Source organism: Streptomyces sp. SYSU D01066-1, assembly GCF_054956795.1.
In genome coordinates this window covers 13,930-66,608 of the sequence record NZ_JBUDHV010000027.1, presented here as the reverse complement: position 1 = coordinate 66,608, position 52,679 = coordinate 13,930, and the positions used below count along the sequence as shown (strand labels likewise).

Annotated in this window: 61 protein-coding genes and 2 pseudogenes (1 of these 63 running past the window's edge); 28 read left to right on the top strand and 35 right to left on the bottom strand. The window is 72.9% G+C overall.

What is annotated here, in order from left to right; translation table 11 throughout:
* Window positions 1-200: the end of a copper chaperone PCu(A)C gene (locus ACY1JF_RS22755; RefSeq protein ID WP_462707052.1), read on the top strand. Its footprint begins 505 nt before the window's first position; the window shows 200 of its 705 coding nt (coding positions 506-705); the start codon falls outside the window, past its left edge; it ends in the stop codon at window positions 198-200.
* A gap of 99 nt (window positions 201-299) precedes the next feature.
* Here ACY1JF_RS22755 and ACY1JF_RS22750 read toward each other — a convergent pair whose 3' ends face one another.
* Both ACY1JF_RS22750 and ACY1JF_RS22745 read right to left on the bottom strand, forming a co-directional pair.
* A complete protein-coding gene (locus ACY1JF_RS22750) occupies window positions 300-980 on the bottom strand; it encodes a response regulator (RefSeq protein WP_462707051.1) in 681 nt (226 codons plus the stop codon).
* Window positions 977-2,413: a sensor histidine kinase gene (locus ACY1JF_RS22745; protein WP_462707050.1), complete on the bottom strand. Its 1,437-nt coding sequence runs from the start codon at window positions 2,411-2,413 to the stop codon at window positions 977-979. Before ACY1JF_RS22745 ends, ACY1JF_RS22750 begins: the two co-directional genes overlap by 4 nt.
* Before the next feature lie 206 nt (window positions 2,414-2,619).
* Between ACY1JF_RS22745 and phoU the strand changes: the two genes are divergently transcribed.
* The 3 genes from phoU (at window position 2,620) to ACY1JF_RS22730 (ending at window position 4,058) form a co-directional block, all read left to right on the top strand.
* A complete protein-coding gene (phoU, locus tag ACY1JF_RS22740) occupies window positions 2,620-3,309 on the top strand; it encodes a phosphate signaling complex protein PhoU (RefSeq protein WP_462707049.1) in 690 nt (229 codons plus the stop codon).
* A gap of 186 nt (window positions 3,310-3,495) precedes the next feature.
* The gene (locus tag ACY1JF_RS22735; protein WP_462707048.1) at window positions 3,496-3,651 is read left to right on the top strand and encodes a hypothetical protein; all 156 of its coding nucleotides are present in this window, start codon (window positions 3,496-3,498) and stop codon (window positions 3,649-3,651) included.
* A 158-nt stretch (window positions 3,652-3,809) separates the two neighbouring features.
* Window positions 3,810-4,058: an SCO4226 family nickel-binding protein gene (locus tag ACY1JF_RS22730; protein ID WP_462707047.1), complete on the top strand. Its 249-nt coding sequence runs from the start codon at window positions 3,810-3,812 to the stop codon at window positions 4,056-4,058.
* Between the two features lie 291 nt (window positions 4,059-4,349).
* Here the strand turns inward: ACY1JF_RS22730 and ACY1JF_RS22725 are convergent, their stop codons facing one another.
* Window positions 4,350-4,565, bottom strand: a complete 216-nt coding sequence (locus ACY1JF_RS22725) for a hypothetical protein (protein WP_462707046.1) — start codon at window positions 4,563-4,565, stop codon at window positions 4,350-4,352.
* 386 nt (window positions 4,566-4,951) lie between these two features.
* On the opposite strand from ACY1JF_RS22725, the gene ACY1JF_RS22720 reads away from it, so the two are divergent.
* The 3 genes from ACY1JF_RS22720 to ACY1JF_RS22710 all read left to right on the top strand — a co-directional run bounded on the left by ACY1JF_RS22720 (window position 4,952) and on the right by ACY1JF_RS22710 (window position 9,079).
* Window positions 4,952-5,611 (top strand): DUF4232 domain-containing protein, encoded by a 660-nt coding sequence (locus ACY1JF_RS22720; protein WP_462707045.1) that lies wholly within the window; start codon window positions 4,952-4,954, stop codon window positions 5,609-5,611.
* Between the two features lie 734 nt (window positions 5,612-6,345).
* Window positions 6,346-7,191, top strand: a complete 846-nt coding sequence (locus ACY1JF_RS22715) for a hypothetical protein (RefSeq protein ID WP_462707044.1) — start codon at window positions 6,346-6,348, stop codon at window positions 7,189-7,191.
* A gap of 1,477 nt (window positions 7,192-8,668) precedes the next feature.
* Window positions 8,669-9,079 carry an SRPBCC family protein gene (locus ACY1JF_RS22710; protein WP_462707043.1) on the top strand — a complete coding sequence of 137 codons (411 nt, stop codon included), beginning with the start codon at window positions 8,669-8,671 and terminating at the stop codon, window positions 9,077-9,079.
* Window positions 9,080-10,040: 961 nt separating this feature from the next.
* On the opposite strand, the gene ACY1JF_RS22705 is transcribed toward ACY1JF_RS22710, so the two are convergent.
* The gene (locus ACY1JF_RS22705) at window positions 10,041-10,802 is read right to left on the bottom strand and encodes a phosphoglyceromutase (RefSeq protein ID WP_462707042.1); all 762 of its coding nucleotides are present in this window, start codon (window positions 10,800-10,802) and stop codon (window positions 10,041-10,043) included.
* 166 nt (window positions 10,803-10,968) lie between these two features.
* Between ACY1JF_RS22705 and ACY1JF_RS22700 the strand changes: the two genes are divergently transcribed.
* Complete coding sequence (locus ACY1JF_RS22700) at window positions 10,969-12,228, top strand: MDR family MFS transporter (RefSeq protein ID WP_462707041.1); 1,260 nt, start codon at window positions 10,969-10,971, stop codon at window positions 12,226-12,228.
* 186 nt (window positions 12,229-12,414) lie between these two features.
* Complete coding sequence (locus ACY1JF_RS22695; RefSeq protein ID WP_462707040.1) at window positions 12,415-12,741, top strand: hypothetical protein; 327 nt, start codon at window positions 12,415-12,417, stop codon at window positions 12,739-12,741.
* 495 nt (window positions 12,742-13,236) lie between these two features.
* Here ACY1JF_RS22695 and ACY1JF_RS22690 read toward each other — a convergent pair whose 3' ends face one another.
* Both ACY1JF_RS22690 and ACY1JF_RS22685 read right to left on the bottom strand, forming a co-directional pair.
* Window positions 13,237-13,821 carry a dihydrofolate reductase family protein gene (locus tag ACY1JF_RS22690; RefSeq protein ID WP_462707039.1) on the bottom strand — a complete coding sequence of 195 codons (585 nt, stop codon included), beginning with the start codon at window positions 13,819-13,821 and terminating at the stop codon, window positions 13,237-13,239.
* A gap of 81 nt (window positions 13,822-13,902) precedes the next feature.
* A complete protein-coding gene (locus ACY1JF_RS22685; RefSeq protein ID WP_462707038.1) occupies window positions 13,903-14,340 on the bottom strand; it encodes a DUF2000 family protein in 438 nt (145 codons plus the stop codon).
* Between the two features lie 49 nt (window positions 14,341-14,389).
* Between ACY1JF_RS22685 and ACY1JF_RS22680 the strand changes: the two genes are divergently transcribed.
* On the top strand, window positions 14,390-15,229 hold the full coding sequence (locus ACY1JF_RS22680) for a helix-turn-helix transcriptional regulator (protein ID WP_462707037.1): 840 nt from the start codon (window positions 14,390-14,392) through the stop codon (window positions 15,227-15,229).
* Between the two features lie 836 nt (window positions 15,230-16,065).
* On the opposite strand, the gene ACY1JF_RS22675 is transcribed toward ACY1JF_RS22680, so the two are convergent.
* Both ACY1JF_RS22675 and mshA read right to left on the bottom strand, forming a co-directional pair.
* Window positions 16,066-16,584 carry a type III secretion system chaperone family protein gene (locus ACY1JF_RS22675; protein ID WP_462707036.1) on the bottom strand — a complete coding sequence of 173 codons (519 nt, stop codon included), beginning with the start codon at window positions 16,582-16,584 and terminating at the stop codon, window positions 16,066-16,068.
* On the bottom strand, window positions 16,577-17,914 hold the full coding sequence (gene mshA / locus ACY1JF_RS22670; RefSeq protein WP_462707035.1) for a D-inositol-3-phosphate glycosyltransferase: 1,338 nt from the start codon (window positions 17,912-17,914) through the stop codon (window positions 16,577-16,579). Before mshA ends, ACY1JF_RS22675 begins: the two co-directional genes overlap by 8 nt.
* A 321-nt stretch (window positions 17,915-18,235) precedes the next feature.
* Here mshA and ACY1JF_RS22665 point away from each other — a divergent pair, with 321 nt between their 5' ends.
* The 3 genes from ACY1JF_RS22665 to ACY1JF_RS22655 all read left to right on the top strand — a co-directional run bounded on the left by ACY1JF_RS22665 (window position 18,236) and on the right by ACY1JF_RS22655 (window position 22,259).
* Complete coding sequence (locus tag ACY1JF_RS22665; RefSeq protein WP_462707071.1) at window positions 18,236-19,021, top strand: methyltransferase domain-containing protein; 786 nt, start codon at window positions 18,236-18,238, stop codon at window positions 19,019-19,021.
* 263 nt (window positions 19,022-19,284) lie between these two features.
* Window positions 19,285-20,352, top strand: a complete 1,068-nt coding sequence (locus tag ACY1JF_RS22660) for a C40 family peptidase (protein WP_462707034.1) — start codon at window positions 19,285-19,287, stop codon at window positions 20,350-20,352.
* Window positions 20,353-20,834: 482 nt separating this feature from the next.
* Window positions 20,835-22,259, top strand: a complete 1,425-nt coding sequence (locus ACY1JF_RS22655) for a PP2C family protein-serine/threonine phosphatase (protein ID WP_462707033.1) — start codon at window positions 20,835-20,837, stop codon at window positions 22,257-22,259.
* 44 nt (window positions 22,260-22,303) lie between these two features.
* Here ACY1JF_RS22655 and ACY1JF_RS22650 read toward each other — a convergent pair whose 3' ends face one another.
* The 3 genes from ACY1JF_RS22650 to ACY1JF_RS22640 all read right to left on the bottom strand — a co-directional run bounded on the left by ACY1JF_RS22650 (window position 22,304) and on the right by ACY1JF_RS22640 (window position 24,075).
* A complete protein-coding gene (locus tag ACY1JF_RS22650; protein ID WP_462707070.1) occupies window positions 22,304-22,639 on the bottom strand; it encodes a DUF2516 family protein in 336 nt (111 codons plus the stop codon).
* A gap of 105 nt (window positions 22,640-22,744) precedes the next feature.
* Window positions 22,745-23,395, bottom strand: a complete 651-nt coding sequence (locus tag ACY1JF_RS22645) for a hypothetical protein (RefSeq protein WP_462707032.1) — start codon at window positions 23,393-23,395, stop codon at window positions 22,745-22,747.
* Between the two features lie 107 nt (window positions 23,396-23,502).
* Window positions 23,503-24,075: a helix-turn-helix domain-containing protein gene (locus ACY1JF_RS22640; RefSeq protein WP_462707031.1), complete on the bottom strand. Its 573-nt coding sequence runs from the start codon at window positions 24,073-24,075 to the stop codon at window positions 23,503-23,505.
* A 97-nt stretch (window positions 24,076-24,172) separates the two neighbouring features.
* On the opposite strand from ACY1JF_RS22640, the gene ACY1JF_RS22635 reads away from it, so the two are divergent.
* Window positions 24,173-24,328 carry a hypothetical protein gene (locus ACY1JF_RS22635; RefSeq protein ID WP_462707030.1) on the top strand — a complete coding sequence of 52 codons (156 nt, stop codon included), beginning with the start codon at window positions 24,173-24,175 and terminating at the stop codon, window positions 24,326-24,328.
* Window positions 24,329-24,496: 168 nt separating this feature from the next.
* Here ACY1JF_RS22635 and ACY1JF_RS22630 read toward each other — a convergent pair.
* Window positions 24,497-24,846: pseudogene (locus ACY1JF_RS22630) on the bottom strand (zinc ribbon domain-containing protein); the annotation flags it as partial.
* A gap of 132 nt (window positions 24,847-24,978) precedes the next feature.
* On the opposite strand from ACY1JF_RS22630, the gene ACY1JF_RS22625 reads away from it, so the two are divergent.
* Entirely contained in the window at window positions 24,979-25,101 is a 123-nt protein-coding gene (locus tag ACY1JF_RS22625) for a hypothetical protein (RefSeq protein ID WP_462707029.1), read from the top strand.
* Between the two features lie 2 nt (window positions 25,102-25,103).
* Window positions 25,104-26,261, top strand: coding sequence for an SGNH/GDSL hydrolase family protein (locus ACY1JF_RS22620; protein WP_462707028.1), 1,158 nt, complete (start codon window positions 25,104-25,106; stop codon window positions 26,259-26,261).
* Between the two features lie 7 nt (window positions 26,262-26,268).
* On the opposite strand, the gene ACY1JF_RS22615 is transcribed toward ACY1JF_RS22620, so the two are convergent.
* From ACY1JF_RS22615 to ACY1JF_RS22600, 4 genes are all read right to left on the bottom strand, one after another.
* Window positions 26,269-28,284, bottom strand: a complete 2,016-nt coding sequence (locus ACY1JF_RS22615) for a HelD family protein (protein ID WP_462707027.1) — start codon at window positions 28,282-28,284, stop codon at window positions 26,269-26,271.
* 41 nt (window positions 28,285-28,325) lie between these two features.
* Complete coding sequence (locus ACY1JF_RS22610) at window positions 28,326-28,958, bottom strand: TetR family transcriptional regulator (RefSeq protein ID WP_462707026.1); 633 nt, start codon at window positions 28,956-28,958, stop codon at window positions 28,326-28,328.
* 568 nt (window positions 28,959-29,526) lie between these two features.
* Window positions 29,527-30,543 (bottom strand): asparaginase, encoded by a 1,017-nt coding sequence (locus ACY1JF_RS22605; protein WP_462707025.1) that lies wholly within the window; start codon window positions 30,541-30,543, stop codon window positions 29,527-29,529.
* Window positions 30,544-30,618: 75 nt separating this feature from the next.
* Complete coding sequence (locus tag ACY1JF_RS22600) at window positions 30,619-31,296, bottom strand: RsiG family protein (RefSeq protein WP_462707024.1); 678 nt, start codon at window positions 31,294-31,296, stop codon at window positions 30,619-30,621.
* A 168-nt stretch (window positions 31,297-31,464) separates the two neighbouring features.
* On the opposite strand from ACY1JF_RS22600, the gene dtd reads away from it, so the two are divergent.
* On the top strand, window positions 31,465-31,890 hold the full coding sequence (dtd, locus tag ACY1JF_RS22595) for a D-aminoacyl-tRNA deacylase (protein WP_462707023.1): 426 nt from the start codon (window positions 31,465-31,467) through the stop codon (window positions 31,888-31,890).
* A 125-nt stretch (window positions 31,891-32,015) separates the two neighbouring features.
* Here the strand turns inward: dtd and ygfZ are convergent, their stop codons facing one another.
* The 6 genes from ygfZ to ACY1JF_RS22565 form a co-directional block, all read right to left on the bottom strand.
* Window positions 32,016-32,981, bottom strand: a complete 966-nt coding sequence (gene ygfZ, locus ACY1JF_RS22590) for a CAF17-like 4Fe-4S cluster assembly/insertion protein YgfZ (RefSeq protein WP_462707022.1) — start codon at window positions 32,979-32,981, stop codon at window positions 32,016-32,018.
* A gap of 31 nt (window positions 32,982-33,012) precedes the next feature.
* On the bottom strand, window positions 33,013-33,450 hold the full coding sequence (locus ACY1JF_RS22585; RefSeq protein WP_462707021.1) for a Fur family transcriptional regulator: 438 nt from the start codon (window positions 33,448-33,450) through the stop codon (window positions 33,013-33,015).
* Window positions 33,451-33,480: 30 nt separating this feature from the next.
* Window positions 33,481-33,696, bottom strand: coding sequence for a hypothetical protein (locus ACY1JF_RS22580; RefSeq protein ID WP_462707020.1), 216 nt, complete (start codon window positions 33,694-33,696; stop codon window positions 33,481-33,483).
* Window positions 33,697-34,024: 328 nt separating this feature from the next.
* The gene (locus tag ACY1JF_RS22575) at window positions 34,025-34,600 is read right to left on the bottom strand and encodes a heme-binding beta-barrel domain-containing protein (protein WP_462707019.1); all 576 of its coding nucleotides are present in this window, start codon (window positions 34,598-34,600) and stop codon (window positions 34,025-34,027) included.
* A gap of 40 nt (window positions 34,601-34,640) precedes the next feature.
* Complete coding sequence (locus tag ACY1JF_RS22570) at window positions 34,641-34,775, bottom strand: hypothetical protein (RefSeq protein WP_285442785.1); 135 nt, start codon at window positions 34,773-34,775, stop codon at window positions 34,641-34,643.
* Between the two features lie 68 nt (window positions 34,776-34,843).
* Entirely contained in the window at window positions 34,844-35,113 is a 270-nt protein-coding gene (locus ACY1JF_RS22565) for a hypothetical protein (RefSeq protein WP_462707018.1), read from the bottom strand.
* Between the two features lie 43 nt (window positions 35,114-35,156).
* Here ACY1JF_RS22565 and ACY1JF_RS22560 point away from each other — a divergent pair, with 43 nt between their 5' ends.
* Window positions 35,157-35,519: a DsrE family protein gene (locus ACY1JF_RS22560; RefSeq protein ID WP_462707017.1), complete on the top strand. Its 363-nt coding sequence runs from the start codon at window positions 35,157-35,159 to the stop codon at window positions 35,517-35,519.
* A 10-nt stretch (window positions 35,520-35,529) separates the two neighbouring features.
* On the opposite strand, the gene ACY1JF_RS22555 is transcribed toward ACY1JF_RS22560, so the two are convergent.
* The 7 genes from ACY1JF_RS22555 to ACY1JF_RS22525 all read right to left on the bottom strand — a co-directional run bounded on the left by ACY1JF_RS22555 (window position 35,530) and on the right by ACY1JF_RS22525 (window position 40,856).
* On the bottom strand, window positions 35,530-35,790 hold the full coding sequence (locus ACY1JF_RS22555; protein WP_462707016.1) for a DUF3099 domain-containing protein: 261 nt from the start codon (window positions 35,788-35,790) through the stop codon (window positions 35,530-35,532).
* 99 nt (window positions 35,791-35,889) lie between these two features.
* The gene (locus ACY1JF_RS22550) at window positions 35,890-36,177 is read right to left on the bottom strand and encodes a DUF1416 domain-containing protein (RefSeq protein ID WP_462707015.1); all 288 of its coding nucleotides are present in this window, start codon (window positions 36,175-36,177) and stop codon (window positions 35,890-35,892) included.
* Window positions 36,178-36,220: 43 nt separating this feature from the next.
* Window positions 36,221-37,060 (bottom strand): sulfurtransferase, encoded by an 840-nt coding sequence (locus tag ACY1JF_RS22545; RefSeq protein ID WP_462707014.1) that lies wholly within the window; start codon window positions 37,058-37,060, stop codon window positions 36,221-36,223.
* A 491-nt stretch (window positions 37,061-37,551) separates the two neighbouring features.
* Window positions 37,552-38,289 (bottom strand): LmeA family phospholipid-binding protein, encoded by a 738-nt coding sequence (locus ACY1JF_RS22540; RefSeq protein WP_462707013.1) that lies wholly within the window; start codon window positions 38,287-38,289, stop codon window positions 37,552-37,554.
* A gap of 106 nt (window positions 38,290-38,395) precedes the next feature.
* Window positions 38,396-39,685 (bottom strand): hypothetical protein, encoded by a 1,290-nt coding sequence (locus tag ACY1JF_RS22535; protein WP_462707012.1) that lies wholly within the window; start codon window positions 39,683-39,685, stop codon window positions 38,396-38,398.
* 10 nt (window positions 39,686-39,695) lie between these two features.
* Window positions 39,696-39,950: a MoaD/ThiS family protein gene (locus tag ACY1JF_RS22530; protein ID WP_462707011.1), complete on the bottom strand. Its 255-nt coding sequence runs from the start codon at window positions 39,948-39,950 to the stop codon at window positions 39,696-39,698.
* Between the two features lie 69 nt (window positions 39,951-40,019).
* Window positions 40,020-40,856, bottom strand: a complete 837-nt coding sequence (locus ACY1JF_RS22525) for an alpha/beta hydrolase (protein WP_462707010.1) — start codon at window positions 40,854-40,856, stop codon at window positions 40,020-40,022.
* Window positions 40,857-41,021: 165 nt separating this feature from the next.
* Here ACY1JF_RS22525 and ACY1JF_RS22520 point away from each other — a divergent pair, with 165 nt between their 5' ends.
* The 6 genes from ACY1JF_RS22520 to ACY1JF_RS22495 all read left to right on the top strand — a co-directional run bounded on the left by ACY1JF_RS22520 (window position 41,022) and on the right by ACY1JF_RS22495 (window position 46,765).
* On the top strand, window positions 41,022-41,810 hold the full coding sequence (locus tag ACY1JF_RS22520; protein ID WP_462707009.1) for a response regulator transcription factor: 789 nt from the start codon (window positions 41,022-41,024) through the stop codon (window positions 41,808-41,810).
* Window positions 41,811-42,097: 287 nt separating this feature from the next.
* A complete protein-coding gene (locus tag ACY1JF_RS22515) occupies window positions 42,098-43,120 on the top strand; it encodes a LacI family DNA-binding transcriptional regulator (protein WP_462707008.1) in 1,023 nt (340 codons plus the stop codon).
* A gap of 102 nt (window positions 43,121-43,222) precedes the next feature.
* Window positions 43,223-44,311, top strand: a complete 1,089-nt coding sequence (locus tag ACY1JF_RS22510) for a S1C family serine protease (protein WP_462707007.1) — start codon at window positions 43,223-43,225, stop codon at window positions 44,309-44,311.
* An 11-nt stretch (window positions 44,312-44,322) separates the two neighbouring features.
* Window positions 44,323-44,508 (top strand): hypothetical protein, encoded by a 186-nt coding sequence (locus ACY1JF_RS22505; protein ID WP_462707006.1) that lies wholly within the window; start codon window positions 44,323-44,325, stop codon window positions 44,506-44,508.
* Between the two features lie 50 nt (window positions 44,509-44,558).
* The gene (locus ACY1JF_RS22500; RefSeq protein WP_462707005.1) at window positions 44,559-45,293 is read left to right on the top strand and encodes a response regulator transcription factor; all 735 of its coding nucleotides are present in this window, start codon (window positions 44,559-44,561) and stop codon (window positions 45,291-45,293) included.
* Window positions 45,290-46,765, top strand: coding sequence for a sensor histidine kinase (locus ACY1JF_RS22495; protein ID WP_462707004.1), 1,476 nt, complete (start codon window positions 45,290-45,292; stop codon window positions 46,763-46,765). Before ACY1JF_RS22500 ends, ACY1JF_RS22495 begins: the two co-directional genes overlap by 4 nt.
* On the opposite strand, the gene ACY1JF_RS22490 is transcribed toward ACY1JF_RS22495, so the two are convergent.
* On the bottom strand, window positions 46,756-47,109 hold the full coding sequence (locus tag ACY1JF_RS22490) for a hypothetical protein (RefSeq protein WP_462707003.1): 354 nt from the start codon (window positions 47,107-47,109) through the stop codon (window positions 46,756-46,758). The two genes, ACY1JF_RS22495 and ACY1JF_RS22490, sit on opposite strands and share 10 nt — an antisense overlap.
* Window positions 47,110-47,385: 276 nt before the next feature.
* Here ACY1JF_RS22490 and ACY1JF_RS22485 point away from each other — a divergent pair.
* Window positions 47,386-48,354: pseudogene (locus ACY1JF_RS22485) on the top strand (pectinesterase family protein); the annotation flags it as partial.
* Here ACY1JF_RS22485 and ACY1JF_RS22480 read toward each other — a convergent pair.
* Together ACY1JF_RS22480 and ACY1JF_RS22475 are read right to left on the bottom strand one after the other, a co-directional pair.
* Entirely contained in the window at window positions 48,341-48,541 is a 201-nt protein-coding gene (locus ACY1JF_RS22480; protein ID WP_462707002.1) for a DUF397 domain-containing protein, read from the bottom strand. The pseudogene ACY1JF_RS22485 and the gene ACY1JF_RS22480 overlap by 14 nt on opposite strands.
* On the bottom strand, window positions 48,538-49,371 hold the full coding sequence (locus ACY1JF_RS22475; RefSeq protein WP_462707001.1) for a helix-turn-helix domain-containing protein: 834 nt from the start codon (window positions 49,369-49,371) through the stop codon (window positions 48,538-48,540). The genes ACY1JF_RS22480 and ACY1JF_RS22475 overlap by 4 nt, the downstream gene beginning before the upstream one ends.
* A gap of 116 nt (window positions 49,372-49,487) precedes the next feature.
* Here ACY1JF_RS22475 and ACY1JF_RS22470 point away from each other — a divergent pair, with 116 nt between their 5' ends.
* The 3 genes from ACY1JF_RS22470 to ACY1JF_RS22460 all read left to right on the top strand — a co-directional run bounded on the left by ACY1JF_RS22470 (window position 49,488) and on the right by ACY1JF_RS22460 (window position 50,430).
* Window positions 49,488-49,769 carry a hypothetical protein gene (locus tag ACY1JF_RS22470; RefSeq protein WP_462707000.1) on the top strand — a complete coding sequence of 94 codons (282 nt, stop codon included), beginning with the start codon at window positions 49,488-49,490 and terminating at the stop codon, window positions 49,767-49,769.
* Window positions 49,770-49,867: 98 nt separating this feature from the next.
* A complete protein-coding gene (locus ACY1JF_RS22465) occupies window positions 49,868-50,194 on the top strand; it encodes a DUF6247 family protein (protein ID WP_462706999.1) in 327 nt (108 codons plus the stop codon).
* Window positions 50,191-50,430 carry a hypothetical protein gene (locus tag ACY1JF_RS22460; protein WP_462706998.1) on the top strand — a complete coding sequence of 80 codons (240 nt, stop codon included), beginning with the start codon at window positions 50,191-50,193 and terminating at the stop codon, window positions 50,428-50,430. The genes ACY1JF_RS22465 and ACY1JF_RS22460 overlap by 4 nt, the downstream gene beginning before the upstream one ends.
* On the opposite strand, the gene ACY1JF_RS22455 is transcribed toward ACY1JF_RS22460, so the two are convergent.
* From ACY1JF_RS22455 to ACY1JF_RS22445, 3 genes are all read right to left on the bottom strand, one after another.
* A complete protein-coding gene (locus ACY1JF_RS22455; RefSeq protein WP_462706997.1) occupies window positions 50,344-52,164 on the bottom strand; it encodes an ABC transporter ATP-binding protein in 1,821 nt (606 codons plus the stop codon). The two genes, ACY1JF_RS22460 and ACY1JF_RS22455, sit on opposite strands and share 87 nt — an antisense overlap.
* Before the next feature lie 110 nt (window positions 52,165-52,274).
* Entirely contained in the window at window positions 52,275-52,406 is a 132-nt protein-coding gene (locus ACY1JF_RS22450; protein WP_462706996.1) for a hypothetical protein, read from the bottom strand.
* Between the two features lie 70 nt (window positions 52,407-52,476).
* Complete coding sequence (locus ACY1JF_RS22445; protein ID WP_462706995.1) at window positions 52,477-52,614, bottom strand: hypothetical protein; 138 nt, start codon at window positions 52,612-52,614, stop codon at window positions 52,477-52,479.
* Window positions 52,615-52,679 lie beyond the last annotated feature (65 nt).

The following is a 52,679-nucleotide window of genomic DNA, read 5'->3' as shown; positions in this document are numbered from 1 at the left end:
GCGAGGTCCCGACCTCGCCGGACGCCACCGAGAACCCGGCGACGTCGAGCGCCTCCCCCGACCAGGAGACCTCCGAGCGCCAGGACGGCGACGGGTCCGGTGACACGTCGGGCGGTGCCGGAGCCGAGGCCTCCGCGTCGGGCTCCCCGACGGACTCGGCGTCCGCCGACGGCTCCGACGCGGAGACCTCCGGCCACTGAGCCCCGTACGGCGGCACAGCCGTACCGCGCCACGCCGAAGGGCGGGACACCCGGTGCCGGGTGTCCCGCCCTTCGGCGTGGCGCGTGGTCCGTCGCGGCCTACGGCTCGAACTTGTAGCCGAGCCCGCGGACCGTCACCAGGTACCGCGGCGCGCCCGGGTCCGGCTCGATCTTGGCGCGCAGACGCTTGACGTGGACGTCGAGGGTCTTGGTGTCACCGACGTAGTCGGCGCCCCAGACCCGGTCGATGAGCTGCATCCGGGTCAGCACCCGGCCGGCGTTGCGCAGCAGCATCTCCAGCAGGTCGAACTCCTTCAGCGGCAGGTCGACCTTGGCACCGGACACGGTCACCACGTGCCGGTCGACGTCCATCCGGACGGGCCCGGCCTCCAGCGCGGCCGGGGTGACCTCCTCCGGCTCGCCGCGGCGGCGCAGTACGGCGCGGATGCGGGCGACCAGCTCGCGGGTGGAGAAGGGCTTGGTGACGTAGTCGTCGGCCCCTATCTCGAGGCCGACGACCTTGTCGATCTCGCTGTCCTTGGCGGTCACCATGATCACGGGGACGTTGGAGCGGGACCGCAGCTGGCGGCACACCTCGGTGCCCGGCAGGCCGGGCAGCATCAGGTCGAGGAGGACGAGGTCGGCGCCGTTGCGCTCGAACTCGTCGAGTCCGTCGGGCCCCGTGGTCGCGACGGCGACCTCGAAGCCCTCCTTGCGGAGCATGTACGACAGGGCGTCGGAGAAGGACTCCTCGTCCTCGACGACGAGCACACGGGTCACGGAAGGACCTCCGGGGCGGGAAGCGTTCGGTACGGGGATGGAGCAGGGGGTGTGACGGGTGCGGCGGATGTGACTGGTCCGGCGGGTGCGGCGGGTGCGGCGGGGGACGCGACGGAGGAAGTGGTGGACCGGCCGTCCGCCGGGCCCTGCCTCTCCTGCGTGTCTTCCGCGGCCTCCGCACCCTCCGCGTCCGCCAGGTCAGCCGCGTCCGCCATGTCCTCGGCGTCCTCGGCGTCGTCGGCGAGTCCGAAGCGGTCGGGACGCTGCCGCGCGCGGACGCGGGCCGAGCCCGCCTCCGGCAGCCGCAGGGTGAAGGTGGAGCCCTGGTTCTCGGCGCTCCACACCGTGACCTCCCCGCCGTGCGAGGCGGCCACGTGCTTGACGATCGCGAGCCCCAGGCCGGTGCCGCCGGTGGCGCGGGACCGGGCCGGGTCGACGCGGTAGAAGCGCTCGAAGATGCGCTCCTTGTCCTTGTCGGAGATGCCGATGCCCTGGTCGGTCACGGCCACCTCGATCATGTCACCGCCGGAGGCGGGGACGCGGCGGGCGGCGATGCCGACGCGGGTGCGGGCGGGCGAGTAGTTGACGGCGTTCTCGACGAGGTTGCCGAGGGCGGCGGCGAGTTGACCGCGGTTGCCGTGCACCCGCAGGTCCGCGGTGCCGCCGGCGGCCATGGTGATCTGCTTGGTGCCAGCGGCGTGCCGGCAGCGGTCGATGGCCTCGGCGACCAGTTCGTCGACGCGGACCGGCTCGGCGTCCTCCAGCGGGTCGTCGTTCTGGACCCGGGAGAGGTCGATCAGTTCCTGCACGAGGTTGGTGAGCCGGGTGGCCTCGATCTGCATGCGCCCGGCGAAGCGGGTCACGGCCTCGGGGTCGTCGTGGGCGTCCATGACGGCCTCGGACAGCAGCGAGAGCGCGCCGACCGGCGTCTTCAGCTCGTGGCTCACGTTGGCGACGAAGTCACGCCGCACCGCCTCGATGCGCCGGGCCTCGGTGAGGTCCTCGACGAGGAGCAGCACCAGGCGGGAGCCGAGGGGCGCGACGCGCGCGGAGACCGCCAGGGCCTCGCCCCGTCCGGTGCCGCGCCGGGCCAGGTCCAGCTCGACCTGCCGTATCTCGCCGTCCCGCCGGGTGTCGCGCGCCATCTGGAGCATCGGGTCGACGGCGAGCTTTCCGCCGCGGACCAGGCCGAGCGCGTACGCCGCCGAGCTGGCCTTGACCACGGCGTCCTCCTCGTCGAGCACGACGGCGGAGGACCTCAGGACCGACAGGACGGTGTCCACACCCGGCGGAAGCACCGGGTCCGTGTGCAGCGAGGTGCGGGTGGGGCGCTTCTGGTCGCGCTCGCTCCAGCGGAACGCGAGCGTGGCGATGACGCCGGTGAGTGCTCCGGCGATCGCTGCCATTGCGGCGACCGCCGCGTTCACGTCCATGCGTCCAGGTTAGGCATGGGGTGCGGCCCCGCCGAAGCCATCGGGGTGCGACCTCGAACACTCGTCGCCCAGAGTTCACCTTGGAGCCAGCACTGATTCATTTGAGATGCCGGAAACGGACGCGTACGAGCCGGAACGTGGCAGCGTGGGAGTCAGAACCCCCCTGACAGGAGCCTCCTGACAGGACGTACGAGAGGGAACCGAAGATGCGGGACGCGTACCACGAGGAACTGGATTCGATCGGCGACGGACTGGTGGAGATGGCCCGGCTGGTCGGGTCGGCGATCGGGCGCGCCACGACCGCCATCCTCGACGCCGATCTGAAGCTGGCCGAGAGCGTGATCGAGGCCGACCAGAAGATCGACGAGCTCCAGCACGACCTGGAGGCCAAGGCGATAGCCCTGCTGGCCCGGCAGCAGCCGGTGGCGACGGACCTGCGGATCGTCGTGACGTCGCTGCGGATGTCGGCGGACCTGGAGCGCTCGGGCGACCTGGCGCAGCACGTCGCGAAGCTGGCCCGGCTGCGTTACCCGGAGCGCGCGGTCCCCCAGGACCTGCACGCCACCATCCTGGAGATGGGCCAGCTCGCGCAGCGCCTGATGGCGAAGGCGGCCGAGGTCATCATCACCAAGGACGTCGACCTGGCGCTCCAGTTGGAGCAGGACGACGACGAGATGGACCTCCTGCACCGCACGCTCTTCCAGCACCTGATGGAGGAGAAGTGGAGGCACGGCATCGAGACGGCCGTCGACGTGACGCTGCTGGGCCGCTACTACGAGCGGTACGCGGACCACGCGGTGGCCGTGGCCAAGCGGGTGGTGTACCTGGTCACCGGTGAGCACGCGGACGAGATCCAGGCGGACATCCAGCCGGTGACGGGGGTGGAGGGGGCCTGATCCCGCGGCGGGCGTCGCCGTTCCGGTCGCGTTGTCGCCACGGCGGGGCGTGCGGGTGGGCGGTGCGCGCTCCCGTCAGGGCGTGCGGGGGCCGCGCCGGGGCGTGCGTCGGCGCCTCCGTGCGCCGTTGATGCGACCGCCGCCCCGGGCTTCCAATGGGCACAGGCACCACTCTCAGGAGGGACCATGGCCGAATCCCCCAGCACGACGCCCGACCCCGCGCGGGAACGCCCGACCGAGCAGCCCACCGACATCAGGAGCCTGCCCCTGATCGCCTCCTGCGGCTGCGGCTCGGGCTGCGGCTGCGGCTGCCAGTCGGGCAGCCCCTGCCAGTGCGGCTGACGGGCCGACGGTACGGATGTGAAGCGGAGGGCCCCGGTGGACACCGGGGCCCTTCGCCGTACGGCGTGGGGGTCGCCCCGGCCTCCGTGCGGACGCACCATGGAAGAGGGGTGAACGGAAGAGGGACGACCGCACACGAACGCGGGAGGTGCGAGGCCATGGCTCGGTTCATGGACGTCCATCACGGGATGCACGGCATCACCGCCGACCAGCTCCACCAGGCACACCAGGCGGATCTGGCCGTCGAGGAGGACGAGGGCGTGCACTTCGCCCGGGCCTGGGCTGACCCGGACTCCGGCACGGTCTACTGCCTCTCCGAGGCACCGTCCGCGGACGCGGTCCAGCGCGTCCACACCAAGGCGGGCCACCGCGCCGACGAGATCCACGAGGTGCCGCTCACGGTGTGACGGGTGCGGGCAGGTGAGCAGCGCCGTGCGGGACGCGGACGGGCGGACGCGGCGTCGGCGACGGGGTCAGGTCCGGGTGCGGGGCCGGGTCCGGGAAGGCGCCGGCGCCGGCTCCTCGTCCACCGGGAAGGTCCAGTCCTCCTCCGGGCCGAGGTCCGGGGTCAGGAAAGGGTTGGTCACCGGCGGCGGCGAGGCCGCGGTGGCGTGGCTGTTCGCTCCCTCGGGAGCGGAGAACAGCGAGGTCGAGTCGATGAGAGATCTCCCGTTCGTGTAGCGGTCGGTCGCCGCGGTCTAGAGCTTGCTCATCTTGGCGTAGGGGCTCAGGATGCGCTGCCGGGCGGAACCGAAGTCCACGAGCGCCGCGATCCCGTCCTCGATGCCGATGACCCGGCCGAGGCCGTACATGTCGTGTGTGACCTGGTCGCCGACGGCGAACTCCTTGAGCGGCGGTGCGACCGGTGCCTTGAAGGGACTGGTGGGCAGATGGCGCTTCGGTGGCTTTGTCATTGACCTCAGTATGACCCGCCCCCGCGGCCCGCGGGGCCCCGGCGGGGCACGGGAACGACTCGATCGCGGTCGATCAGCGCGATGACCTGGCCTTGACGGCGTGCTGTCCGGGCGGTTTCACCGTCCGGGTGCCGGTACGTCCGTGGTCGAGTTCCACCGGGTCACAGCTCCGTCCCAGCGGGGCGACCGGGTCCGGACCCCGTCGCCCAGGACCGGCCAGGGTCGCCCGGGGACTCTGTAACAGGGGTGTCCTGACGGGCGGTCGGGCGGAACGGCGCTACGGGTCCGGCGGCTCCTCGTTGTCAGAAACGCCCGCTCGTACCGGCTCCGACTCCGACTCGGACCGAGCAGCGCCACCGCGTCCCACCGAGACCGAGGAAGAAACGATGCGCGTTCGCAAGCTCACCTTCACCGCCCTGGCCCTTGCCGCCGGCTTCTCGCTCACCGCCTGCAACGGCGACGACAGCGCGGCACAGGGCAGCGGGACGTCCGTGTCCTCCGCGTCCTCCGCGTCCTCCGCCGGCAGCGGTTCCGCCGAGGGGAGCGGGCAGGACTCCGCCGGGAAGTCCGCCACCGGCCAGGGCACCGCCGCCGGGACCGGCTCGAACGCGAACGCCGCGGCCGGGAGCTGCGCCACCGACGCCCTGGAAGTCACCGCGTCGGACGCCACCGTCGGCGGTGACACCGAGGGAACGGTCGCGGTCACCTTCACGAACGGCGGCGGCCAGGACTGCACCCTGTCCGGCTACGCGGGCGTCGACCTCAGGACCGACGCGGGGGACCTGTCCGCCGAGCGCGCCGGCCAGGACTCCGGCTCCGTGACCCTCGCGGACGGGGAGTCGGTGTCCTTCGGTATCACCTACCCGGTCAACGACTCGGGCGGCTCCGGCGTCCGCGTCACCGGCCTCGTGGTGACCCCGCCCAACGAGACCAAGTCGGTCACCCTCGACTGGCCGGGTGCCGCCTCCCTGCCCGTCACCGACGGTTCCGGCGCCACCGTCAAGGTCGGCCCGATGGGCAGCGCGGGCCAGGGCGGGGCGAGCTGAGGCGTATGCCTCGGGCTTCTTTCCAGGCCCCCGCCGGCCTGGACTGACGCGACCGGATCGAGCGGCCTCGGCTCGATCCGGTCGCGTCCGTCGTGTACGCACATGATCGACGGGCGCGACGGCGTTCTGCGTAGAAGACATCCGTCGTTTGTTCCTGTCGGAGCAGACGGAAATACGCCTCTTGGTGCGTCAGGTTCCGCGTGCGCGCGCGAGAATGTGAGGACGCGTTGGAATGTGCTCGATCATTCACCCGAAGAAACGTTTCGCCATATCGATCCAGCGGAAAGTGACGTCCCTTCACCTTTGAGGCTCACGAGGCACCCCGGGCGGCAGGTACGAGGCGTTATCGGATGCAGTAAGGTGGAAGTGGACTCAGAGTAAGCCGTGTTAGCGCCCATTCTGAGCCATTGCGAATGAGCAGTCGCTTACCAAGCGGCTGCATTTTTGCACCCTCAGGCCACGCGGGGCTGACACAAAGAGAGGCACAGAGTCCAATGGCGTGCAGGTTCAGGCGCAAGCTCGCCGGGCGTACCATCAGCAAGACCCAGCTCGACAACATCACGGCCGCGGTGGAGCGTGAATTCCACCCTCTCGATCACATCGAATACTGCATAACGAGCGGACGCTACGAGCATAAGAACCCGTCCCTCGACATCGTGGCACAAAGGGCTGGATCGCCCACTATTGTCCGAGCTTTTTCGATCGAGGCGACTTCCGGTCGGAATTGGTTCCAGATGAGTGTGAAGCGAAGCTCGATCAAGCTCGTGGCCCAAGGGGACGCCGACTACTTCGCCCCGGGTTTCGTCCGTGAGATCAAGAGCATCCTCGAACCCCAGCCGACGTTCGTGGACAGGCTGCTGACCCATCCGGTCCACATCGCCCTGCGGTGCCTGCTGCCGGGCGCCGCCCTGACGGCGGTGGTCGCCCTCCTGGGCACCCGCCAGCTCACCTGGAACTGGATCGCGGCCGCGCTCTTCAGCTCGCTGCTCCTCCTCTACGTCGAACGGCGCCTCACCTCCCGCGTGCTGCTGAAGGAGGGCGCGAAGGAGGACTGGAAGACCACCGAGAAGCTGGCCCTGGCCGGCGTCGCGGCGACCCTCCTCGTCGGAGCGGTGACGAACGGGGTGAACCTGGCGACGGACACGGACGGCACGACCACCCCTCCGGAATCGTCCGTCACCGCCTCCACCACCGCGGACAGCCTCGGAGACACGGGGCCGGACCGGGATTCCGCGTCCTCCCGCAGTTCGAGGGACAGCCTGCCTCCGACCCTCTCCCCCGAACCCGCCGCGGTCCGCCCTGGAGATACGTTCATTCTTTCCGGGCAGCGTTTCCTGCCCGGCGAGGACGTCCGCATCACCATGCGTTCCGGAACGGATTCCTGCCCCGGCGGTTCCCCCGACGGACAGCGCACTTTCCGGGCCGACAGCAAGGGCGAGATCGGTCCGGTGCAGATCACCGTCGAGAAGGGGAGCCAATGCCTGCGGGGGAAGAGGAACACGGTGGAGATCACCGCGAAGGGAAGTGACAGCGACTCGACCGTCACAACGGAGGTCGAGGTGCGAGCACAGCTCTCCTGAATTCCGACGCCTTCGCACGTGAGTACGTAAACACGCGAATATGTGAGTACGTGAGTACGACGTGGGTACATGAGCGAGGAACAGGGCCCCCTGGCCGCGGAGTACCGCAGCCGGGGGCTCGTTGTTCGGGGCTGCTTCTTCTCCCGGAAGGGTGCCGTGATCGGATCGTCGGCCGCCGTGTGGCGGAGCCGGATCGGTCGCGTGCCCGGTTCGCGGGTCGTTCCACGGGTCCGGAACCGCGTCATCGGGCCGGGGAGGGAACGCTGACGCCTTTGCTGAGCACGCTGCCGCTCATCAGTCCGGCCACCGCGGCGGCGAGCGCAGCGGCCGTTGTCCTGGTGCTGAACAGCCCGCCCCTGGGCATGTCCCGCCTCCGCGCGGTCCTCGTTCCGCTCTCCGGTTCTTCGGTGGCAGCCGTGTACTGCCACGGCTGGTTCCCCCCTCACCTCGGGCGAACCGTTCCCCACCCCGTGCGAGAACCGGAGCGCCTCCGGTGCCGAGCCGACGAGCACCGTCCGGGAGCACCGGCCGCTTCGCCGCGTCCGCGTCCACGCCGGCGGCGCGACGGTGGGGCACATCCCCATGTCGATCACCGTGCTCGTCCGTCCGCCGGCAAGCCCCGCCGCCGTCCTGGCCGGTACGGGCGCGGTCCCGCGCCGACGCACCCCGTCCGTCCCTGGAAGTCCACCGGGGGAAGACGGCGGTCGGGGCCAGACTTCCCCCGTCCCGGGAGGAGGAGCCGTCCTGCGCCCGGACCCGGACCGCGCGTCATCGGAGCCGGACCGGCGGGAGGCGGCCGGCCACCGCCGTCGGCGCCGATGGCGTACCGCCTGGTGGTGTAGAGGCTCAAGGCGCCGGAATCCGCAGGTCAGGGACAGCGGCTCTGCCGGATCGGGTGTTCGACCCGCCGCAGAGGGACGCTTCGTGGGCTGCCGCCTCCGCGGAGGTCGTCATGGGCCTCGTACCGAACGCGTAGCCGTTGAGACCCTGCACCGCGTCGTGGGACACGGACTCAGCGCCGGCCGCGCCGCGCCTCCTCGATGTCCCGCAGGTGCTGGGCATCTCGTTCCCCGGCACGTCGTCGGGAGCGTGCCCGTACAGGCCCCGACAGCCCGTACAGCACCGAACAGAGCAGACACCGGGCTGCGAAGTCCGCTCCCCACGACCGGTCGCTCACCAGCGTCATGACGGCGCCCACCACGACGCCCGTCGCCACCGTCGCCCCGTGCCGGGTGGTTACCCCGCCGTCCTGTGATCACTGCCGGGCACCCCTCCGGTTCGGGAAGACCGCCAGCGGCCCCACCGCGGCGGCGAACGGCGTCCGTCGTCACAGGACGACGCTCCCTGCCACGGGGAGCGTGACGCCACCTGACAGCCGGCCGTTCCGGCATGCGGCGCCCCCGGCGCGCAGCCGAGGGGTCATGCCCGTCCGATTCGTTCAAGAGGACGATGGCCCCGGCCCCTTACCGTCACTGCCATGAATGACACCGGCAAGGAATCACGCCATCTCAGCACCCGTATCGACCGCACCGTCGACGACGTCTACGCCTATGCGTCAAACCCGGCCAACCTGCCCGCGTGGGCCCACGGCCTGGGAGGTTCCATCACGAAGAGCGGAGAGCACTGGGTCGCGGAATCCTCCCCCATGGGACGGGTCGTGATCACCTTCGCGCCGCGCAACGAGCACGGTGTGCTCGACCACGACGTCACGCTGCCCTCCGGAGAGACCGTCCACAACCCGGTCCGCGTGATCGCCGACGACGCGGGAAGCGAAGTGGTGTTCACCCTCCGTCGCCGGCCGGGGATGAGCGACGCCGACTTCGAGCGGGACGCCGACATGGTCTCCGCCGACCTGGCCCGCCTCAAGGAGCTGCTGGAATCCGCCTGAGGCCCCGGCCGGGCGGTGACCGCCGGCTCCGGGGCCGTGTCCCACGACGCGGTGCAGGGTCCCAATGGCTACGCGTTCGGTACGAGGCCTATGACGATCTCCACGGAGGCGGCAGCCCACGAAGCGTCGCTCTGCGGCGGGTCGAACACCGATCCGGCGAATCCGCTGTCCCCTGCCTGCGGACTCCGGCGCCTTGAGCCCCTACACCACCAGGCGGGACGCCATCGGCTCCGGGCCGGCCCCCCGGCCACCGGGACCGGAGGGATGTCGTCCCGCCGGGTGGCGCAGCCGATCAAGACGCCGCAATGCGCGGGCCGGGGACGGTGGCTGCCCCGGGCCGGGTGGTCGACCCGCCGCAGGGCGCCTCGTGACCGCCGTTCCTCCGGGGAACGACAGGGCCTCGTACCGGCACGCGCAGCACTTGCTCGCCCACACCACGACGCGGGGCACGACCAGGACCCCTGCCCCTGAAGGCCCGCGCACTGGCGCGGGAAGTGTCATTGCTCCGCTCATCCGAGCGGGCCGATGGCACTCGCTCGGTTTTCGTCACCCCTTCCCTGCGGGCCGTCTCCCCCGACTGCCCGGCTCGGCTCGCCCCGTGGGCGCCGCGCGGTGACGGAGGTGAGACGAAAACGGACTACAGCATCTGCCCGAGTGTCATCAGGGCGCTCACTTGAGCGATCTGATGACACTCGGCGGGTTTCCGTCCTCTGTTTTCGTAGGGGGTGCCTGTCCCTGGCTGCCCGGTCCGACTCGCCCCGTGGGTACCGGGCGGTGACGGGGTGAGGCGACGACGGGCTACGGCAGGTCATGTCCGTCTCCCTCGCGTGCCGGCCCTCGGGGCGGGCTGTGCCGTGTGGAGGGGCCGGGATGACGTCGGACGGCCCCGGGACGGCCCCGGGACAGCGACAAGCCCCCTGCCCGCGGGAGAACCGCGGGCAGGGGGCTCGCTCGTGCGGGCTTACTTCTTCTTGCCCTGGTTCTTGACCGCCTCGATCGCCGCCGCCGCCGCGTCGGGGTCGAGGTAGGTGCCGCCGGGGTTGACCGGCTTGAAGTCGGCGTCCAGTTCGTAGGAGAGCGGAATGCCGGTGGGGATGTTCAGACCCGCGATGTCGGCGTCGGAGATGCCGTCGAGGTGCTTGACCAGGGCGCGGAGCGAGTTGCCGTGGGCGGCGACCAGGACGACCCGGCCGGTCAGGAGGTCGGGGACGATCGAGTCGAACCAGTACGGGAGCATCCGCGCGACGACGTCCTTCAGGCACTCCGTCCGCGGACGCAGCTCCGGCGGGAGGGTCGCGTAGCGCGGGTCGGAGAACTGGGAGTACTCGGCGTCGTCGGCGAGCGGCGGCGGCGGGGTGTCGTAGGAGCGGCGCCACAGCATGAACTGCTCCTCGCCGAACTCGGCGAGGGTCTGGGCCTTGTCCTTGCCCTGGAGGGCGCCGTAGTGGCGCTCGTTCAGGCGCCAGGAGCGGCTGACCGGGATCCAGAGGCGGTCGGCGGACTCCAGGGCGAGCTGCGCGGTGCGGATGGCGCGCTTCTGGAGGGAGGTGTGCACGACGTCGGGGAGCAGGCCGGCGTCCTTCAGCAGCTCGCCGCCGCGCGTCGCCTCCTTCTCGCCCTTCGGGGTGAGGTTGACGTCCACCCAGCCGGTGAACAGGTTCTTCTCGTTCCACTCGCTCTCGCCGTGGCGGAGGAGGATCAGCTTGTACGGTGCGTCGGCCATGGGTCCGAGCGTAATCGACGCCCCTCGGTGACCGCCCGCGGTGCCCGGTGGACGGGCGGCTCGGGCCGGGTGTTAATCCAGTGGTCGCCGGGATGACGGCTGAGTAAGGTGTGCTTGCCGATTGGGCGCTTACATCGGTACGCGCATCTGTCTCTACGGGGGGTCCATGCCAGCCGCCGGTCCGATACGCGCCGTCCGGGAGTCCGTCTCGGGGCTCCCCCGCGAGTTCTGGTGGCTGTGGACCAGCACCCTCGTCAACCGGCTCGGTGCCTTCGTCGCCACGTTCATGGCGCTGTACCTGACGCTGGACCGCGGCTACTCCGCCTCGTACGCCGGTCTCGTCGCCTCCCTGCACGGGCTCGGCGGGGTGGTCTCCTCGCTGGCCGGCGGGGTGATGGCCGACCGGCTGGGGCGGCGGCCGACGCTGCTGGTGGCGCAGACGTCGACGGCCGCCTCCGTCGCACTGCTCGGTTTCACGCGGAACCCGGTGGCCATCGCGGCCGTCGCCTTCCTGGTGGGCGCGGCCTCCAACGCCTCGCGGCCGGCCGTGCAGGCGATGATGGCGGACATCGTGCGGCCCGAGGACCGGGTGCGGGCCTTCTCGCTCAACTACTGGGCGATCAACCTCGGGTTCGCCGTCTCGTCCATGGCGGCCGGGTTCATCGCGGAGGTCAGCTATCTCGCCGGGTTCCTGATCGAGGCGGGGATGACGCTGGCCTGCGCGGTCGTCGTCTTCCTGAAGGTGCCCGAGTCCCGGCCGGCGGTCGAGGAGACCGCGGTCGACGAGGTACCCGTCTCGCTCGGCACCGTGCTGCGGGACGGGCGGTTCATGGGTGTCGTCGGGCTGTCCTTCCTGGTCGCGCTGATCTTCCAGCAGGGGTCGGTGGGGCTGCCGGTGGCGATGGGGGACGCCGGGTTCTCGGCGGCCGACTACGGCCTGGCCATCGCCGTCAACGGCCTGCTCATCGTCGTGCTCCAGATCCCGGTGACCCGCTTCATCGAGCACCGCGACCCCCGGCGGTTGCTGATCGTGTCGTCACTGCTCGCCGGGTACGGGTTCGGGCTCACCGCCTTCGCCGGGTCGGTCGGCGTCTTCGCCCTGACGGTGTGCGTGTGGACCCTGGCCGAGGTCGTCAACGCGCCGACCCAGACGGGGCTGGTCGTCCAGCTCTCCCCGGCGCGCGGGCGCGGCCGGTACCAGGGCGTGTACAGCATGTCCTGGTCCGTCGCCGCGCTGGTCGCGCCGCTGATGAGCGGCTTCGTCATCGACCGGTTCGGCGCCGCGTGGCTGTGGGGCGTGTGCGCGCTGGTCGGCACGGTGGCCGGGCTCGGGTACGTGGTGCTGATGCGGCGCCTGCCGGCGAAGGCGTCCGCCGTCGCCGACGGCTCCCCGGCCCCCGCCGAGCAGGAGGTCAGCCGGGCCTGAACACAGAGGGACGGATCGGTGTGCCCAGGCGCCCCGCCGCACGGGCACCGACCCGCTCCCTTCGAGATCAGACTCCCCGTCCCCCTGTCCCATCGCGTCCGAACGCTCGGCCAGCCCACGCAACTCGGCCGGCGCCGACCGCCCTGCCATCAGCATCAGCTCCCTGACGGCGGCGCGAGCCGTGATGTGGCCGCGGACCAGGTCGGGGGCGATGGTCTCGGCCTTCAGCAGGTGGGCCACCGCGTCTCCGAACCGCCGGCGCTGAAGGTGGGCCCCGCCGGGATCCATGAAGAACCTGGCCTGCCGTTCCGCGGACAGTTCACCGACGTCCAGGGTGCGGGCCATGTCGAGTGCCTCTCCGGCGTCCCCGAGGTCGACCGCGGTCGACACCGCCTGAACCTCGACGTTCTTCGGGCCGAACTCCGGATTGAAGTCGTTGCGCTCGTTCCCCACGCGGGCGGCGACCGCTCGTGCTCTGTCGATCTGCTCACGGGCAGCGCGGCGATCACCTGAGCGCGCGTGGACCACTGCCAGCGCAAGGTGCAGTGAGCCGACGACGGACAACTCCTCTTGCCCGGCCGATTCCTCCTCGGTGTACGCGGCGAGAGTGTTGATCGCTGTGGCGGCCGCGTGCTCCGCCTGGTCCAGGCGCTGGAGTCGTACGAAGGCATGGACCAGGCGGTAGACACCGACGAACACACCGAGACGGTCACCGGCGAGTTCGGCCGCTCGGACCGCCCGGTCCGCCGCCAGCCACGCCGCGTCCGCCTCGTCCTGTCTGACGAACGCCGTTGCCAGCGCTTGGTAAGCGCGCTCGCGCGGAAGGCCGCACGCCCAGCGGACGGCACGACTGCACCGCCGTCTTCCCGGCCGTACAGCGCCGTGGACGTTCCCGTCGGGGAGCCGGAGGACGGTGGGCTGCCACCGGTCTCCTGAGCGGTGTCCGAGACACCGACGACAAGGACCGGTCCTCGGCACGGCCAGTGGGAATGATCTCCGTCGAGAGAATCACTGACTGTGCTCGTTCTCCTGACGAACCACACGATGGCGGAGGTGGACGACCCCCGAGCCGAAGGTGCGGGTCTCGACGAGTTCGAGGTCGACCCGGCGTTCGTGCCGGGGGAAGTACGGGATGCCGCCGCCGAGCAGCACCGGGCAGACCAGGGCGCGGTACTCGTCGATCAGGCCCGACGCGGCCACGTCGGCGGCGAGGGTCGCGCCGCCGATCGCGATGTCGCCCTCCCCCGGCTCGGCCCGCCACCGCTCGATCTCCTCCGCCGGACTGCCAAAGGCCAGGCGGGCGTTGCCCTCCACCGCCGTGAGGGAGTGGGAGAACACCACCTTGGGGAGCGGCTTCCACAGCGCGGTCCATTCGCGCGCCGGCTCGTCGAGCGACGGGTCCTGGTCGGCGGTCTCCCAGTACAGCATCGCCTCGTACAGCCGTCGTCCCAGCAGGTGGACGCCGACGTCCCGGATCTCGTCGATCCAGAAGCGGAAGACGTCCGCGCCGGGTTCCGTCCAGTCGATGCCGCCGTCCGGGCCGACGATGTAGCCGTCGAGCGAGACGGTCATCGAGTAGGTCACGCTGCGCATCGGGGGCCTCCTCCGTGAGGGCTTCGACCGTAGCCTCTCCGTAGCCCCTCCGTACGCCCTCCGCACGGCCCCGTAAGAAGCTCACGGGTGCATCCGTGCCCCCTTCAGCACCTTGTCCACCGCGTTCCTCGGCCCGTACACCGCGAGGCCCACCAGGTCCAGGTCGGCCGTCGGGACGGCGCGGACCGCCGCGCGGTTGGCGGCGTCGTGGCCCGTGGTGAAGAGGTCGGCGGTGAAGACGGAGCGGGGCAGGGCGCGGGCCAGGGCGCGGGTGTGGGCCGTCTTCAGGGTCTCCTTCGTGCCCTCGAAGACCAGCACCGGCTGGCGGAACATGGGCAGGTAGGGGACGCCGTCCGCGTCCTCGTACGGCTCGCCGACCACCTCGGGGACCTGCGGGCCCAGGCCGCTGACCAGGAACGCGGTCACGTTCAGGCGCTGCCAGGTCTCCAGGTCCGCGCGGAGCAGTACGGCGATCTTGGTGTCGAAGCGGACGGGTTCGGTGTCAGTCGTGCCTTCCATGATCCGAGCATGGCGGCCGGTCCGCCGACCGGTCTTGTACGTTTTTTGCATGGCCGCACCCAGGAGCGCACCCCGGAGCGCACGCGGGGACGGGACCGCCGTCTCCGCCTGGCGTCCGCGCGTCCCGGGCGTCGTGGAGGTATTCCACGCCCGGTTCACCGAGTACGCCTACCCGATGCACGTGCACGAGGCGTGGACGCTGCTGATCGTGGACGACGGGGCCGTACGGTACGACCTGGACCGGCACGAGCACGGCACCCCGCACGACACGGTGACCCTGCTGCCGCCGCACGTCCCGCACAACGGCTCCCCCGCCACACCGGGCGGCTTCCGCAAGCGGGTGCTGTACCTCGACGGCTCCCGGCTGGACGAGGAGCTGATCGGGCCCGCGGTGGACCGGCCGGACGTGCGGGACCCGGTGCTGCGGCGCAGGGTGGGGCAGTTGCACGCCGCGCTGGTGCGGCCCGGGGAGGAACTGGAGGCGGAGAGCCGGCTGACGTTGATCGGGGAGCGGCTGCGCACGCATCTGCGGCCGGCCGGTGTCCGTCCCGCGCGCCGGGACCCCGCGCTCGCGCGGCGGCTGCGCGAGCTGCTCGACGAACGGCTCGTCGAGGGGCTGAGCCTGGCGCAGGCCACGGCACTGCTCCCGGCCCACCCGGCCCATCTGGTACGGGCGTTCAGCGGGGCGTACGGGATCGCGCCGCACCAGTACCTGATGTCCCGCCGGGTGGAGCGGGCCCGGCGGCTGCTGCTCGCGGGCGACGCACCGGCCGACGTGGCCACCGCCACCGGCTTCTACGACCAGGCCCACCTGACCCGGCACTTCAAGAAGCTGGTGGGGGTGACCCCCGGCCGCTACCGGGCGAATACGGCCACGACGCCCACCTGACGTCGACGTGGTTCCCGGCGGCCGTCCCGCTCCGATCGACGTGCTCGCCGCTGGAACCGATTGCGGTGCGATGGCGCGCGGGGCCTGGAACCGGGATGCCAGCGGGTTGAACCGAGCTGCGCACACTCCCGTAGTACCCGCAAGGTGTGGCATGAGCAGGCGAGAGGAAACACATGACGCAGAGTCCTGAGGGGTCTTCGCGGGCCCAGGGTTCGCCTCCGTCGATGCCGGGTCATCCACCGGCTCGTCAGGAAGGAACACGTTCCTGGGAGCCTGCGGATCGCCCATCCTCGTACGGGTCGATCTCCGAGATCATCGACAGTTATACGCAAAGGGACCACCCGGAGGCGGAACGTCCCCCTGCGGCGAGGTCCGCACCGGACGGCGCGTCCTCGGCCGCCGGGCCCCGCCCGCCTCGGATCACCGTCGTTCCCCCGGGCAGCCGTGGGGGCTACTCACTGGACGGCGACTCCCCGACCGCCGGACCCGACGCACTCACGATCGTCAGCGGCGATCCACTGTCACCCGTCTTCGCCATGAACCCGCGGCCGGCCCCTCCTCTACCCGAACCGCCGGCCAACAGATTCGCGGTGGACGTGAGGAAGCTCCTACCCAGGGAGGTCCCTGGCCGGCCCGGACGCGGCGCCGAGCAGACCACTGCTCCCGATGCCCCACGGGAACGCCGCAGACTGGTCAAACCTCCGCCGTCGAACCGTAAGAGGTGAGTCGCGCGCAACACCGAACCCGTACCCGTCCCGCCTGTCGGGCGTGGGTAGCGGGCGGTCGGCGGGCGCCTGCCGCGAAGAGAGTGAGGGCGCCGCGGAGCGGCAGGCCGTTCAGCCGGCGTCGTCCCCGGTGGGGCGCTGGGTGAGGGACCGGAACGCGTCCAGGTTGCGGGTCGGCTCGCCGCGCGCGGTGCGCCACTCGTACTCCTTGCGGATCGCGCTCGCGAAGCCCAGCTCCAGCAGGGTGTTGAAGGCGCCGTCCGCGGCCTCCAGGACCTGGCCGAGCAGGCGGTCGATCTCGTCGGGGGTGACCGCGGCCAGGGGGAGGCGGGCGGTGACGTAGACGTCGCCGAGGCGGTCGACGGCGTAACTCACGCCGTAGAGCCTGAGGTTGCGTTCCAGCAGCCAGCGGTGGACGCCCGGCTCGTTCTCGTCGGGGTGGCGGATGACGAAGGCGTTGAGGGAGAGGGAGTGGCGGCCGGCGATCAGGGAGACGGTGGTGGAGAGCTTGCGGGTGCCGGGGAGCGTGACGACGTAGCTGCCGGGCTCGGGGCTCTCCCACTCCAGGCCGGTGTCCCGCAGGGCCTCCTCGACGGTCCGCGCCGCCGTCCGCTGTGCATCGTCAGCCATGGTGGGAGGGTACGCGACGGCGGTGGGACTGCATCGCGGCCGCGTAGACGTCGGCGGTGGCGGCGGCGGCCGTGTCCCAGCCGAAGGAGCGCGCGTGCCGGGCGGCGGCGCCGCCCATGCGGGGCACGAGTCCGGGGTTGTCGGCGAAATCGCGCAGTACGCGCGCGTACGCGGCCGGATCGTGGCCGTTCACCAGGAAGCCGGTCTCCCCGTCGCGCACCGCGACCGGCAGGCCGCCGACCGCCGCGGCGAGCACCGGGGTGCCGGCCGCCTGCGCCTCTATGGCGACCAGGCCGAAGGACTCGCTGTAGGAGGGCATCACCAGCACGGACGCCGCCCGGAACCAGTCGGCGAGCTGGTCCTGTCCGACGGGCGGGCGGAACCGCACGACGTCCGCGATGCCGAGCCGGGCCGCCAGCTTCTGCAGGCCCTCCGGCTTGGCGAGGCCGCTGCCGCTGGGGCCGCCGACGACGGGGACGACGACGCGGGAGCGCAGTCCGGGGCGTTCGGCGAGCAGGACGGCCACGGCGCGCAGCAGGACGTCGGGGGCCTTCAGGGGCTGTATCCGGCCCGCGAAGAGGGGGATCAGGGCGTCCTGGGGCAGGCCGAGGCGGGCGCGGGCGGCGGCGCGGCCGTCGGCGGGGCGGAACCGGTCGAGGTTGACGCCGGGGTGCACGACGGCCACCCGCGCGGGGTCGGCGGCGTAGTGCCGGACCAGCTCGCCGGCCTCCTCCCGGGTGTTGGCGATCAGCCGGTCGGAGGCGGTGACGATCTGGGTCTCGCCGATGACCCGGGCGGCGGGTTCGGGGGTGTCGCCCTCGGCCAGGTTGGCGTTCTTGACCTTGGCCATGGTGTGCATGGCGTGCACCAGGGGGGCGCCCCAGCGCTGGGCGGCGAGCCAGCCGACGTGGCCGGAGAGCCAGTAGTGCGAGTGGACGAGGTCGTAGTAGCCGGGGCGGTGGCCGGCCCACGCCTGCATCACGCCGTGCGTGAAGGCGCACAGCTGGGCCGGGAGGTCCTCCTTGGCGAGGCCCTCGTAGGGGCCCGCGTCGACGTGCCGGACCAGGACGCCGGGGGACAGCTCCACGGTCGGCGGGAGGGCGGCGGCGGTCGCCCGGGTGAAGACCTCGACCTCGATGTTGATCGCGGCCAGGCGCTGCGCCAGCTCCACGATGTAGACGTTCATGCCGCCCGCGTCGCCGGTTCCGGGCTGGTGCAGCGGTGAGGTGTGCACGGAGAGCATGGCGACGCGCCGGGGCCTGCGGCGGGACCGCAGCCGCGCGGGGGCCGCCGCCGAGCGACGCCCGAGCCTGCCGGCGTACTGGCTCACGGGGCGTTCCTCCTTGCTGCGGGCGGCCGGTCCGAGGGCACGCGCCTCGCCCTCCAGGGGGGTGCAACGCGGAAGGGCCGTGCCTCATTCCGATTTCTTCGTCTTTACTGAATTATTGCCTCGGCCACTCAACCGTTCGCCGCGTGGCCGCGTACACCCGCGTCCGGCTGCCGCCCCCTCCCGTTACGGATGCCCCGGACGCCTTGGAACACGACCGGCGGCGTCCCTCCGGAGCCGCCGCTTACCCTCGTAGGCATGCCACCCCGCGCCGTGCCCCTCCCCCGTCCCCGGATCCGTTCGGCGAGCGGCGCGGCCCGTGCCGTGGGCACGGTCACGCGCGGGACGACCCATCCGAACCGGCTGCGCCGCATGGACCGGTGGATCGCGGCCACGCACGGCGCCGAACTGCGCCGGGCCGGCGACCCGGTCGCCGTGGACCTCGGGTACGGGGCGACGCCCTGGACCGCCGTCGAGCTGCTGCACCGGCTGCGGGGCGTGGCGCCGCGCGCGCGTGTCGTCGGCGTCGAGATCGACCCGGCGCGGGTCGCCGCGGCCGAGCCGTACGCGCGCGAGGGCCTCGTCTTCCGGCACGGCGGCTTCGAGATCCCGTTCCCCGGGCGCCCCCTGCTGGTCCGCGCGGCGAACGTGCTGCGCCAGTACGACGAGGCCGAGGTCGACGCGGTGTGGCGGCGGCTGTGCGCGCGGCTCGCCCCGGCGGCCGGGCACTCCCGCGGCGGACTGCTGGTCGAGGGCACCTGCGACGAGATCGGGCGACGGCACGTGTGGGTCGCGCTGGGCCCCGAGGGGCCGCGCACGGTCACCTTCGCGACCCGGCTGGGCTCCCTGGAGCGCCCCTCGGATCTGGCCGAACGGCTGCCGAAGGCGCTCATCCACCGCAACGTCCCCGGCGAGCCGGTCCACGCCTTCCTGCGCGACTTCGACCGCGCCTGGACCGCCGCCGCGCCCTACGCCTCCTACGGCGCCCGCCAGCGGTGGATGCGCGCGGTACGGGACCTCACGGCCGACTGGCCGGTGACGGACGGGCCGGCGCGGTGGCGGCAGGGGGAGGTGACGGTGCGGTGGGGGGCGTTGGCGCCGCTCGGGTGACCCGTCGGAAGCGGGGGCGTCTGGGGGACGCGATGTGGGTCTGGGGGACGAGGTGCGCTCGGGGAACGAAGTGCGCTCGGGGAACGAGGCGCGCTCGGAGGGCGAGGCGTCCCTGGGGGACGAGGCGTCCCTGGGGGACGACGGGGAGACGAACTGCTTCTGTCGGCCTCTGACCGCCTCTGTCGCTCAGCGTTCCGACATGGCACGATCCCCGGGGAAACGGGACGGACATTGCTGACGGCCGACCAGTGGGGGGCAGGGGTATGGGACCGGGGAAGCGTGGCCTGATCACCGCCGCCGTGGCCGTGGTCTGCGCGGTGACGGTGCTGACCGCACCGGACACGGCGTTCGCGGACCCGGGCCCCGCGCCCGCCCCGGCGGTCACCGTCACCCCGGACGAGGACCTGATGGCCGTACGCGACGAGCTCGACCGGCTCTACCGGGAGGCCGCCGCCGCCACCGACGCGTACAACGCGGCGGAGGAACAGGCCGAGCAGCAGTCCGCGCAGCTCGTCGAGCTGGCCCGGAAGATCGTCGAGGGCCGGGAGGAACTGGACGGCCTGGAGGCGCGCGCCGCCGCCGCGGCCCGCTCCCAGTACCGCACCGGCGGGCTGCCCGACGAGGCGAGGCTGATGCTCAGCGACGACCCGCGGGAGTTCCTGGACGGCGCGGGCCGGGTGATCCAGGGCCAGCGCGCCGCCAAGGGCCTGCTCGGCGAGATGAAGCGCGCGCAGGCGGCCCTGGAGACCTACGCGGCGGACGCCTCCGGGCAGTGGGAGCGGCTGGAGGCCAACCGCGCGGCGAAGGCCGCCGCGCGGAAGACGGTGGAGCAGCGGATCGCGGCGGCCGAGAAGCTGGAGTCCGAGCTGGAGGAGGAGGAGAGGGAGCGCCTCGCCCGGCTGGAGCGCGAGGCGGCCCAGCGGGCGCAGAGCGCCTGGCTCGACTCCGGGGTCCTCGACGGGACCGGCGAGGAGGCCACCGCGCAGGGCGCGAAGGCCGTGGAGTACGCCACGGCCCAGGTCGGCAAGCCGTACGTGTGGGGCGCGGAGGGCCCGGGGGCCTTCGACTGCTCCGGGCTGACCTCACAGGCCTGGGCCTCGGCCGGGCAGGGCATCCCGCGCACCTCGCAGGAGCAGTGGCGGCGGCTGGAGCGCGTGGCCGTGGCGGACATGCGGCCGGGCGACCTGATCATCTACTTCGACGACGCCAGTCACGTGGGGATGTACGTCGGGGACGGCAAGGTCGTGCACGCCCCCCGGCCGGGGCGCACGGTGACGGTCACGGGGGCGGGCACCATGCCGATCCTCGGGGTGGTCCGGCCCGAGGCGTGACGGGCGCGCGGCGCGGGCCCACGGCGCGGGCGGGCCGGCGCGGGGCGGGCCGGGGCAGCACGGGCCGGGGCAGCGCGGGCCGGTGCGGGCCGGCGCGGGCGGGACCGCACGAGCCGTGTCGCACGGGCGGCACGACACGCGGCACGGACGGCACAGGCGGCACCGCACGCGGCACAAGCGGCACAGGCGGCACCGCACGCGGCCAGGCGCTCACGCCCCGTCGGCGGGCGTGAGACGCGCCACGTGACCGGCCCCACGCGGGCGCCCGGTCCGGTCCGCGTGGTGACGTGACGTTCGTCATCCCCCGGGGCCCGGACGGCCGCCCAACTGCGGTACATAACGCGGCATATGACAGTGGCGGTTGGCAAAACGACGTGCCGTGCGCCATTCCGCTGCCCGCCCGGCACCCGCTATGGTCCCCGTCGGTGGGTCGAGGTCCCTCGCCCCGCCGTGCCCTCGGGGGGAGGGAAGGAACCAGGACGATGCCCGTACCCGTACCGCGGCAGAGAGCGATCCCGGCCGTGGAGAGTGGTCAGGCGCAGGCCGCGTCCCATGACGGCGGCCCTTCCGTCGAGCAGGCCCCACCGCGGAAGGACACCACCCGGGACACCGGCGCCGACGCAGGCACCGGCACCGGCGCAGGCACAAACACAAGTACCGGCGCAGGCACCGGCGGGCAGCACACCGGCCGGGAGCCGGCCGCCGCCGAGCCCGCCGCGCACACCAGCCTGACCCTGCTGCTCATCGAGGACGACCCGGGCGGCTCGCCCATCGTGCCCGACCTGCTGGACCAGGCCGGCAAGCCGATCCGCGTCCGCACCGCCCGCAACCTCACCGAGGCCGCGCGGCTGCTGACCGACGACGTCCACTGCATCCTGCTGGACCTCGCCCTGTCCGACCCCGGCCGCGCGGGCGGCGGAGCGGAGGGCGACGAGGACGAGCTGGCGGTCCTCAGGCACGTACTGGAACTCGCGCCCCGGCACGCCGTCCTCGCCCTGACCTCGTCGTCCGACGCCGAGCGCGGCGCCGAGGCGGTGGCGGTCGGCGCCCAGGACTACCTCTTCCGCGACGAACTGGACGGACGGCTGCTGAGCCGCGCGATCCGGTACGCCGTCGAGCGCAAGCGGTCCGACTCCGCCGAGCGGCGGCTGGCCGAGGGCAGGCTGCGCGCCCAGGAGAACCGCCGGCTGGAGCGCGGCCTGCTGCCGACCCCGCTGCTGGACGGCTCCCCGCTGCGGTTCGCCGCCCGCTACCGCCCCGGCCGCTCCCGCGCCCTGCTCGGCGGCGACTTCTACGACGTCGTCCGCACCCCCGACGGCACCGTGCACGCCATGATCGGCGACGTCTGCGGGCACGGCCCGGACGAGGCGGCGCTCGGCGTGGAGCTGCGGATCGCCTGGCGGGCGCTGACCCTGGCCGGGCTCTGCGGCGACCAGTTGCTGGGCACGCTCCAGGAGGTGCTGGAGCACGAGCGCGGGGACGACGAGATCTTCGCGACGCTGTGCACCGTGGACATCGCGCCGGACGGCCACCGGGCCGGGCTGTGCCTGGCCGGGCACCCGGCACCACTGGTCGCCTGTCCCGGCGAACCCGCGCGGCTGCTGCCGTACGACGACAACGGCCCGGCGCTCGGGCTGCTGCCGGGGGCGCGCTGGCCCCGGACGCAGGTGGAGCTGGGGACCGAGTGGAGCCTGATGCTCTACACCGACGGGCTGATCGAGGGCCATGTCGGCGAGGGCCGGGAACGGCTCGGGCAGGACGGGATGGTGGAGCTGGTGTGCCGGCAGCGCGCGCAGGGCCTGCGGGGGGAGGCGCTGCTGCGGGCCACCGTCAACGAGGTCCGCCGGCTGAACGGCGGCGAGCTGGCGGACGACGTGGCCGTGGTGCTGCTGGACCGGGTGGCCTGAGCGGCCGTTCACCGAGCGGGGCGCCGGGCCCCGGCACCGGCGGGTCAGCGCCCCCCGTTGTACGGCCCGTAGGGACCGTCGCTGCTGCTGCCCCGGCGGGTGCTGCGTCCGCCGCCCGGCAGGCCACGCAGCGCGGGGCGTACGTCGACCATGTACACGATCGTGGCGATGAGGCCGATGACCGGCAGGAACGACAGGATGTCGAAGATCAGGTTCACCACGAAGGCGAGCCCCAGGATGATCAGCCAGAACGGCTTGGTCTTCTTGTCGGCCGCGCGGTAGGCGTCCTCACGGCGCGTGGCGGCGTCGATCAACGCGAAACCGCTGAACACGATCAGGCCCATGCTCAGCAGCCACATGAAGCCCGCGAACCCCTGCATCAGCACAACGTCCACCACCAGACTCGGGTCGTCCCTACGCCGTCACCGTACCCGCACAACGGGCCGGGCACCCCGAGGGTGCCCGGCCCGTTCCGTCCGCCGTCGTCACTTGGTAGACGGCGTGGACTTCTTGGTGGTGGAGACGGTGGCGGTCCTCTTCACCGGGGCCTTCCGCGCGGCGGGCGTCTTCCTCGCCGCGTCGGCCGCGGCGGCCGCGGTCGCCGGGGTCGCCACCGCGCCGGCCGCCGCGGGCCTCTCCTCCTCGACCTCGACCGGCTCGGCCTTCGGCTCGACGGCCACGGCCAGTTCCTCGACCTCCTCGGCGATGTCCTCGATGCCCTCGGCGGCCTGGCCGCGCCAGGTCCGCACGGCCTGCTCGCCGTGCTCGGCGACCTTCTCGTAGGTCTCCTTGGCCTTCACGGCGTACTCGGCGGCCACGCCGACCGAGCGCAGCGCGAGGTCCTGGGCGGTCTCGCCGAGCTTCTTGAGGTCGGTGTCGAGGGAGCCGATGAACTCGTTGACCTTGGTCTGGAGCGTCCCCTGCGTCTCCTTGACACGGGCGGCGGCCTTCTCCTGGACCGCCTTGGGGTCGGTGTTGCGCACCGCCTCGATGCGGGCGGGAGCCTCGGTGCGCAGCTGGTCCACCAGGACGGGCACCTTCTTGGCCTGCTGCCAGGCCAGGTCGGCGGTGCCCGCGGCGAAGTAGAGCGGCCTGGGGTCGCTGAGGGTCTTGCGCAGATCGTCGGTGATGGCCATGGTGACGGTCCTCCCGGATCACGTTCGGCTGAGGGTTTTCGGGGCGTTGTACGGGTCTCAGTACGGTTCTCCACACGGGTCTGCCGCGCGGGGCCGGCGGCCGCTTCCTACCCGGCCGTCCGCCGCGGGGCGGCGTCGCCGCCGCCGGCCGTGCGGGTGCGCGCGCCTGCCGCGCGCGGGCCGCGTATGGAGGTGTCGTCGCGCGCGTCGTCACGCGCTTCGTCGCGCACGTCGTCACGCGCGTCATCGCGCACGTCGTCGCGGGCGCCGCCGGGGGCGCCGTCGCGCCCCTCCCCGTCCTGAGCCTTCGCCGCCTCCCGCGGACCGGCCGCGAAGCCGTTCTCCTTGCGGAAGGACTCGTAGATCTGGAGCAGCACCTGCTTCTGCCGCTCGGTGAGCGTGGGATCGGCGAGGATGACGGCCGTCGTCTCGACCTCTTCCCTGTCCCGCTCGGCGTCCAGGATCCCGGCCCGCACGTACAGCGTCTCGGCGGAGATCCGCAACGCCTTGGCGACCTGCTGGAGCACCTCCGCGCTCGGCTTGCGCAGCCCGCGCTCGATCTGGCTCAGGTACGGATTGGACACCCCCGCGGCATCGGCGAGCTGCCGCAGCGACAGCTGCGCGCTGCGCCGCTGCTCGCGCAGGTACTCACCGAGATTGCCGACGTTGAGCGATGCCATGCCTCCACGATGCACGACTCTGCTAACTATTGCAAGCAAGGCGCTTGCAACAGTGACTCCGCGCCCGGTTCGCGACGTCCGGACACGGACCGGCCTGATGCGGCAGACCGCCCTCCCCGAGCTGCCCGTGCCGTTCCCGCCGGGTTTCGAGGCGGCCGGCACCGTCGCGGCAGTCGGTCCCGGCGTCGGGCCCGCGACGGCCGCGCACAGGCAGCGGATGGCGTGGACGGCGGCGGAGTCCTCCAGGCCGTAGGCGCGCGGGGCGGCGCCCAGCCCGGCGCCGGACTCACCGGCAGGCCCAGCTGCGCGCGGCTACGACCTGGCCGAACCCGACCAGACCCACGCCGTCCGCCTCCTCGGCAGCGTCTTCTACCGCTACGTCAGCGTGACTCCTCCCCCGCCTGAAGGTGGGGGCTTCTCGCTATGCCGGTGCGGCTTCGCGACGGACCAACCCGGCCCGTAGGACGCGTTCAGGGAGCCCACCGTGTCGGCGTGCGCGCTGTGGCCACACGAGACGCAGTGGAACCTCTCCTGGGCGGACCGGTTCTCCGCTGAGACGTGCCCGCATTCGGGGCAGGTCCGGGAGGTGTCGCGGGGGTCCACGGCGATCACGTCTCGTCCGGCGCTTTCAGCCTTGGCGTGCAGGGTCGTCAGGAACACCCCTCCCCATCCGGCATCGGTGATCGAACGATTGAGGCCCGCCTCGGCGGCGGCCCCGTCGGGCAGGAAGCCGCCCGGTGTCTCGGGGTCCGGCTTCGGTGCGGGGGCCTTACATCGAGGGCCAGAAGCGGCCCGTCCGACCGTCGCCGAAGAAGCGCAGCGGACTCCGGCGCTGCGCGCCTCCGGTTCTAGGATGCGTTTCCCTCCCCGGCTGAAGCCGGGGATACCCACGCAAGATCAGGGATGGAGCTGGGCGGCAGCTTCAGCCACAGCTCTTCCGGCCCCGACAAGTCCTGGTCCCGCGTCCTCGACGCCCTGCTGCGCAACTGGCCCGGGGCCCCCGCCCCCTCACCGACAGGTCACTGACCATGCACACCATCCCCCTCACCACCCCGAACCTCCTCCGCGGCGCCCTCGACCTGGAACGCACCCCGCACGGCCTGCTGCCGCACCGGCTCCCCGTCCGCGCCCGTGCCCAGTGCGCCGACCCGCAGCTCGCCCTGGCCGAGAGCCAGCCCTCCGGCGTGCGGCTGGCCTTGCGCACCCGCGCCACCACCGTCGAACTCGACACCCTCCCCACCAAGCGCGCCTACACCGGTGCCCCGCCCCGCCCGGACGGCGTCTACGAACTCCTGGTCGACGGCGTCCCGCACGCCCGGGCCACCGCCACCGGCGGCCACACCCTCACCGTCGACCTGGGCACGGGCAGCGCCGAGCACCGCCCCGGCGCCCCTGTCACCCTGCGCTTCACGGACCTGCCGGACCGCGACAAGGACGTCGAGATCTGGCTGCCGCACAACGAGACGACCGAGCTGGTCGCCCTGCGCACCGACGCCCCCGCCGGGCCCGTCCCCGACCGGGGCCGCAAGGTCTGGCTGCACCACGGCAGTTCGATCAGCCACGGCTCGGACGCCGCGGACCCCACCGGCACCTGGCCCGCCCGCGCCGCCCTGCGCGCCGGGGTGGAGCTGGTCAACCTGGGCCTGGCCGGCAGCGCCCTGCTCGACCCGTTCACCGCCCGCGCGCTGCGGGACACCCCCGCCGACCTGATCAGCGTCAAGATCGGCATCAACCTCGTCAACGCCGACCTGATGCGGCTGCGCGCCTTCGGCCCGGCCGTGCACGGCTTCCTGGACACCATCCGCGAGGGCCACCCGACGACCCCCCTCCTGGTGATTTCCCCGGTCTACTGCCCCCTGCACGAGGACACCCCCGGCCCCACCGCCTTCGACCCCGCCGCGCTCGCCGAGGGCCGGCTCGGCTTCCACGCCGCCGGCGACCCCGCCGAGGTCGCCGCCGGAAAGCTCACCCTCACCGTCGTCCGCGAGGAACTCGCCCGCATCGTCCGCGACCGCTCGGGTGACGACCCGCACCTGCGCCACCTGGACGGCCGCGCCCTGTACGGCGAGGACGATCACGCCGAACTCCCCCTGCCCGACGGCCTCCACCCGGACGCCGCCGCCCACCTGCGCATCGGCGAGCGCTTCGCCGAGCTGGCCCTCTCCCCGGGCGGCCTCCTCGCCTGAACCCCGCTCAGAACGGCAGCGGCCGCCCGTGCACCACGTCCAGCCGCGACACCGCCCGGGTCAGGACGACGTACAGCCGGTTGAGTCCCCGCTCCTCCGCCGCCGCGATCGCCGCCGGTTCGACGGCGACGACGTGGTCGTACTCCAGCCCCTTGACCGCACGCGCCGGGACCACGGCCGGGCGGGCGCCCGGGTCGTCGGGGCCGCCCGCGGTGATCCCGGCGGCGGCGAGGGCCGCGCGCACCGCGTCCACGTCCGCGCCGGCCGCGATCACCCCCACCGACCCCTCCCGGGCGAGCGCGGCGCGCACGGCGGCCACGACCGCGCCCGGCACGCCCTTTGGCGCCACCCGCCGCACCGTCAGCTCACCGTCCCGGCGCAGGGAACGGGCGGCCGGGACGTCCACGTCCAGCCGTCCGAGCAGCCGGTTGGCCAGGCCGACGACCGCCTTCGGCACCCGGTGCCCGGTGGTCAGCTCCACCACGGCCGCGTCCGGCCGGCCGAGGTGGCCGAGGACCGTACGCCAGGACCGCGCCGCCCACGGCGTGGTCCCCTGCGCCAGGTCCCCCAGGACGGTGAGCGACCCGAAGGCGGACCGGCGGGCGATGGCCCGGCACTCCATCGGGGAGAGGTCCTGCGCCTCGTCGACGACGACGTGGCCGTAGCCCTCGGGGCGGTCCAGGAGCCCGGCGGCCTCGTCGAGGAGGACCAGGTCGGCGGCGGACCAGCGGGCCGACCGCCACGACCTCGGCGGCCTCTCCCACAGCAGCGTCCGCCGCTCCTCACCGTCCAGCAGCCCCTCGGCCGCCCCGGCCAGGGCCGCCGGGTCGGCCAGGAGCCCGGCGACGACCTCCTCGGGCCGCACCCGCGGCCACACGGCGTCCACGCAGGCGGTGACCGGCCGGGACCGCCCCGTCCGCCGCACCCAGGCCGCGCCGCACGTCTCGCCGCGCCGTTCGGCCTGGTCCTGGAGGTGCCGCACGATCCGGGCCCGCACCCGCTCCCGCCCGGTGCCGTACGGTGGTTCCCCGGCCCGTACGTCCGCCACGATCCGCGCCAGTTCGCCGGCCGGCACCCGCCGGCGGACGGACCCGTCCGGCACCTCCAGATCCCCCGCGGCCTCGGCGCGCACCCTCCCGTACAGCGCCCGGCGCAGCACCTCGGCCATCCGGACGTCGTGCTTGACGGCGGCGGCCCGCGCCCCCTCGGTCCCGGTGACCGGGTGCCGGGCGATCTCCTCCGTCAGCGTCGACTGCCGCACCCCGCTCTCCCCGAGGGCGGGCAGCACCTCCGCGATGTAGCCGAGGAAGGCGCGGCTGGGCCCGAGGACCAGCAGTCCGCCGCGCCGCATCCGCCGGGGGTGCGTGTAGAGGAGGTAGGCGGCCCGGTGCAGGCCGACGGCGGTCTTGCCGGTGCCCGGGGCGCCCTGGACGCAGAGCGACTGGTTCAGGGCGGCCCGGACCAGGTCGTCCTGCTCGGGCTGGATGGTCGCGGCGATGTCCCGCATGGGCCCGACCCGGGGCCGTTCGATCTCGCGGGCGAGGATCTCGCCGGCCCGGGACTCGCCCCGGCCCAGGTGCTCGTCCTCCAGGCCGGTCAGGTCGGCGGAGTCGCCCCGGCTGCCCGGCGCCCAGCCGAACCGGCGCCGGACGTCCACACCCTGTGGATCGCGGGCGGTGGCCTGGTAGAAGGCGCGGGAGACGGGGGCCCGCCAGTCGACGACCAGCGGCGGGGCGGCCGGGTGCTCGGAGATCCGCAGCCGCCCGATGTGCAGCGGCCCTTCGGCGAGGTCCAGCCGTCCGAAGAACAGGGGCCCCTCGGGCAGTTCGCGCAGCTCCTTGGCGCGGCTGCGCAGCCGGTGCCCGAGGACCTCGGCGTCGGCACCGGAGGCGGAGACGTCCTCGCCGGTGACGACGTGTTCTTGGGCGCCGTCGACCATCCCGGCGAGGGCGGCGCGGCAGTGCTCGTGGTGGGCGCGCTCCTGGGCGAGGGCGGCCCGCAGGACGGGGTCGGGTGACGTCATTCCGCCGAGCCTACCGGAATAGCGTAACCTAGTTAAATAATTTACTCCGTATCGCTTTCCGTACCGCTCCCGGTGAGGTGCGGCAGTCCGGCGGCCAGCCGTCCGAACGCCCGCCCGGCCGCGGCCACCGCGTCCTCCCGTACGTCCGCGAGCCGTTCCCCGGCCGCGATCCGCCGCCAGTTCTCCAGCGCCAGGACGCGCTGCACGGCGATGATCTGGGCCGCCGCCAGCCGGGCCTCCAGGTCGCCGCCGAGGGCGTCGGCGAGCGCGGCCTCGGAGCGTTCCTGGTAGGTGTGGACCCGGGCGGCGAGGGCGGGGGTGCCGTAGAGCAGCCGGTGGAAGGCGAGCACCTCGGGGTCGTCGTTCAGCCCGGTCACCGGGTCGCACCGCTCCAGCCCCGCCAGGAAGTGCCGCCGCAGCGCCGTCACCGGGTCCGGGCCCTGGGCCGCCACCCGCGCGGCCTCGCCCTCGTGGTCGGCGATCCGGTACAGGACCAGGTCCTCCTTGACCGGGAAGTACCGGAACAGCGTCGGCTTGGAGACCTCGGCCGCGGCGGCCACCTCGGCGACCGACACGGCGTCGAAGCCCCGCTCCAGGAACAGCCGGACGGCGGTGTCGGACAGGACGCGGTACGTCCGCTGCTTCTTGCGCTCGCGCAGGCCGGGCTCGGTCATGGGGCGAGCGTACGCAGCCCCGGCCGCCCGCCCGCACCCAGGCCGGACGGCCCGCCGACGGGCCGAGCGCGCCGGCGGGCCACCACCAGGGCGACGGCACGGCAGCCGGCCCCCGGCAGCCACCACCGGGACGACGGCACGAGAGCCGACCCCCGGCAGCCACCACCAGGGCGACGGCACGGCAGCCGGCCGCCCGGCGGACACCGGGCGCGTCCGGACCGGCGCCGGACACGACGCGGTCACGGCCGAGGCCGACGCAGACCGACCGCACGCCCTCCAGCCGGCGGTACGCCTGCCCGTTCTCGTGTCGGCCACGGGTGCGCACGGGCGGCCCGAGCGCCGTGGACAGCCCGCCGGACCCGGGCCGGGTCCCCGCCCCTCGGCCACCACCCGGCAGGACGCCCCGCTCCCGAACGCCTCCAGCCACCGGCCGCCACCGCCCGCCGCGTGCGGGGGCGCCGGGGAACGGAACACCGGCCCCGGCACCCGGAGCACCGTGCCGGCGTCCGAAAAGCCGGTGTCCGCACCCGGAACACCGTGCCGGCGCCCGAAAAGCCCGTGTCCGCGCTCAGAACGCGGCGCGGATCTCCCCCACCTCGCGGCCCCCGCCGAACAGCGGCGACCGTCCGATCCGCTCGACCACCGGCGCGTCCACGCCCAGCAGGGCCAGCGCGCGGGCCAGTACCGGGCCGAGCGCCCGGGTCGCCCCGTCCTCGATCTTGAAGGCGAGGGCGCGGCCGTCGGGCAGGGCCACCGCCTGGACCGCCTCGGCGCCCATCTTGGACAGAGCCCCCGGCACCTCCCGCATCAGCCAGGTGTCGGCGCGGCGGGTGCCGGCGACGTACTCGGGGTGGGCCCGCATGGCGTCGGCGACCCGGCGTTCGGCCGAGCCCGGCGCGGCGAGGACGAAGGAGCGGAAGGCGCGGGCCAGCCCGGTCAGCGAGATCGCCATCAGCGGCGCCCCGCACCCGTCGGTGCCGACGGTGCCGACCGGCTCCCCGGCGGCCTCCTCGACCACCTCGTGGATGAGCCGCTGGAGCGGGTGGCCGGGATCCAGGTAGCTCTCCAGCGGCCAGCCGCGCCGGGCGCAGACGGCCAGCATGGCGGTGTGCTTGCCGGAGCAGTTCATGGTCACCCGGTCCGGTACGGCGCCCGAGGCCAGGTACGCGTCCCGCTCCTCGGGGTCGAGCGGCAGGTCGGGCGGGCACTGGAGCTGGGCCGCGTCCAGTCCCTGCTCGGCGAGCAACCGCCGTACGAGATCAAGGTGAAACGATTCTCCGGAGTGGCTCGCGGCGGCCAGCGCCAGCCGCTCCCCCGTCAGCTCCAGCCCCGCGCGCAGCACACCGGCGGCCTGCATCGGCTTGTTGGCCGAGCGCGGGAAGACGGGGGCGGCCGGGTCCCCGAGCGCCAGGTCCACCGCCCCGTCCGCGCCCAGCACCACCAGGCTGCCGCGATGGCGGCCCTCGACGAACCCGGACCGCACGACCTCGGCGAGGACGGGCGGCGCAGCGGGTGCGGGCCCGGCCCCGGACCGGGGCTGGGACGGGGACGGGGACCCGGACGTGGGCTGCGGGGACGCGGGCATCGGCGGTTGCCTTCCGACAGGGGACCCGCCGGTCGGTCGGCCGAGCCGGTGGCCCGGGTTCACCGGGCCGGCCCGTCACGCCAGCAGGTCGTCTACTTGTGCTTCCCCTTCACGGTACCGGCGTGCGATCTCGGCGCTGCAGCCGTCCGCCGTGCGCTGGAGCCGCTGGCGTCGCCGGGACACCTGCTGCTCGTAGCCCACCAGCCGCCCCATCGCCGCCGTCAGCTCCGGATCGGTGCGCGCCTGCAGGTCCGACAGCTCGACCTCGTCCAGCATCTCGGCGGCCAGTTGCCGGTACTCCTCGCTGCGCGGCGTGCCCAGCGTCACGTGCCGGGCCGAGGAGCGGTGCCGCGCCGGAGCGTCCGTCAGGATCTCCGGCAGCCGCTCCACCACCGACTGCTCCGGCGCCACCACGGAGGCCGGCCCGCGCCGGGCCAGCTCGGCGCGCAGGATGTCGATCCGCCCCTGCAGCAGCCGGCGTACATAACTCAGGTCGGCCTCCTCGCGCTGGGCGTCCCTGCGCAGCGTGCGCAGCTCGGGCAGACTCAGTACGGTCAGATCGGTCTTCCCTGTCGTCCCCTGTGCCGCCTCCTGCGATGCCTGTGTGCTCCCCCCTGGGAGCGTGCCCGCGGGCGGATCCGCGGGCAGCTCGGGGCTGTCCGTGCGCTGCACGGGCGGCCGGAGCCTGTCTCTGCCGACCGGGTACGTCAACGAGACAGTGCTCGACGGCTGCCCGGTGCTCGGTGTGCTCATGTGCCTCAACCGTCCCCTCGACCGGCGTCTGGGAGCATCGTGCCACCCCGGCTGGCCGCTATGTGACCGAGTGCCCCCGATCAGCCCCAGATGGGGGGTTCGGGGCCGAAAAGAAACCCGTACGGGGCCGCCCGCCGGTGCCCGGGGGGCGCACGGCATCATGGCCGCATGCGAGCGGTGGTGCAGAGGGCGGACGGCGCGAGCGTCGTCGTGGACGGCGAGACGGTGGGCGGATTCGAGGGCGAGGGCCTGTGCGCCCTGGTCGGGGTCACCCACGGCGACACGAAGGAGAAGGCCGCGCAGCTGGCCCGCAAGCTCTGGTCGCTCCGGATGCTGGCGGACGAGAGGTCGTGCAGCGACGTCGGCGCACCGCTCCTCGTGGTCAGCCAGTTCACCCTTTACGGCGACGCCCGCAAGGGCCGCCGCCCCACCTGGAACGCCGCCGCGCCCGGCGAGGTCGCCGAACCGCTCGTCGACGAGGTGGTGGACCGGCTGCGCGCGCTGGGCGCGACCGTGGCGACGGGCCGGTTCGGCGCGCACATGCGGGTGTCGCTGACGAACGACGGCCCGTTCACCGTCCTCCTGGAGATCTAGCGGCCTCCGGGGGTCCAGGGACCTCCGAGGATCCAGGGACTCCTGGAAACCCAGGGCTCCCGGAAACCCACGGCATCCGGGAACCCACAGCATCCTGGACCCAGGCACCTCACAGGGCAACGCGTCTAGGGCGCGACGACCGTCTCCTGGGCCGCCGCCGTGTCCCCGGCGATCAGCCGGGCGTCCACCGGGACGTTCCGCTTCACCAGGGCGAGCGCGACCGGGCCCAGCTCGTGGTGGCGTACGGAGGTGGTGACGAAGCCGATCTTCCGGCCCTCCGCCCCGTCGTCCGCGAGCCGGATCTCCGTCCCCGCCGCCGGCAGGTGCACCTCGCTGCCGTCCAGGTGCAGGAAGACCAGCCGGCGCGGCGGCTTGCCCAGGTTCTGCACCCGGGCGACGGTCTCCTGCCCGCGGTAGCAGCCCTTCTGGAGATGGACGGCGCTGCCGATCCAGCCCAGCTCGTGCGGGATGGTGCGGTGGTCGGTCTCGAAGCCGAGCCGGGGCCGGTGCTGCTCGACCCGCAGCGCCTCGTACGCCAGCAGCCCGGCCGGGGGCCCGGCCTGCGCGGCGTACGCCTCCAGCTCCTCGCGGGGCAGGAAGAGATCCCGCCCGTACGGGGTCTCCCGCACGGCGACGCCCTCGGGGGCCGGCGTGATGGAACCGGCGGGCAGGTGCACGACGGCGATGTCCCCGGTGCGGTCCGCGACCTCGACCCGGTAGAAGAACTTCATCGACTCCAGGTAGGCGACCAGCGCCTCGCGGGTGCCGGGCTCGACGTGCGCCCAGACCGTCTCCCCGTCGTCGACCAGGTACAGGGCGTGCTCGATGTGCCCGTTGGCGGAGAGGATCAGCGCCTCGGTGGCCTGTCCGGCCGGCAGGTCGCTGACGTGCTGGGTGAGCAGCAGGTGCAGCCAGCTCAGCCGGTCGTCGCCGGTGACGGTGACGACCCCGCGGTGCGAGAGGTCGACGAAACCGGTGCCGCCGGCGAGGGCACGCTGCTCGCGGAACAGGTCGCCGTAGTGGGCGGCGACGCCTTCGTCCACCCCCTCGGCGGGGACGGCGCCGGGCAGGGACAGCAGAGGGCTTTTCATGCTTCAAGCCTACGACCGGACCACGACCGGTCTACGACTCGGTAGTTGAACCCTTGAGCGAACAGTCCTGGCACCGGCCGAAGATCGCGAAGTGCTTCATGTCGGTGTCGAAGCCGAACCGCTCGCGCAGCTGGGCGGTGAAGTCGGCGGCCACCGACAGGTCGGCCTCGATGACGTCGGTGCAGTCCCGGCAGACCAGGTGGATGTGGTGGTGGCGGTCGGCCAGGTGGTAGGTCGGCGCCCCGTGCCCGAGGTGGGCGTGGCTGACCAGGCCCAGCTCCTCCAGCAGCTCCAGCGTCCGGTAGACCGTGGAGATGTTGACCCCCGACGCCGTCTTGCGCACCTCGCCGAGGATGGCGTCGGGGGTCGCGTGCTCAAGGGTGTCCACTGCCTCCAGCACCAGTTGCCGCTGCGGGGTCAGCCGGTAGCCGCGCTGCCTCAGGTCGCTCTTCCAGTCGGTGCTCACCACACCGGCCAGTCTAGGACCGCGCGGGCCGGATCACGGCTCGGCCGGCAGAAAGCCGTTCATCAATGCGTCGGCGAGCACGCTGCGGCAGCCGCCGGCCGCGCGGGCGACCCCGGTGTGCGCCTGGATCTCGGCGCCGAGGACGGCGAGGACGGCGAGGACGGCGAGCGTGGCGCCGGTCGTCGCTTGTCCCGCGAACGGCGGCACGAGAACCGGCAGCCCTCCCAGGCCCCGGACGCTCTCACCCACTCCACGGCCCCGGCCCAGCCCCGGACGCTCTCACCCACCCCACGGCCCCAGCCCCGGCCCCGGCCTCGCCCCGGCCCGCCCGCACCGCCTGGGCGGCACCGGTGTCGAAGGAGGCCCAGCCGGCAGCAGCACGGCGGCCCGGCCTCCCGGCGCGAGCAAGGAGGCGACGTACCGCGACCGGTCGAACTCGCTCCGGCGGGCCGCTGCGTCCTCCGTCACCCGCCTTCCGCCGTCCCCTCGCGCCGCGCGGCCCGAACGCACACGTTCCCCCGGGCCGCGCGGCCCGGGGGAACGTGTCGTGCACGAACAGGGGTCTGCCCGCGGGGACCTACTTGAAGAAGGCGATCCCGTCGTCCGGCATGTCGTCGGGGAGGGCCTTGGCCCAGCGCTCGACGTCCTCGGGGGTGACGACCTTCTTCAGGTGCGCGGACATGTAGGGGCGCAGTTCGACCTCGGGGGTCTGCTTCTCGCCGACCCACATCAGGTCGCTCTTGACGTAGCCGTACAGCCGCTTGCCGCCGGTGTAGGGCCGGGCGGCGGCGGTGCGGGCCACGGCGTCCGTCACCAGGTCGATCTGCGGCTTCTGGGGGGCCATCTCGCCGTACCAGATCTCGATGACGCCGTCGTCGCGGGTCATCGTCACCTCGACCTTGCGGTCGGCGTCGATGCGCCAGAAGCCGTGCTCGGACTCGAGCGGGCGGACCTTGTTGCCCTCGTTGTCGAGCACCCAGGTGTGGGAGGCGTACTCCAGGAAGGCACGTCCGTCGTGGGTGAAGGTGACCTCCTGACCGAAGTTGCACTTCTCGGCGCCGGGGAAGTCGTGCACGCCCGCGCCGGCCCAGCTGCCGAGCAGGAAGGCGAGCGGGACGAGGTCCTTGTGCAGGTCGGACGGGATCTCGATCATGAGCGGAACTTACTTCCTGACGTGCTTCCTGGCGTGGGGGTCAGCGCTGGCCCTGGAACAGCTTCTTCACGGTCAGTCCGGCGAAGGCGAGGACGCCGACGCAGACCAGGACCAGCAGGGCTTCGAAGAAGATCTCCACGGGGTGCTCCTTGAGCGGGGGTGCGGTGGTGTGCACAGGGCCGGGGCCCAGCTTACGCGGCCGGGGCCCGGCCCTGTCGGGTGAGGTACGCCCTCCCCGCCGGGTCAGGTGGGCAACCGGTTCTGGAGCGCCACGGTCCGCTGGAAGGGGACGGCCCGCGCGGCGCCCTCGCGGGACTGCGCGACGAGGGCGAGGACGTCGCCGGCGGCGAGGCAGCCGTGCCGTACCCGCTCGACGCCGTAGGGCTCGGCCTCCGTGCAGATCATGCGGGTGACGCCGGTGGCGGTGGCCTGCTCGGGGAAGTCCTCGTCCCGGACGGACCCGCCGGCGCCGCGCAGGGTGCGGGCGGGGCCGAGCGCGCACAGGAGACTCATGGCCAGCACAAGGGGTTGCGGGGGCGTTGATTACGATTCGGCCATGGCGAAGAAGCTAGTGATCAAGGTGACCGCGGGGGCCGATGCCCCCGAACGCTGCTCGCAGGCGTTCACGGTGGCGGCGGTGGCCGTGGCCAGTGGCGTGGACGTCTCGATGTGGCTGACCGGCGAGTCCGCCTGGTTCGCCCTGCCGGGCCGCGCCGCCGAGTTCGAACTGCCGCACGCGGCACCGCTGCCCGACCTGATCGACTCCCTGCTGAGCGGCGGCCGGCTGACGCTGTGCACCCAGTGCGCCGCCCGGCGCGGCATCACCGAGGAGGACGTCATCGCGGGCGTCCGCATCGCCGGCGCCCAGGTCTTCGTGCAGGAGGCCCTGGCGGACGGCGCCCAGGCGCTCGTCTACTGAGCCGCCCGGATCACCGTCGCCGCTTCCTGCCGTCCAGCTCGTCCCACCACTCGTCCGACTCCGGGTCCCCCGACGGATCGTCCCACCAGCGGTCCTCGGGACCGCGGCGGTTGGCGACGATCGCGGCGAGCGGCGGGATGACCATGGCGACCACGCACAGGGCGACGGCCGCCGGGACGGACCAGAGCCGGACGACGCCCCAGGCCAGCACGTAGAGCGCGATACAGGTGCCCATCAGGGCGAAGTACACGCGCCGCCGCCGTTCGTACACGTTTCTCAGGGTAGGTCCGCACACGCCGGAGGGCCGCACCCCGGGCGTCCGACCCGTGGGGCGCGGCCCTCGGCCGTCACCCATGCCTCACGCACGCCGTCAGACGGCGATCGCGACCTCCGCCAGGCCGCCCTGCTGGGCGACCACCGTGCGGTCCGCCGTGCCACCCGGGACCAGGGCGCGGACGGTCCAGGTGCCCTCGGCCGCGTAGAAGCGGAACTGGCCCGTCGCGGAGGTCGGGACCTCCGCCGTGAACTCGCCGGTGGCGTCCAGCAGACGGACGTAGCCCGTCACCGGCTCGCCGTCACGGGTCACCTGACCCTGGATGGTGGTCTCACCGGGCCTGATCGTCGAGGCGTCGGGGCCGCCGGCCTTCGCTCCACACATGTCCGTAGTCCTTAAGGTCGCGGGTCGTCGCGGGTAGCAGCGGTTACTTGGCGGGGCCGAGCTCGATCGGCACGCCGACCAGGGAGCCGTACTCGGTCCAGGAGCCGTCGTAGTTCTTGACGTTCTCCACGCCCAGCAGCTCGTGCAGCACGAACCAGGTCAGGGCCGAGCGCTCGCCGATGCGGCAGTAGGCGATGGTGTCCTTGTCCAGGTCGACCTGCTCGTCCTCGTAGAGCTTCTTCAGCTCGTCGTCGGACTTGAAGGTGCCGTCGTCGTTGGCGTTCTTCGACCACGGGATGTTGCGCGCGGACGGGACGTGGCCCGGGCGCTGCGACTGCTCCTGCGGCAGGTGGGCCGGGGCGAGCAGCTTGCCGGAGAACTCGTCGGGCGAGCGGACGTCGACCAGGTTCTGCGCGCCGATCGCCTTGACGACGTCGTCGCGGAAGGCGCGGATGGAGGTGTCCTGCGGCTTGGCCTTGTAGTTCGTGGCGGCCCGCTCGGGGACCTCCTCGACCAGCTCGCGGGCGTCCAGCTCCCACTTCTTGCGGCCGCCGTCGAGCAGCTTGACGTTCTCGTGGCCGTACAGCTTGAAGTACCAGTAGGCGTAGGAGGCGAACCAGTTGTTGTTGCCGCCGTAGAGGATCACCAGCGTGTCGTTGGCGATGCCCTTCGCCGACAGGAGCTTCTCGAAGCCCTCCTGGTCGATGAAGTCACGGCGGACCGGGTCCTGGAGGTCCTTGGTCCAGTCGATCTTGATCGCGTTCTTGATGTGGTTCTTGTCGTACGCGGACGTGTCCTCGTCCACCTCGACGATCGCGATGTTCTCGTCGTCCAGGTGGTCCTGCAGCCAGTCGGCGTCGACCAGTACGTCGCTGCGGCTCATGTTCTCTCCTCCGGGGCAGTTGCGGCGGGGCGTGCGAGTGCGGCGGGCGCGCGCACGGCGCACCCATGCCCTCGATCAGGGCAGGCGGCGAATACGGAAGACGGACTTCCGCTCAGAACGGGCGACAGAGCATGGCGGAAACGCGGCACAGGTCCACTGCCCGCCGCTTCGTGAGATCCGCCTGTCCCCGCGGCCCGGAGACGCTCGAAAGGCACTGCATAGTGTCCGATCGTAGGGACGACCTGGCGGACGTGTCACCGTCGTATCGGATTCTGAGACAGGATGGTCCGCGATCCGGGACGGAGAGCGGGGTGCGCCACCCCGTGCCCTACCGGGCGGACATCGTCGTCTCACCTGTCGGACAGTCGCCGTCCGTTCCGCGCGGCGGGCCGGCCGGTCGGCCACCCGCCCGGGCTCCGTTCCATCCGGCCCTGCCCGGCCGGTTTCCGTCCTGCCCGGCCGGACCCCGTCCTGCCCGGCCGGTTTCCGTCCTACCCGGCCAGCCGGACGTTCGAACCCGTCACCGAGATCACGACGCCGTCCTTCGCCGCCTCGACCTTGTCCAGCCGGACGCCGCCGGGCAGTTCGTCGATCACCTGCTGGAAGTCGGTGATCTGCCGGACCTGGGAGTCGGACAGCTCCACCTCGCCGAACGACGGCAGGTCGTCGGCGGTCACCCCGACCTTGTCGCCCTCGACCGTCACGGAACTGAGTACGTGGATCGGCTCGGGCAGCTTGGTGCCGAGCACCGTCGCCTCCACGGCGACATCGATCTTGCCGTCGCCGCCGTCCGAGAGGCCGACGATGCCGGCGGTGACGCCGGGGGTGATCTGCACGGGGTCCGACCCCGCGGCCTTCAGCAGCTCGTCGTAGGAGACGGTCGCCGTGCCGGACGCGCTGGCCGCGGTGGCGGAGCTGTAGTCGCCGGAGAACTCGACGCCCTTCATGTGCGCCCTCAGGTCGTCGATCCGGACCTGCTGCGTGCCGCCGCCGGCCGTCGCCGCGTACTCGTCCATGGTGACCTCGACGTCGTCCAGTTCACGGCCCGCGACCTGGGTGAGGAAGGGGAAGCCGTTGATCGACACGTCCGGGGTGGCGGTCAGGTCCTCCTGGGCCTTCAGCTTCTCCGCCACCTCGCCCTCCGCGAAGTTCACCGCGAGCCGGTCGGCGGCCACGAAGAGTCCGCCCAGGACCACGACGACGATCAGCAGTATTCGCAGTGCGCGCATTTCTTCCCACCCCAGCGGACTTCACGGTCGAGAGCCACGGTAGCCGCCCCCGGCCGACCCCGGAGAATCCGTCGATCATCTGTGACAGTGCCGGACGGCGGCACGGTCAGCCCAGCACCCGCCCGAGCGCCCACACCGCCGGAGCCGCCGCGCTCAGCGGCAGGGCCACACCCGCGGTGAAGTGTACGAACCGGGACGGATAGTCGTAGCTCGCCACCCGGTGACCGACCAGCGCGCACACCGCCGCGCCCGCCCCGAGCAGCGCCCCCGACGAGCCGAGGTCCGTCACCCCGCCGGCCGCGAACCCGGCACCGGCCGCGGCGAGCAGCGCCACGGCCACCGACACCGGCGTCGGCAACGGCAGGACGCGGACCAGGGCGGCGACCGCCACCGCGATCGCGCCGGCCGTCACCGCGTCCGCGTCGGCCGCCAGCCAGCCGCCCGCCACGATCGCCAGCGCCGAGGCGACGACGGTGGCCGTCAGGCCGTACATCCGCTCGTCCGGATCGGCGTGCGACCGCAGGTGCAGGACGAGGGAGAGGAGCACCCACACCGCGATCGTGCCGAGCAGGGCCGCCGGGGAGCGGTCGGAGGCCAGCAGCGCCGCGTCCGCGACCAGCGCGCCGAGGAAGCCCAGCGCGATGCCCTGCCGGGCCGGCCACATGCCGTTCAGCCGGAACCAGCCCGCCGCGGTGACCGCCTGGAGCACGACCAGCGGCACGAGCAGGGCGTAGCTGCCGACCGCCGCGGCACCGGCCAGCAGCAGCCCCAGCAGAGCGGTGAGCGCGGCCGGCTGCCCGCCGGGCTCGATGATCGGCGAACGGCCCTCGGCGCGGGCCCGCTGGGCATCGGTGATCCGGGCGTTCCCGGCGATGGTGGCGGGACCGTACCCGGTGTCCGGGGCCGCGGGCTCCGCCGCGGGGGGCGGCTCGTACGGCTGCGGCCGCGGCGGCTCGTACGGCTGGGGCTGCGGCTGGGCCGGCTCGTACGGCTGCGGCGGCGGCGTGTAGCTCTGCGCCGGGTACTGCTGCGGCTGCCCGTGTGGCTGCCCGTACTGCCGCGGCTGCCCGTGTGGCTGCCCGTACTGCCGCGGCTGCCCGTGTTGCTGCCCGTACTGCTGCGGCTGCTGATACGGCTGCTGGGGCTGCGGCTGGTACTGCTGCGGCTGTTGGTACTGCCGTGGCTGTGGCTGCTGCTGGTACTGCTGCTGCGGCAGGTACGCCGTCTCCTCCGCCGGGGCCGCCGGCACCGGCGGCTGCACGGCCGTCTCCCAGGTCTGCCCCTGCCACTGCTGCGTGTACTGCTCGGCCTCGTGCGGGTCGTCGTACCCCTGCGCGGGCCCCTGCCACCGCGGCGGCTCGTGTCTGTCGAATTCGTCGAACGGCTGGTTCGTCATCGGTCGGTCGTCACCCTCCTGCGAACGGCGGGAGCACCTCGACCGTGCCGCCGTCGGCCAGCCGTACCGTCTCATGTCCGCGCGTGCCCACGGGATCGCCGTCGACGAGGAAGGAGCAGCGCGGCAGCACGCGTGCCAGTTCGGCGGAGTGCCGCGCGCGCACGGCGTCGAGCGCCGCGGCGAGCGTGTCCGCCTCGTACGGCTCCTCGGCCGTCCCGGCGGCGGCCTTCGCGGCGGCCCAGTAGCGCACCGTGACCTTTGCCATCTGAGTCCTTCTGGTTCCTCTGTCGACCCCGCCGGCCTTCTCCGCCGACGGGCTGCGGGCACCGTCAGGCTAGCCCGCCCGGGAGACGGCCCAGTCCCCGATACGGCCCAGGAGTCCGGCCGTGGTGGCGTGCTCGGCGTGGCCCATGCCGGGCTCCAGCCAGAGTTCGCCGTGGTCACCGGCGGCCTCGGCCAGCATCCGGGGGTGGTCGAGGGGGAAGTAGCCGTCCCTGTCGCCGTGCACGATCAGCAGCGGCGCCGGCGCGATCCTCGGCACCGCCTCGACCGGGGAGAGCGGCACCGGGTCCCAGTCCCGGTCGTGGATGCGGGTGCGCAGGGCGTAGCGGCCGACGAGCCGGCCCTCGGGGCGCAGCACCAGCCAGTGCAGGCGCCGCATGGCGGCGGTGCCCCGGTAGTACCAGCGGGCCGGTGAGCTGACCGAGACCACCGCGTCGACGCCCCCGTGCAGCGCCGCGTGCCGCAGCACCACCGAGCCGCCCATGGAGAAGCCGACGGTCACCACGCGCGCGTGCCCGAGGCCGCGGGCCCGGTCGACCGCCGCGGCCAGGTCCAGCACCTCGCGGTCGCCGACCGTGGAGCGCCCGCCGGACGCCCCGTGGCCGCGGAAGGAGAACGTGGCGACGGCCCCGTACCGGGTCAGTCCAGCGGCGATCCGGCGGATGTGCGGGCGGTCCGCGTCGCCCGTGAACCCGTGCGCGACGACGAACACGAGGTCACGGCAGGGCGGCCGGGAGCTTTCGTATACAAGTCGCGGAGGGTCGTATACGAAATCGATTCGCACCCCGTCGGACGTGCGCAAACACTCCCGGAAAGGCCGCCGGTGAACCGTCTCGGAATGCGGACGGGGGGTGGAACGTGCCACATGACCTGCCGGACCGTCGCTCATGTCGGCTATTGTGCTGGGCAGAGGACTCGGGCAGCGAAGCCCCCGGGTCCTTTTGTGCTTTCGGAAGCGTTGTATACGAGGCGGGAAACCGCAGGTGTACGGAGCCCCGGGATCGCAGAGCAAAAACGCAAACGTCCTCGCAGGGACCGAGGAGGAACCCGACGTATGAGTTCTCTGCTGCTCCTGACCAACGCCCTCCAGCCGTCGACGGAGGTGCTGCCCGCCCTCGGACTGCTGCTGCACAACGTGCGCGTGGCCCCCGCCGAGGGCCCCGCCCTGGTGGACACCCCCGGGGCCGACGTGATCCTGATCGACGGCCGCCGTGACCTGCCGCAGGTGCGCAGCCTGTGCCAGCTGCTGCGTTCCACCGGCCCCGGCTGTCCGCTGGTCCTGGTCGTCACCGAGGGCGGTCTGGCCGCCGTCACCGCCGACTGGGGCATCGACGACGTGCTCCTCGACACCGCCGGACCGGCCGAGGTCGAGGCCCGGCTGCGCCTGGCCATGGGCCGCCAGCAGATCGTCGCCGACGACTCCCCGATGGAGATCCGCAACGGCGACCTGTCGGTCGACGAGGCGACGTACTCCGCCAAGCTCAAGGGCCGGGTGCTGGACCTGACCTTCAAGGAGTTCGAGCTGCTGAAGTACCTCGCGCAGCACCCGGGCCGGGTCTTCACCCGCGCCCAGCTCCTCCAGGAGGTCTGGGGCTACGACTACTTCGGCGGCACCCGCACGGTCGACGTGCACGTACGGCGGCTGCGCGCCAAGCTCGGCCCCGAGCACGAGTCGCTGATCGGCACCGTGCGCAACGTCGGCTACCGGTTCGTGACGCCCGAGAAGCCGGAGAAGGCCGAGAAGCCGGGCCGGCCGGCGGAGGACTCCGGGGCCGGGGCCGGGGCGGAGAGCGCCGCCGAGGCCGGCGAGGGCGCGGCCACGGTGTCGACGGCCCGGGACTGAGGTCCCGGCTCGCACGACGGGCGTCACTGGGTGTGACGCCGCGTCCGCGTCCGGCCCCGGCCCGCGGTCGCGGGGCCGGGGCAGGGGCCGTCGGCCCGGCCCGTCGAGCGAGCCCGGCACTGCCGGCCCGGACTCACCACGCCCGTGAGCGGCCCCCGGCCGCTCCACGGCCACGGCCGCTCCACGGCCAGGCGGACGCAGCGGTGGCGCGGCGCTTCGCGCCGCCCGGCCCAGGACGCGGTTCCTCCCCCTGCCCCTGAACTGGTCCATCCGCGTAGACTCCGCGCGTGGCCAAGGTGACTCGGGACGATGTGGCGCGGCTGGCAGGGACTTCCACTGCCGTGGTCAGCTATGTCATCAACAACGGACCCCGGCCGGTCGCCCCGGCCACGCGCGAGCGTGTCCTCGCCGCGATCGAGGAGCTGGGGTACCGGCCCGACCGGGTCGCCCAGGCCATGGCGTCGCGCCGCACCGACCTCATAGGCCTGATCATCCCGGACGCCCGCCAGCCCTTCTTCGGGGAGATGGCGCACGCGGTCGAGTGGGCCGCCGCCGAGCGCGGCAAGATGGTGCTGGTCGGCAACACCGACTACGTGGCCGAGCGCGAGGTGCACTACCTGCGGGCGTTCCTCGGCATGCGGGTCTCGGGGCTGATCCTCGCCAGCCACGCGCTGAACGACCTGGCCGCCGCCGAGATCGAGGCCTGGGACGCCCGGGTCGTGCTGCTGCACGAGCGCCCCGAGGGGATCGACGAGGCGGCCGTCGTCACCGACGACCTCGGCGGCGCCCAGCTCGCCGTACGCCACCTGCTGGAGCACGGCCACGACTACGTCGCCTGCATGGGCGGCACCGCCGAGACCCCGTCCGTCGGGGACCCCGTCTCCGACCACGTCGAGGGCTGGCGGCGCGCGATGCGGGAGGCCGGGCTGTCCACCGAGGGCCGGCTCTTCGAGGCCCCGTACAACCGCTACGACGCCTACCAGGTGGCGCTGGAGGTGCTCGCCGGGCCGGACCGCCCGCCCGCGGTCTTCTGCTCCACCGACGACCAGGCGATCGGCGTGCTGCGCGCCGCCCGCGAGCTGCGCCTGGACGTGCCGGGCGAGCTGGCGGTGGCCGGGTTCGACGACATCAAGGAGGCGGCACTGGCCGACCCGGGCCTGACGACGGTCGCCTCCGACCGCTCCGCGATGGCGCGGGCGGCCGTGGACCTCGTCCTGGACGACGGGCTGCGGATCGCCGGTTCGCGGGGCGAGCGGCTGCGGGTGTTCCCGTCCCGGCTGGTGGTCCGCCGGTCCTGCGGCTGCGGGTGATCCCCCCTCCGCCGGGGCCTTCATATCGGGCATACGAGCTTCTGCCGGGCTTCTCAGTCAGCCCTCAGCGCGCTCTCATCGTCGGCGGCGATGCTCGTGGACATGACCGAGAGCATCCGCCGCAGCGGCGAGTACGAGACCTCCGAGAACCCGTACGCCAACCCCTACGAGGGCGCCCAGCAGCACGTCCACGCTCAGCACCGGCAGGAGGACCACCCGGGGGAGCAGCAGGCGCAGACCTCGCCCGTGAACCCCGAGTGGCCGCCCCCGCCGGCGCAGCCGCCCCTCGCCGGGGACGGGGCGCCGAAGAAGCGCGCCCGGCGGCCCTTCGCCCTGCTGGCCGCGGTGGCGATCGTCGCGGCGGCGGTCGGCGGCGGCACCGCCTACGGCATCCAGGAGCTGACCGGAAGCGACACCGTCGTCTCCAGCTCCACCAGCACCAGCGTGGTGCCGTCCAGCCAGAAGGGCACGGTCTCCGGGGTCGCCAAGGCGGTCAGCCCGAGCATCGTCGAGATCAGCGCCACCTCCTCCGCCGGTTCCTCCACCGGCTCCGGCGTGATCATCACCAGTGACGGCGAGATCATCACCAACAACCACGTCATCTCCGGCGCCACCTCCGTCAAGGTCTCCACCAGCGACGGCGAGGAGTACACCGCGGAGGTCGTCGGCACCGACGCCTCCAAGGACCTCGCCCTGATCAAGCTGGAGAACGCCTCCGGGCTGACGGCGGCGACCCTCGGCGACTCGGACGGCGTGCAGGTCGGTGACGAGGTGGTGGCGATCGGCTCCCCCGAGGGCCTGACCGGCACGGTGACCAGCGGCATCGTCTCCGCCCTGGACCGTGACGTGACCGTCTCCACGGACGAGGGCCAGCAGCAGCAACAGCAGGGCGGCGGCAGCGGCCAGTGGCCGTTCGAGTTCGGCGGCCAGCAGTTCAACGGCGAAACCGGCTCGTCCACGACGACGTACAAGGCGATCCAGACCGACGCCTCCCTCAACCCGGGCAACTCCGGCGGCGCGCTGATCGACATGAACGGCAACATCATCGGCATCAATTCCGCGATGTACTCGGCCTCCGGCTCCTCCTCGTCCTCGTCCGAGGCGGGCAGCGTGGGCCTGGGCTTCGCGATCCCGATCAACACCGTCAAGGCCGACCTGGACACCCTGCGGGCCGGCGGCACCGACAGCTGAGGGGCATCGCCATGATCGAGCAGGTCTCCCACCCGGTCACCGGCACCGACCCGGCCGGGTCCGCCCTGGCCCTGGAGGTGGCGTCGGCACCGCACCCGCCGGCGCCCCGGGCGCCCGGGCCGGCGCCCCGCCGCCCCCGGGCCCACCGCGCCCCGGCCCGCCCCCGCACCGCCGTACGCGGCCGAGTCCCCGCTTAGGCTGAAGGGGTCAAGCCCCGTCCCCCACCGCACCCGAGGAACACCGAGCCATGAGCCCCGCAGACGGCGACCGTGACACCCAGCGCATCCTGATCGTCGACGACGAACCGGCGGTCCGCGAAGCGCTCCAGCGCAGCCTCGCCTTCGAGGGGTACGGGACCGAGGTCGCCGTGGACGGCGCCGACGCCCTGCAGAAGGCCGCGGCGCACCGGCCCGACCTGCTGATCCTCGACATCCAGATGCCGCGGATGGACGGCCTGACCGCCGCCCGCCGCATCCGCGCCACCGGCGACACCACCCCGATCCTGATGCTGACCGCCCGCGACACCGTCGGTGACCGGGTCACCGGCCTGGACGCCGGCGCCGACGACTACCTGGTCAAGCCCTTCGAACTGGACGAGCTCTTCGCCCGCGTCCGGGCCCTGCTGCGCCGCAGCTCCTACGCGGCGGCGCAGGCCGCCGCCCCGGAGAACGACGACGTCCTCTCCTTCGCCGACCTCACCATGGACCTGACCACCCGCGAGGTCACCCGCGCCGGGCGCTCCGTGGAGCTGACCCGCACCGAGTTCACGCTGCTGGAGATGTTCATGGCGCACCCGCGCCAGGTGCTCACCCGGGAGCAGATCCTCAAGGCGGTCTGGGGCTTCGACTTCGAGCCCTCGTCCAACTCCCTCGACGTGTACGTGATGTACCTGCGCCGCAAGACCGAGGCGGGCGGCGAGCCGCGCCTGGTGCACACCGTGCGCGGCGTCGGGTACGTGCTGCGCCAGGGCGGCGCGGAGTGATCAAGCGCCTGCGCTCCCTGCCCCTGCGCTCGCGGCTGGCCCTGCTGGTGGCCGCGGCGGTGGCCTTCGCCGTGGCGGCGGTGTCGGTGACGTGCTGGTTCATCGTGCAGGGGAAGCTGTACGACCAGCTCGACGCCGATCTGAGGAAGGCCACCGCCCTCACCGATCCCAAGCAGGTCGGCCAGATCCGGGAGGCCCTCGCCACCTGCACGCAGACCCCCCGCGAGGGCGGTTTCGGCACCACCTACTCGCAGATCGTCACCGCCGACGGCACCACCTGCCTGTTCACCAACTCCTACGGCGAGGTCAAGGTGACCGACGCCGACGAGAAGGTGATGCGGCAGTCCTCGGCCGGTGAGGGCATCCTGCGCAACGGCACCGCCGAGGACGGCAAGGCCCTGCGCGTGCTCACGGTGTCGCTGCCGCTGACCGACCAGCGCACCCAGGCCCGTGCCGACGCGGTCCTCATCGCCGCCGTGCCCCTGGACGGCACCCAGTCCACCCTGAACGACCTGGCGCTGCTGCTCCTGCTCGTCTCCGGCATCGGCGTGGTCGGCGCCGGCGCGGCGGGGCTGGCCGTCGCCCGCGCGGGCCTGCGCCCCGTCGACAAGCTCACCGAGGCCGTCGAGCACGTCGCCCGCACCGAGGACCTGAGCGTCCGCATCCCGGTGGACGACGACAGCGAGGACGAGATCGCCCGCCTCTCGCACTCCTTCAACTCCATGACGTCGTCCCTGGCCAACTCCCGCGAGCTGCAGCAGCAGCTGATCGCGGACGCCGGCCACGAGCTGCGCACGCCGCTCACCTCCCTCCGTACCAACATCGAACTGCTCACCCGCAGCGAGGAGACCGGCCGCCCGATCCCGGAGGCCGACCGCAAGGCGCTGCTCGCCTCGGTGAAGGCGCAGATGACGGAACTGGCCGCCCTCATCGGCGACCTCCAGGAGCTCTCCCGCCCCGACACCGGCCAGCACGCGGGCCGCACCCAGATCGTCGCCTGGCAGGAGGTCGTCGAGTCGGCCCTGCGCCGGGCCCGCCTGCGCGGCCCCGAGCTGACCATCACGGCGGACGTCGAGCCCTGGTACGTGCGCGCCGAGCCGGCCGCGCTGGAACGGGCGGTGGTCAACATCCTGGACAATGCCGTGAAGTTCAGCCCCGAGGGCGGCACGATCGACGTCCGCCTGGCCGCCGGCACGCTCACCGTCCGCGACCACGGTCCCGGCATCGCCGCGTCCGAACTCCCCCACGTCTTCGACCGCTTCTGGCGCTCGGAGTCGGCCCGCTCCCTGCCCGGCTCGGGCCTCGGCCTGTCCATCGTGGCCCGCACGGTCCAGCAGGCGGGCGGCGAGGTCGCCCTCGCCCCGGCCCCCGAGGGCGCCGGCACGGTGGCGGCGATCCGGCTGCCGGGGGCACCGGTGCCGCCGCCGGAGTCCACGCCGGAGGGGGACGGGGAGGACGGGGGTCAGGCGTGACCGGCGGGCTCCGCTCGCTGCGCCCGGTAGCGGATGCGGGACGCCTCTTCGAGGAGTGCCCTGGCCCGGGAGAGGTCCGCCGACTCCGCCGCACGGTGCTCAAGACCCCTCAGATGGGCCTCCAGCGCGGGATCACGAGCGATCGCGTACGCGCCCCACCAGCGAGCCATGAACGCGGGCACCGTGCTGATGTCGTAGGCCTCGGAGACGGCCCACGTCCAGTGCTCGTCGAAGTCGGCGAGCAGGTGCGGGGCGTACTGGGCGATGGCCGCACGCAGCGCCTTGGGGCTCCGCTCCGGCATGGGCGGGACGGCCGCTCGGGAGTCCGAGGCGTGGACGCTCATGATCGATGTGCCTCCTTCGGTGCGCCGTGTCCACGACCATAGCCGCAGCGCCGGGAGCCCGATGCCGCCTTACCCGGCGACCACGCCCCGGACGCGGCAACCTCGCGCCGCCCGGCTGCGACCAGTAGGTGTCATGTACGCACCCGCACTGATCGGAAGCAGCCGATGAGCCACCCCCATGGCCGCACCGCCCTGACCGCCCTCCTCCCGCTGACCCTGACCGCCGCCGCCCTGGCCTGCGCGGCGGAGGCCGACGGCGTCGCCACGGACGCCGTGAGTGCCGCCGCTACCACCCTCACCGTCGCCAAGGACGGCTCCGCCCAGTACACGACCGTGCAGGCCGCGGTGAACGCCGTCCCCGCGAACAACGCCTCCCGTGTCGTCATCGCCGTCGCCCCGGGCACCTACCGCGAGCTGGTCAAGGTCCCGTCCAACAAGCCGCACGTGACCATCCAGGGCACGGGCGCGTCCCGCAAGGACACGGTGATCGTCTACAACAACGCGGCCGGCACGCAGAAGCCCGACGGCTCGGGCACCTACGGCACCAGCGGCAGCGCCACGGTCGCCGTCGAGGCCGACGACTTCCAGGCCCGCAACCTCTCGATCACCAACGACTTCGACGAGGCCGCCAACCAGTCCCTCTCCGGTCACCAGGCGGTCGCCCTGCGCACCGCCGCGGACAAGGTCTTCCTGGACGGCGTCATCGTCACCGGCGACCAGGACACCCTGCTCCTCGACACGGCCGCCAAGGACAAGCTGGGCCGCGTCTACGTCTCGGACTCCTACGTCCTCGGCAACGTCGACTTCATCTTCGGCCGCGCCACGGCCGTGATCGACCGCTCCGTCATCACCCTGCGCAAACGCTGGGACGGCTCCTCCGCCGGCTACGTCACCGCCCCCAGCACGGCCGCCGACCGCAAGGGCATCCTGATCGCCGACTCCACGGTCAACGGCGACGTCTCCAGCGCCTCCTTCTACCTCGGCCGCCCCTGGCACGCGGGCGGTGACGCCACCCTCGACCCCCAGACGACGGTCCGCAACACCAACCTCAGCGCGGCGATCAAGTCCACGCCGTGGACCGACATGAGCGGCTTCTCCTGGAAGGACGACCGCTTCGCCGAGTACAAGAACACCGGCGCGGGCGCGGGCTCGGCCTCCGCCGACCGCCCCTTCCTGACCGACGCGCAGGCAGCCGGCCAGGAGGTCGCGGACTGGCTCGGCGACTGGACGCCTACGGCTTCCTGACCGCGCCGACGAACGCCGCCCAGGCGTCCCGCCGGACGAGGATGACGTTCCCGTCCGGGACTTTGCTGTCTCGGACGGGGACGAGGGCGGAGGTGCCTTCGGCTGTCTCGACGCAGTTCGTTCCGCCGCCGTCGCTGTAGGACGACTTGCGCCACACGGCCGTGGTGAGGTCGGGCGTCCGGTTCATGTTTCGCACTCCTTCAGAAGGAGCTTGAGAAACGCCGTCGACTCCTCCGGAGTCAGCGCCGCATCTCTGACCAGATCGTAAGACAGGCGAAAGGACAAGACCTTGTCCGGATCGTCGGTCGACTCACCGAAGCCGTTGCCCTCCACGTAGGCGACCGGGTCGCCTACGCGTTGCCACATCGGAGTCAGGTCGCTGTTCATCAGGTCGTGCACGCCAACCGCATAGGGAAGCACTTGCGGAGCGACCGACGGCAGTTCCGCCGCGTCCACCAAGTGCGACAGTTGGTCGGCCCACACCTTCGTGTCGGGAACCGGACGCCGTACCGCTCCTTCATCCGAGATCACCCGGATGTCCGGCGCCGGGACCCGGCGCAGGAGGTCCTGACGTCCCATGCGCACGGCCACCTGCTCCTCTGCCGCATCGCCGTTGCCGACCGCCGTCTGGGCGCGGGACAACCCTGACAACACCGCCCGCGCGTATTGCTCGGTTTGCAGCAGCCCCGGCACTCGTAGCTGGAACTTCCACATGACCCGCGCCGTCGACTCCAGTTCCGTGTATCCCTGGTACTGGCCCTTGATGACCTCTTTCCGGGCGTCACTCCACAAGCCCACCAACAGGTCCCCCGAGCCGTGGTACCGGTCCAGGTCCTCCATGACCGCCCGCTTGGAGAGCCGTTCGCCCGTCTCCAGGCGGTACAGATAGCTCTTGTCGTACGACGTCTCCTCGGCCAGCTGCCCCAGTGACTTGCCCGCCTTCTCCCGCAGGAACCGAAGCGTCCGCCCCAAGCGCACCCGCTTCGACACCCCTTCGCCGAGTGAAAGTTCGCCCATACCGCCCCCCTCTGCCTTGCCTGGCGCACGGACAACGCCAGCCCTCTTCACGAGAGTACGCACGGACAGTGACAGTGGAGGCGCCAAGAGTGATCACCTACTCGCGAGGAGCTCCCATGACCTACCGCCTCCTGCCCTGGACCACCCCCGAAGGCAACCCCTGTTACCTCAGTACCGACGGCTCCGACACCCTGATGTCCCGGGTCGCCGACGACATCGAGGAGGACCGGCTGGCGTCCGGCGCCCAGGTGCTGGCGGGAGCCAGAGCCGTACTGGCCGACCAGGCGGCCGGCGAACGCGCCGTCCGCTTCGCGCTGACGCGGACCGCGGAGTCGCTGGAGGACGTGATGCGGGTCGCGGTCAGCCGGGGAGGGCGCATCCCGCAGGAGCGGTCGTGAGGCCGTCGGCCGCAACCTCCGGCATCCGGCGCCCGGCACGTTCTACGGTGGAGCTCCAGACGCCCCGCACCGCCCCCGCCGGAGGAAAGAGACCGATCATGGCTCCCGAGGTGGACTCCCGGTCCTGCGAAAGAACACCCGACGCCATTCGGACGGCCCTGCAACGGCGTCCCGACTGGCTCCAGGCCTTCGAGCGGGACTGGCTCAGCGCGGCGGCGGAGTTCGACCGGTCCGGACTCGACGCCGTGACCGACAAGTGGTTCCCCTTCGCCTGCGCCTGCGCGACCCCCGGCTACCTGGACGAGGTGGAGCAGACGGTCAAGCGCCTGAGCGAGGGAGACACCCAGGGCCTGGTCTTCCGTGACGCGGACGGGAACGCCTACGACGCCGAGAACCGGCCCGTCGACGCGGGCAGGTCCGGGTGAGCCCGTACGCGATCAGGTACGTCGACCGCGCCGCCCGCCGCAAGGCCGCGCTGAGTCCGCCCCAGCGCGTGTCCCTGGAGTCGCTGGAGAAGCGGCTCGGCCTCAATCCGTTCGGCGCACCCGCGACCAGCAACCGGGACAACAGCTGGTCAGCCTCGTTCCACGGCGGCTTCATCACCTACGTGGTGTCCAACCAGCACGTCGTGATCAACGTCATCGACATGGTGGCCCTCTGAGCCCGGCCCCGGTGCGCCGACGAGACCGGCGTACGTCCCGCCCCGCGCGACCAGTTCGGCATGCGTCCCCGACTCCACCAGCCGGCCCCCGTCCACCACCAGGATGCGGTCCGCGTCCGGTGCCAGGGTCAGGTCGTGGGTGATCATCAGCGTCGTACGGCCGGACATCAGGCGGCGCAGGGGCTGGACCACCTGGCGGGCGGCGATCGCGTCGAGGCCGGCGGTGGGTTCGTCGAGGATCAGGACGGGGGAGGCGCGGAGCATCGCGCGGGCGATGGTCAGCCGCTTGAGCTGGCCGCCGGAGAGGGCCGCCGTGCCGGGGGCGACGAGGGTGTCGTAGCCGTCGGGGAGGGCCGCGACGAAGTCGTGGGCCGCCGCCGCGCGCGCCGCCGCCTCGATCTCCTCCCGCGTCGCGCCGGGGCGCCCGCACGCGATGTTCTCGCGGATCGTGCCGTGCAGGATCAGGGTTTCCTGGGGCAGGAGGGTCACCTGTTCCCGCAGGAAGTCGAGGCGCAGGTCCCGCAGCGGGACGCCGTCCAGGCAGATCGCGCCCGCCGTCGGGTCGTAGAAGCGGGTCAGCAGCTTGGCCAGGGTCGACTTGCCGGCGCCGCTGGGGCCGGTGACGACGACCAGTTCGCCGGGGCGGGCCGTGAAGGCCAGGTCGCTGAGGGAGGGCCGGCCGGCCTCCGGGTAGCGGAAGGTCACGTCGTGGAAGGCGACCCAGCCGCGGACCGGGCCCGGCGTGACGGGGGCGGCCGGGTCCGTCACGGCGGGCCTGGCGTCCAGGATCTCGCCGAGCCGCTGGGCGCCGGCGGTGGCCGCGGTGAGGGTCAGGCCGAGCTGGCCGAGGCTGCGGACCGGCGGGTAAAGGTAGCCGATGAAGGCCGCGAAGGCGAGCAGCTGGCCCAGGGTCATGCGGCCGGCGGAGATCTCCCAGACCCCCAGGCCGATGACGGCCAGCACGCACAGCGTCTCGACGACCTCGACGAACTGCTCGTACAGCTCGCTCAGCCGGGCGCCCCGCACCGACGCCTTCAGCCAGGCGCGGGCCTCGCGGTCGAGGCGGGCCTCCTCCGCGCCGTGCCGGTTGTACGCCTGGGTGAGGACCACGTTGCCGAGGGCCTCCTCCACCACCGACGTGATCGCGCCGTCGGCGACCCGCTCGTCCGTGGACGCCTTCTTGATCCGTCCGGCGAAGCGGCGGGCGGCGAGGAGGAAGAGGGGGGCCAGGACGAAGGTGGCCAGGGCGAGGTCCCAGCGGAGGCAGAGCGCGGCGGCGGCGTAGAACACCGCCGAGAAGGCGGCGGAGACCGTGCCGACGACCCCGGAGACGACCATCTGCTCGATGGCCTCCACGTCCCCCGTCATCCGCTCCACCAGGTCACCGCGCCGGTGCCGCTGGAAGAAGTGCGGGGGCAGGGTCTGCAGGTGGCGGAAGACTCCCGCGCGCAGGCGCAGGACGAATCTCTCGGCGGTCCAGGTGGCCAGGGAGTTGCCGAGGTAGCCGACCACCGCGCCGAGCACGGCGACGGCCAGCCAGCCGCCGGCCGGTCCCCAGAAGGCGGCGAGCGAACCGGCCTTCAGGGCGTGGTCCGTCAGCTCCGCGAAGAGCAGGATCGACGCGGTCTCGGCGAGCGCGGCGACCACCACGCAGGCCACGATGACCACCAGCCAGCGGCGGTCGCCGCGGGTCAGCGGCCAGAAGCGGCGGAACGCCGCGCGGACTTCCCTCATGATCGGTTCCTTCTCTGCTCCGGACGTGCCCGAGGCGGGGCCCCGGAGCGCGTACGCTCCGGCGGCCCCGCCTCGTGAGCGGCCTCAGCCTCGTGACCCAGTCCTGCGACTCAGCCCTTGTCGCCGACCGGGCGGCGCTTCTGCGCGGCCTTCTTCGGTGCCGACTTGGCGGTCTTCTTGGCGGGCTGGGCGGCGGCCTTGCGGCTGTTCTTCTTCACGGGGGTGACCTTGTGGAAGCTCATGAGTGGTTCCTCTCTGTACTGCTCTGTACTGCGGTGTGGGTGAGGTGTGACGGGTGCGGTGCGGTGCGGCTCAGCCCTGGCGGGAGACCGGGCGGCGCTTCGCGGCGGCCTGCTTCGAAGCGGCCTTCTTCACGGCGGCCTTCTTCGCCGGCTGGACGGCGGCCTTGCGGTTGCTCTTCTTCACGGGGGTGACCTTGTGGAAGCTCATGAGTGGTTCCTCTCTGTACTGCTCTGTACTGCGGTGTGGGTGAGGTGTGACGGGTGCGGTGCGGT

Bases quoted from the DNA above. Each gene is read 5' to 3' on its own strand.
- ACY1JF_RS22635 (WP_462707030.1), top strand. From the start codon at position 24,173: ATGCGGCAGACCGCCCTCCCCGAGCTGCCCGTGCCGTTCCCGCCGGGT.
- ACY1JF_RS22725 (WP_462707046.1), bottom strand. From the start codon at position 4,565: ATGACAAAGCCACCGAAGCGCCATCTGCCCACCAGTCCCTTCAAGGCA.
- ACY1JF_RS22640 (WP_462707031.1), bottom strand. From the start codon at position 24,075: ATGGCATCGCTCAACGTCGGCAATCTCGGTGAGTACCTGCGCGAGCAG.
- ACY1JF_RS22655 (WP_462707033.1), top strand. From the start codon at position 20,835: ATGCCCGTACCCGTACCGCGGCAGAGAGCGATCCCGGCCGTGGAGAGT.
- ACY1JF_RS22720 (WP_462707045.1), top strand. From the start codon at position 4,952: ATGCGCGTTCGCAAGCTCACCTTCACCGCCCTGGCCCTTGCCGCCGGC.
- phoU (WP_462707049.1), top strand. From the start codon at position 2,620: ATGCGGGACGCGTACCACGAGGAACTGGATTCGATCGGCGACGGACTG.
- ACY1JF_RS22715 (WP_462707044.1), top strand. From the start codon at position 6,346: ATGAGTGTGAAGCGAAGCTCGATCAAGCTCGTGGCCCAAGGGGACGCC.
- ACY1JF_RS22520 (WP_462707009.1), top strand. From the start codon at position 41,022: ATGAGTTCTCTGCTGCTCCTGACCAACGCCCTCCAGCCGTCGACGGAG.
- ACY1JF_RS22505 (WP_462707006.1), top strand. From the start codon at position 44,323: ATGATCGAGCAGGTCTCCCACCCGGTCACCGGCACCGACCCGGCCGGG.
- ACY1JF_RS22705 (WP_462707042.1), bottom strand. From the start codon at position 10,802: ATGGCCGACGCACCGTACAAGCTGATCCTCCTCCGCCACGGCGAGAGC.
- ACY1JF_RS22535 (WP_462707012.1), bottom strand. From the start codon at position 39,685: ATGACGAACCAGCCGTTCGACGAATTCGACAGACACGAGCCGCCGCGG.
- ACY1JF_RS22625 (WP_462707029.1), top strand. From the start codon at position 24,979: ATGGAGCTGGGCGGCAGCTTCAGCCACAGCTCTTCCGGCCCCGACAAG.
- ACY1JF_RS22735 (WP_462707048.1), top strand. From the start codon at position 3,496: ATGGCCGAATCCCCCAGCACGACGCCCGACCCCGCGCGGGAACGCCCG.
- ACY1JF_RS22660 (WP_462707034.1), top strand. From the start codon at position 19,285: ATGGGACCGGGGAAGCGTGGCCTGATCACCGCCGCCGTGGCCGTGGTC.
- ACY1JF_RS22710 (WP_462707043.1), top strand. From the start codon at position 8,669: ATGAATGACACCGGCAAGGAATCACGCCATCTCAGCACCCGTATCGAC.
- ACY1JF_RS22600 (WP_462707024.1), bottom strand. From the start codon at position 31,296: ATGAGCACACCGAGCACCGGGCAGCCGTCGAGCACTGTCTCGTTGACG.
- ACY1JF_RS22620 (WP_462707028.1), top strand. From the start codon at position 25,104: ATGCACACCATCCCCCTCACCACCCCGAACCTCCTCCGCGGCGCCCTC.
- ACY1JF_RS22605 (WP_462707025.1), bottom strand. From the start codon at position 30,543: ATGCCCGCGTCCCCGCAGCCCACGTCCGGGTCCCCGTCCCCGTCCCAG.
- dtd (WP_462707023.1), top strand. From the start codon at position 31,465: ATGCGAGCGGTGGTGCAGAGGGCGGACGGCGCGAGCGTCGTCGTGGAC.
- ACY1JF_RS22475 (WP_462707001.1), bottom strand. From the start codon at position 49,371: ATGGGCGAACTTTCACTCGGCGAAGGGGTGTCGAAGCGGGTGCGCTTG.
- ACY1JF_RS22675 (WP_462707036.1), bottom strand. From the start codon at position 16,584: ATGGCTGACGATGCACAGCGGACGGCGGCGCGGACCGTCGAGGAGGCC.
- ACY1JF_RS22490 (WP_462707003.1), bottom strand. From the start codon at position 47,109: ATGAGCGTCCACGCCTCGGACTCCCGAGCGGCCGTCCCGCCCATGCCG.
- ACY1JF_RS22445 (WP_462706995.1), bottom strand. From the start codon at position 52,614: ATGAGCTTCCACAAGGTCACCCCCGTGAAGAAGAGCAACCGCAAGGCC.
- ACY1JF_RS22455 (WP_462706997.1), bottom strand. From the start codon at position 52,164: ATGAGGGAAGTCCGCGCGGCGTTCCGCCGCTTCTGGCCGCTGACCCGC.
- ACY1JF_RS22480 (WP_462707002.1), bottom strand. From the start codon at position 48,541: ATGAACCGGACGCCCGACCTCACCACGGCCGTGTGGCGCAAGTCGTCC.
- ACY1JF_RS22525 (WP_462707010.1), bottom strand. From the start codon at position 40,856: ATGAGCGACGGTCCGGCAGGTCATGTGGCACGTTCCACCCCCCGTCCG.
- ACY1JF_RS22700 (WP_462707041.1), top strand. From the start codon at position 10,969: ATGCCAGCCGCCGGTCCGATACGCGCCGTCCGGGAGTCCGTCTCGGGG.
- ACY1JF_RS22530 (WP_462707011.1), bottom strand. From the start codon at position 39,950: ATGGCAAAGGTCACGGTGCGCTACTGGGCCGCCGCGAAGGCCGCCGCC.
- ACY1JF_RS22680 (WP_462707037.1), top strand. From the start codon at position 14,390: ATGGCCGCACCCAGGAGCGCACCCCGGAGCGCACGCGGGGACGGGACC.
- ygfZ (WP_462707022.1), bottom strand. From the start codon at position 32,981: ATGAAAAGCCCTCTGCTGTCCCTGCCCGGCGCCGTCCCCGCCGAGGGG.
- ACY1JF_RS22510 (WP_462707007.1), top strand. From the start codon at position 43,223: ATGACCGAGAGCATCCGCCGCAGCGGCGAGTACGAGACCTCCGAGAAC.
- ACY1JF_RS22615 (WP_462707027.1), bottom strand. From the start codon at position 28,284: ATGACGTCACCCGACCCCGTCCTGCGGGCCGCCCTCGCCCAGGAGCGC.
- ACY1JF_RS22565 (WP_462707018.1), bottom strand. From the start codon at position 35,113: ATGAGTCTCCTGTGCGCGCTCGGCCCCGCCCGCACCCTGCGCGGCGCC.
- ACY1JF_RS22540 (WP_462707013.1), bottom strand. From the start codon at position 38,289: ATGCGCGCACTGCGAATACTGCTGATCGTCGTCGTGGTCCTGGGCGGA.
- ACY1JF_RS22550 (WP_462707015.1), bottom strand. From the start codon at position 36,177: ATGTGTGGAGCGAAGGCCGGCGGCCCCGACGCCTCGACGATCAGGCCC.
- ACY1JF_RS22470 (WP_462707000.1), top strand. From the start codon at position 49,488: ATGACCTACCGCCTCCTGCCCTGGACCACCCCCGAAGGCAACCCCTGT.
- ACY1JF_RS22465 (WP_462706999.1), top strand. From the start codon at position 49,868: ATGGCTCCCGAGGTGGACTCCCGGTCCTGCGAAAGAACACCCGACGCC.
- ACY1JF_RS22645 (WP_462707032.1), bottom strand. From the start codon at position 23,395: ATGGCCATCACCGACGATCTGCGCAAGACCCTCAGCGACCCCAGGCCG.
- ACY1JF_RS22690 (WP_462707039.1), bottom strand. From the start codon at position 13,821: ATGCGCAGCGTGACCTACTCGATGACCGTCTCGCTCGACGGCTACATC.
- ACY1JF_RS22685 (WP_462707038.1), bottom strand. From the start codon at position 14,340: ATGGAAGGCACGACTGACACCGAACCCGTCCGCTTCGACACCAAGATC.
- ACY1JF_RS22560 (WP_462707017.1), top strand. From the start codon at position 35,157: ATGGCGAAGAAGCTAGTGATCAAGGTGACCGCGGGGGCCGATGCCCCC.
- ACY1JF_RS22450 (WP_462706996.1), bottom strand. From the start codon at position 52,406: ATGAGCTTCCACAAGGTCACCCCCGTGAAGAAGAACAGCCGCAAGGCC.
- ACY1JF_RS22610 (WP_462707026.1), bottom strand. From the start codon at position 28,958: ATGACCGAGCCCGGCCTGCGCGAGCGCAAGAAGCAGCGGACGTACCGC.
- ACY1JF_RS22730 (WP_462707047.1), top strand. From the start codon at position 3,810: ATGGCTCGGTTCATGGACGTCCATCACGGGATGCACGGCATCACCGCC.
- ACY1JF_RS22500 (WP_462707005.1), top strand. From the start codon at position 44,559: ATGAGCCCCGCAGACGGCGACCGTGACACCCAGCGCATCCTGATCGTC.
- ACY1JF_RS22745 (WP_462707050.1), bottom strand. From the start codon at position 2,413: ATGGACGTGAACGCGGCGGTCGCCGCAATGGCAGCGATCGCCGGAGCA.
- ACY1JF_RS22650 (WP_462707070.1), bottom strand. From the start codon at position 22,639: ATGCAGGGGTTCGCGGGCTTCATGTGGCTGCTGAGCATGGGCCTGATC.
- ACY1JF_RS22575 (WP_462707019.1), bottom strand. From the start codon at position 34,600: ATGATCGAGATCCCGTCCGACCTGCACAAGGACCTCGTCCCGCTCGCC.
- ACY1JF_RS22545 (WP_462707014.1), bottom strand. From the start codon at position 37,060: ATGAGCCGCAGCGACGTACTGGTCGACGCCGACTGGCTGCAGGACCAC.